This window comes from Sporichthya brevicatena (genome assembly GCF_039525035.1).
Lineage (GTDB): Bacteria > Actinomycetota > Actinomycetes > Sporichthyales > Sporichthyaceae > Sporichthya > Sporichthya brevicatena.
This window is the reverse complement of the sequence record NZ_BAAAHE010000001.1, coordinates 9,255-66,925: the sequence shown is the minus strand read 5'-3', so window position 1 is coordinate 66,925 and position 57,671 is coordinate 9,255. Positions and strand designations below refer to the sequence as shown.

The window sequence follows — 57,671 nt, the reverse complement described above, 5'->3', positions numbered from 1 at the left end:
ATCCTGCTGATCCGGCGCGCGTCCGACATGCGCAACCACGCGGGGCAACCGGCCTTCCCGGGCGGGACGGTCGACCCCACCGACGACGGCCCGGTCGAAGCCGCGCTCCGGGAGGCCGTGGAGGAGACCGGCCTGGATCCGAGCGGTGTCGAGGTGCTCGCGACCCTGCCGGAGCTCTCGCTGGCGGTCAGCGGCTTCGCGGTGACGCCGGTGCTGGCCTGGTGGCGCGAGCCGAGCCCCGTGCGCCCGGTGGACCGCGCCGAGGTGGCCTCGGTCCACCTGGTCCGCGTCGCCGACCTCGTCGACCCCGCGAACCGCCTCACCGTGCGTCACGTCTCGGGCCGGATGTCGCCGGCGTTCGACGTCGACGGCCTGCGGGTCTGGGGCTTCACCGCCTACGTCCTCGACCGGATCCTGCACCTGGCCGGCTGGGAGCGGCCGTGGGATCGGGACCGGGCCGAGGAGATGTCGTGAGCGTGATCGACGTCGTCCTGCTGGTCGCCTGTGTCTCGTTCGCGGCGGCGGGGTATCGGCAGGGGTTCATCATCGGCCTGACGGCGTTCGTCGGGTTCCTGGCCGGCGGCATCCTGGGCGTCTTCCTGGCGCCCGAGATCGTGCAGGTGATCGACGACGAGCTCGGGCAGGCGATCTTCGCCGTCGGCATCGTGCTGACGATGGCGACGGTGGGTCAGTTGATCGGCGCCGCCGCGGGAGCGTATCTGCGCGGCCTGGTGACCTGGCATCCCGCGCATGCGATCGACGCCGGTGCCGGCGCAGTGCTCGGTGTCGTCTCGCTGCTCGTCGTCTCGTGGTTCGTCGGGTCCGCGCTCGCGAGCGCGCCGGTCTCGGACCTGTCGCAGAAGGTGCGTGAGTCCGAGGTCCTCCGGTTCGTCGACAGCTACATGCCCGACAGCGCCGACCGGCTCTACGCCTCACTGGCGCGGGTGCTCGACAAGAACGGCATCACGCAGGTCTTCGGTCCGTTCGACAACGAGAAGATCATCCCGGTCGAGGAGCCGGACTCCGGCCCGCTCGCCGCCCCCGCGATCCGCGCCGTCAAGCGCAGCATCGTCAAGGTCGAGGGCGCTGCGCAGTCCTGCCGCAAGGCACTGGAGGGCACCGGCTTCGTCTACGCGCGCGAGCGCGTCATGACCAACGCCCACGTGGTGGCCGGCGTCGACGCCCCGACCGTCTCCGTCGGTGGCACCGAGACGCGTCTGCAGGGCCGGGTCGTCCTCTTCGACGAGGACCGCGACGTCGCGATCATCTACGTCCCCGGCCTCAACGCCCCGGCGCTGACCTTCGACACCACCGGCAAGCGCCGCGACTCGGCGGTCGTGGCCGGCTTCCCGCTCAACGGCCCGTACCACCTGGAGAAGGCCCGCATCCGCGAGGAGATCAACGCCCGCGGGCCCGACATCTACAACACCGGCGTCGTCGAGCGGAACGTGTTCTCGATCTTCGCCCGCATCGAGCCCGGCAACTCCGGCGGCCCCCTGCTCTCCCCGGACGGCAAGGTCTACGGGCTGATCTTCGCCAAGAGCGTCCAGGACTCGCAGACCGGCTACGCCCTCACCGCGGCCGAGGTCGCGGAGGACGCCCGCAAGGGCGCGGCGACGACCACGAAGGTCTCGACCCGGGACTGCGTCTAGGTCTCCTGCATCCACCGCAGGAGGAGCCGGGTGACCGCCTCCGGGGCCTCCTCGTGGGGGAAGTGCCCGACCTCGGGGACGACCGACCACGAGTACGGCCCGGCGACGTAGCGGCCGGAGCCGGCGGCGGTGCCGGGCCGGACCACCGGGTCCCGGGCCCCGTGCAGGTGCAGCACCGGGCAGGGGATCGGGGTGCGCATCCGCCGGGCGTAGCGGAGCCCGTCGGGGCGGGCGAGGGAGCGGAACGCCCACCGGTGGTACTCCAAGGCGCAGTGCGCGACCGGCTGCACCTGGATCGCCCGCCGGTAGATCCGCTCGGTCTCGGCGTCCGGCCACGCCGGAGCGGCGCCCCAGGCGTGCAGCAGCTCCCCGACCGCGGCGCCGTCGTCGGCGACGAGCTTCCGCTCCGGGATCCAGGGCCGCTGGTAGCCGAGCAGGTAGGACGACGCCGCCACCTGCCGCCGGTCGAGGGCAGCCGCGCGCATGCGGCGGGGGTGCGGGGCCGAGACGGCTGCGAGGCGCCTGACGACCTTGGGCTCGAACACCGCGCTCGTCCAGGCGAGCAACCCGCCCCAGCCGTGACCCACGATCGTCGCCTCGGCCTCCCCGAGGGACTGCACGACACCGGCGACGTCCCCGGTCAGCGTCATGGGGTCGTACCCGCGCGGAGTCTTGTCGCTGCCGCCGTAGCCGCGCAGATCCATCGCGACGGCGCGGTACCCGGCATCGGCGAGCGCGACGAGCTGGTGCCGCCAGGTCCACCAGAACGTGGGGAACCCGTGGAGCAGGAGGACCAGCGGCCCCTCGCCCACCTCAGCGACGTGGAACCGAGCGCCGTTCGCAGCAATCTGACGGTGCGTCCACGGGCCCTCCAGGGCCCAGGCGACGTCGGCCGGACTGCTGCCGTCGCTGCGCACTCACGCGTCCGCGGGCTGTTTCTTGCCCCGGCTCTTCAGCGTCGCGACGGTGTCCTTGATCGTCCGCTGCGTCCGCTCGGGCGGGCCCATCTTCTTCAGCGACTTCAGACCGATCCCGGCCAGAATCCCCGCGAGGAGCAGGTACGCGCCGGCGACGATCAGGTAACAGGCCCACAGGGGGAGCGAGGTCTGGTCCAGGCCGTAGACGGCGCCGAACGAGAGGAAGATGAACCCGAAGAACCCGAACAGGCCGGCCCCGCCGAACATGCCGCCGCCGAGGGCGGCCTTCTTCGCCTCGGCCGCGAGCTCGGCCTTGGCCAGCTCGATCTCACTGCGGACCAGGATCGACGCGTTCTGGCTCGCCGCCGCGACGAGCTCGCCGAGCGACGGCTCCCGCAGCGACCCGTCGCCGGTGGTCGCCGCGGCGGAGCCGTTCCGGATCTCGGCCATGGGGTCCTCCCGAATGCTGGTTCGCCCTACGAGGCGCCACGGTCGCGCTACCGGGCAGCGCGGTGGTCACACAGTCTGCCCGGTTTGTCCGTCGGCACGCTCCCCGCCCCGCCGCCGGACGTGCCGCTCCCGGAACCGCAGCTGCACGACCGCGATCGCGGCGGCCACCAGGGAGGCGGCCAGCACCGCAACCTTGACCGCGGCCGACCGGGTCGGGTCGTCCCCGTAGGCCAGGTCCCCGATCAGCAGGGAGACCGTGAACCCGATGCCCGCCAGCGTCGCCACGGCCGCCACGTCGCTCCAGGCCAGGTCGGGGCTGAGCTGGGCCCGCGTCCAGCGCGCCGCCGCCCACGTCCCGCCCAGGACGCCGAGAAACTTGCCGACGACCAGCCCGACGGCCACGCCGGCCGCCACCGGGTCCTCGGCCGCCGCCCGCAGGTCCCCGCCCGAGACGGCGACCCCCGCCGCGGCGAAGGCGAAGACCGGCAGCACCAGGCCGGCCGAGATCGGCCCCAGCCGGTGCTCCAGCCGCTCCGCGGGCGAGGAGGCCTCGCCCTCGTCCGGCCGGACCCGCGTGAGCAGCCCGAGGGCCACGCCGGCCACCGTCGCGTGCACGCCGCTGTCGTGGACCAGCCACCACACGCCCAGTGCCAGCGGGACGTAGACCCACCAGGCCCGGACCCGACGGCGCTGCAGGACGGCGTAGGCCGCCAGGGCCGCGATCGCGCCGGCGAGGGATCCGAGCTCGATCTGCTCGGTGTAGAAGATCGCGATGATCGTGATCGCCCCGAGGTCGTCGACGACCGCGAGCGTCAGCAAGAACGCCCGCAGGGCGGTCGGGAGCGACGACCCGGCCACCGCGAGCACCGTCAGCGCGAACGCGATGTCCGTCGCGGTCGGGATCGCCCAGCCCTCGCCCGCCCCGGGCTCCCCGAGGCTGACCACCACGTACAGCAGCGCGGGTACGGCCATCCCGCACCCGGCGGCGACCACCGGCAGCAGGGCCGTCGCCGGCGTCCGCAGCTCGCCGACCACGAGTTCGCGCTTGAGCTCCAGGCCGGCCACGAAGAAGAACAGCGCGAGCAGGCCGTCCGACGCCCAGTGGGCCACGGTCAGGTCCAGCCCGATCGAGCTGGGCCCGACGTGGCTGTGGAGCAGCTCGGCGTAGGCGTCGGACCAGGGCGAATTCGCCCAGACCAGGGCGACCACGGCCCCGGCCAGGAGCAGGAACCCACCCACGGTCTCGTCGCGCAGGACGTGCGCCAGGTAGCGGGCCTCGCGGGTCGGCAGGCGGCCGAACAGGACGCGGGACGCAGCGGGGCGGGGCGCGGGCGGCGGCCCGGGCGGGGTGAGAGACAAGGAGACTCCGGGGTCGGGAACACGATCGCCGACCAGACTTCCCGGCACTCCTGATCGATCAGTCTAGGCGTGGCCTCACAATCGTGCTCGACGACCCGATCGGTACGGCCGAGTACCGCCCCGCGTCACCCACCCCACCAGCGCACCGGTTCTTCGTCCACCGGTCCGGAACAAGGAGCACCACCATGGCCCGACCCCGCCGCCGCACGGCCGCCTTCCGGGCGGTCGTGGCCGCGTCGTGCGCGGTCCTCGTCCTGAGCGCCTGCGCGAACGACGACGACGACAACGAGGCGGTCAGCACGCCCGCCGCGACCGCCTCCGCGAGCGCCACTCCCGAGCCCACGCCGTCGGCGTCGGAGGCCGACGTCGAGGCGCTGACCACCCTGACCGTCGAGATCCTCACCACCGACGACCTGAAGCGGAAGTGCGAGGAGCTCGCCACCTCCGGGTTCGTGCTCGCCGTCTTCGGCGGCCAGGAGAGCTGTCAGGAGGAGGACGACGACTCCGACGACGACAACGACCCGACCGGCGCCGAGCTGAGCGACGTCGTCGTCACCGGCGACTCCGCCTCCGCCGTCGTGGCGATCAAGGGCGGCAGCACCGACGGCGCCGAGGGCGCGTGGCGGTTCACCAAGGACGCGACCGGCTGGCGTCTGTCCGAGTGGAGCATCGACTACCTGCGTTCGGTCCTCGCCACCGGGTTCGGGACGAACTACCAGGAGGGCGAGGGCGGCCCGATCGACGACCCCGACGTCCGCAGCTGCTTCGTCGCCAAGCTCCAGTCCCTCGACGACCAGAACTTCCGCACGACGATGTACACCCTCATCGCCGGCCGCGACGACGCCGACCAGTACATCGGCGAGACGCTGATCGCCTGCGGTTACGAGGAGGACGGCGGTTCGTCGGGCAGCGGCAGCGAGACCGCCAGCCCCTCTGGGACCTGACGGGCCGTTAACGGTCACGGCCCCCCGCCCGGCTGAGCCGGACGGGGGGCCGCGCGTGCACCCCCGAGTGGTGCGCGACTAGCTCGTTACATCTTGCTCGCGGCGTACTTCACAGCCTCGCGGATGCGGGGGTAGGTGCCGCAGCGGCAGACGTTGCGCAGCGTGTCGAGGTCGGCCTCGGAGATCTTGCGGCCGGACTTCTTCACACGGTTGATCAGCGCAGTCGCGGCCATGATCTGGCCGGGCTGGCAGTAACCGCACTGGGCGACGTCGTACTTGATCCAGGCTTCCTGGACCGGGTGCAGGCTGCCCTTGGCCGTCTTGGCGAGGCCCTCAATCGTGGTGATCCGGTCGGAGGACTTGATGTCCGAGACCGGAACGGAGCACGGGTTGAAGTGCTTGCCGTTCAGGTGGGAGGTGCAGGCCTGGCACACACGGATACCACAGCCGTACTTCGGGCCGGTCACACCAAGGACGTCACGCAAAACCCACAGCATGCGGACGTTGTTCTCGATGTCAACGCTGACCTTCTTACCGTTCAGGACGAACGAGTGCTTAGGCACGGATCTCTCCTTTCTTCGTAGTCAGGTCAGCGCGCGAACCGACGGCCATTGACGGGCGACTGCGGGATCGGCGGAACCTTGGGCTTGACCACGAACCCGAGGGGGTCGTTGAAGTTGACCGGGTTGATGGTCGGGAGCGTGCCCTTGGCGCGGCCCCACGCGATGGAGGCAGCCGCCTGGCCGGCGGCCACACCGGTCTCGCCGGCGCCACCACCGATCTCACGGTTGTCCGGCATCAGGTGGCACTCGAAGACGTAGGGAACGTTCCACTGCCGGGTGTACCGGTAGTTGTCCCACGACGCCTCGAGCGGCAGGCCGTCCTCGATGTGGCAGCTGGCGGTCAGCGCCTGCGCGATGCCGTCCATGCAGCCACCCATCATGTTGGCCTGGAAGTTGCGCGGGTTGATCACGCGGCCCGCGTCAACGGCCATGATCGCCTTGGTGATACGCGGACCGGTGTAGGCCTCCCGGATCTTCCGGTTGACCATGGCCGGCCGAGCGTCGATCTCCATGAAGCAGGCGACCTTGCACTGGTACTCACTGTGCAGCGCGATGGCCTGGGCAGTGCCCTCCGGCATCGTGCGGCCCCAGTTACCGGCCTCGGCGGCCTTGTCGAGCACCGCACGCCAGCCGTCGTCCTTGGCGAACGCACGACGGAACTCGTAGTCGTCCATGCCAAAGGCGTCAGCCACCTTCGAGACGTGGATCTCGCGGGCGCAGCCGGTGTCCGGCGAGTACACGTTGCGGACCGCGGAGGTCGGCAGCGTGTCGTACGCGAAGATCTCGTTCAGGTAGACGGCCGTGCTGCCGAAGTTGTACGGCACGCTCGTCACGAGCTGGTAGAAGGCCACGGCTATCGAGAGGTTGCCGATCTCCTTGTTGCCGGAGAAGCCAAGACGCGGGTCCTGGGCGGTCGCCGAACCGGAGATGATCTCGCCGAGACCGTGGGTCCAGTCGCAGGCGCTGGAAGCGCTGCTCATGGTGAAGCTGGTGATGCTGTTGCCGTTCTTGGTCATGCGAACCCGGTTGACCATCATCGGGTGCATGCGGCCGTGGCGAGCGTCGTCCGAGCGGTGGTACATGAGCCGGACCGGCTTGCCGAACAGCTTGCTGGCCTCGACGGCCTCGTAGGAGGCGTCCGAGAACAGGTGCCGACCGAAGGAGCCACCCGCGGTGGTGCAGTGCACGACCACGTTGTCCTCGGGGATGTTCAGCATCAGCGCGATGCGCTGGAGGGTGACGATCGGCATGTTGTGAGCGGCCCACACCTCAGCGGTGTCGCCACGCACGTCGGCCACGGCGCAGTTCGTCTCCAGGGGAGAACCGCTGCGGTAGTGGTAGACGTAGTCCTCTTCGATGACCTCGTCCGAGGGGAGGGCCGGGGCGATCGGAAGGAGGACCGAGGCCACCTTGGCGGTGAGCGACTCGTTGTTCTCGTTGTCGATGGTGCCGGCGCCCCACGTGACCTTCAGGGCGCGGATGGCGTCGATGCACTGACCGAACGTGCGCGCACGGACGGCCACACCGCGGGAGATCGCGCCGACGTCGGTGACACCCGGCATCGCCTTGACCTGCTCGAGGTTCTCGATCGACTGCACGGTGCCGTTCAGTGTCGGCGGACGGCAGACCATCGTCGGCATCGCGTTCGGGACCTTGAGGTCCATCGCGAACTGCTTCTTGCCCTGCACGATGTCGAGAGCGTCGACGCGGCCGATGCTCTGACCCATGTACTTGCCGGGCTTGCTCTTGAGCTTGACGTCGAGCGGCTTGGTGACGCGCGACGCGGCGAGCTCGGAGAGGGAGCCGTAGGTGGCCATCTGACCGTCGGGGCCGAACACGGCGCCGTCACGGGTCTTGACCGAGGACACCGGAACGCCCCACTTCTCGGCCGCGGCGGTGGCGAGAGCGGTACGGGCGGTGGCGGCCATGGTCTTCATGGGCATCCACAGCGAGAAGTGCGACGTCGAACCACCGGTCAGCATGTTGAAGACCAGCTCGGGACGGGCGTCCTCGAGGGTGCACACGACGTTCTCGATCGGCATGTCCATCTCGTCGGCAATGACCTGCGCGAACGAGGTGGTGATGCCCTGGCCGGCTTCCTGGCGCGGAATCGCGAAGTGCGCCTTGCCGTCAGGCGTGACGTCGATCTTCAGGTGGTGGTTCGTCGGAAGGCACGAATCCCGGTACGCGTCCAGGAAGTCGTAGTTGTCCGAGAGGGTCGGGTTGCTCGGAATGGGCGATGCACCGGCTGCGTGGGCGGTGCTGGGGGCGGCGGTCTCCCAGGCGACATCAGCGGTGACGGCCAGCGTGGTGCCGGCCAGGACGTATCCGACGAACTGACGACGGGTGGTACCCCTCGGCGTCTCGACGGGTGACTCAGCGATGGCCGCGGAGTCGGGGCTGGGTGTTGGTGACATGAACCGTTCCCTTCACGCCGGCTCGGGGGAGACCGGCATCAGGCTCGTCGCGGTGTACGGGGAGGTTCGCTCCGCCGGGCGACGAGGTGGATAGGAGCGTGCAGCCCTCCGGGCGAAGGGCTTGGTGACGTATCGCTCCGGATGTGTCCGATGTAACAGGGGCTGAACACGGACATGGAACTTCCGGGGCGGGACGCCTCCAACCAGGACGGTTTCTCAGGAAAGTCCGGACGGCAATGTCGGACATTCCTGGCATCGACGAGCGGTAGCTTTTTGCGCCGAACGGGGGGTGTGGCGTTCGTCATTTGTCCGGACGAACAAGTATTGACGATCTTCCCCCCAAAACGTTGGTATCCGAGGGCGATTTCCTCGCATTTGCCAACACGGTGGCCTGGATCACGAGGAGTTGCGGGCGTGACCCAGGTCTCAACCTCGCGACTGCGGCCCGTTGGGCGGTATCTCGACATCGAGAGATATTCCGATCCTTCCTGAGAAAGATCGTCCGCTGGGCGCAAGGAACGTGACCATTCGTCGTAACAGACGGCTCGCCCAACGGGTCCGGAGCGCCGTCTGGCGCACGTATGGGGCGCGCGAACGTTTGGCCGTTGCGACAACGGTCACAGCGTGATGCAGCGCACCTAAGGTGTCGCGCGACCCCGCACGAGTGCGAACAACCGCGACAAAGGGAGTACCCCGTGGCCCAAGTCGATGAGCCGGGCCGGTCGCCGACCGGCATGGACGCCGAACACGAAGCGATCTACAACGATCCCGAGTTCGCCGAACTGAGGCGCAGGTTCAAGCGCCTGGTCTTCCCCCTCGTCCTGGGCTTCATGGCCTGGTACTTCCTCTACGTCATCTGCGCGACCTACGCGCACGGCTTCATGCGGGAAGAGGTGCTCGGCCACATCAACGTCGGGCTGCTCTTCGGCCTGCTGCAGTTCGCGTCGACGTTCGGCATCGCGTATTACTACGCGAAGCGTGCGGAGGTCGAGCTGGACAGCCGCTCGCGCGGTCTGCTGGCCCGCCACACCGGGGGAGGCGCCAAGTGACCGGCACCGAGACGCTGACCGTCAGCCTGTTCGGCGCGGTCGTCGCCCTGACGCTGTACATCACGATGATCGCCTCGCGGCAGAACACCGCGGCCGGCGACTTCTACCACGGTGGCCGCGGGTTCAGCGGCTTCCAGAACGGCCTTGCGATCTCCGGCGACTACATGTCGGCCGCGAGCTTCCTCGGCATCTCCGGCGCCATCGCCCTCAACGGGTACGACGGCTTCCTCTACTCCATCGGCTTCCTCGTCGCGTGGCTGGTCGCCCTGCTGCTCGTCGCCGAGCTGCTGCGGAACACCGGCCGCTACACGATGGCCGACGTCCTCTCCTACCGGATGCGGCAGAAGCCGGTCCGGACGGCGGCGGCCACCTCGACGGTCGTCGTGTCGATCTTCTACCTGCTCGCGCAGATGGCCGGCGCGGGCAAGCTCGTCGCCCTGCTGATCGGCGCCGATTCGGACGCGGCGAAGAACCTGACGATCGTCGCGGTCGGCGCGCTGATGATCGTCTACGTCACCGTTGGCGGCATGCGCGGCACGACGTACGTGCAGATCGTCAAGGCCTGCCTGCTCATGACCGGCACGGTCATCGTCGTCTTCCTGACGCTGCTGAAGTTCGACTTCAACATCTCGCGCATGCTGGCCGAGGCCTCGGAGCGGGACGCGCAGGAGAAGCTGGGTGACGGCTTCAACGCGGCAGCCGCCGAGGTGCGCGAGTTCCTCTACCTCGGTGGTGGTGCGCAGTACGGCCTGACCGGCACGACGAAGATCGACTTCATCTCCCTCGCGCTGGCCCTGGTGCTCGGCACCGCCGGCCTGCCGCACATCCTGATCCGCTTCTACACGGTGCCGACCGCCAAGGACGCGCGTACCTCGGTCCTGTGGGCGATCGGGATCATCGGCTCGTTCTACCTGATGACCCTGGTCCTCGGGTTCGGTGCCGCGGCGCTGCTCGGCCGCAACGCGATCATCGCGGAGGACGCCTCCGGCAACCTGGCCTCGCCACTGCTCGCCGAAGAAGTCGGTGGCGGTGAAGGCAGTGCCGGTGGCGCGATCCTGCTGGCGCTGATCTCCGCGGTCGCCTTCGCGACGATCCTCGCGGTCGTGGCCGGTCTGACCCTGGCGTCGTCGTCGTCGTTCTCGCACGACCTGTACGCCAACGTCATCAAGAGTGGCAACTGCTCCGAGCAGGAGGAGGTCAAGGTCGCCCGGATCTCGGCCTTCGTCATCGGTGGCGTGGCGATCGTGCTCAGTCTGTTCGCGCAAGACCTGAACATCGCGTTCCTCGTCGCCCTGGCCTTCGCGGTCGCGGCGTCGGCGAACCTGCCGTCGATCCTGCTGAACCTGTTCTGGCCCCGCTTCAACACCCGAGGCGCGACCTGGGCGATCTACGGCGGTCTCATCGTGTGCGTCGGCCTGATCATCTTCTCGCCGAACGTCTCCGGTGGCCCGACGGCGCTGTTCAAGGAGCACGACTGGTCGTACTTCCCGCTGAAGAACCCGGGCATCATCTCGATCCCCGCCGGCTTCCTCTTCGGCATTCTCGGCACCCTCACCTCGAAGGAGCCGGAGTCCATCGCGAAGTACCGCAACTTCGAGGTCCGCGCCCTCACCGGCGCCGGTGCCGAGAAGGCGGCTCAGCACTAGGCCTGCCCCGGCGGCCCTCGTGCTTCATCCATCGCGGCTCTCCCGGTGCCCCAACGGCGGGGCACCGGGAGGTCGCGGTCGCCGGCAGCGCCCCGCTGCCGGACCCACAGTTGTGCCCCAAGTACGACCCGGAGGACCCCGACGTGAGCTCAGACGCCCTGTCCAACCTGATGTCCGAGAACCGGCGCTTCGAGCCGCCGGCCGAGTTCGCGGCGGCGGCGAACGCCCAGGCCGACCTGTACGACCACGCGGCCAAGGACCGGCTCGCGTTCTGGGCCGAACAGGCCGACGCCCTGTCCTGGGAGCAGAAGTGGGACACGGTCCTCGACTGGTCCGGCGCCCCGGTCGCGAAGTGGTTCGTCGGGGGCAAGCTCAACGTCGCCTACAACTGCGTGGACCGGCACGTCGAGGCCGGCCACGGCTCGCAGGTCGCCTTCCACTGGGAGGGCGAGCCCGGCGACACCCGCACCATCACCTACTCCGACCTCCAACGTGAGGTCAGCAAGGCTGCGAACGCGCTGATCGCGCTGGGTGTGAAGACCGGCGACCGCGTCTGCATCTACATGCCGATGATCCCGGAGACGGTCGTCGCGATGCTCGCCTGCGCGCGCATCGGCGCCCCGCACTCGGTGGTCTTCGGCGGCTTCTCCGCGGACGCCCTCGCGTCCCGCGTCCAGGACGCCGACGCGCGGGTGATCATCACCGCGGACGGTGGCTACCGGCGCGGGGCCCCGGCCGTGCTGAAGCCGGCCGTGGACGAGGCGGTCGCGAAGTGCCCCGACGTCCGCAACGTCCTCGTGGTCCGGCGGACCGGCCAGGACGTCGCCTGGACCGAGGGTCGCGACGTGTGGTGGCACGACGTCGTCGACAGCGCGTCGGACCAGCACACGCCGGAGGCGTTCGACTCCGAGCACCCGCTGTACCTGCTCTACACGTCCGGCACGACGGGGAAGCCGAAGGGCATCCTCCACACGACGGGCGGCTATCTGACGCAGTGTGCGTACACGCACAAGTACGTCTTCGACATCAAGCCGGAGAGCGACGTCTACTGGTGCACCGCCGACGTCGGCTGGGTGACCGGACACTCCTACATCGTCTACGGGCCGCTCGCGAACCGGGCGACCTCGGTGATGTACGAGGGCACCCCGGACACCCCGCACCAGGGCCGGTGGTGGGAGGTCGCCGAGAAGTACGGGGTCACGATCCTCTACACCGCGCCCACCGCGATCCGGACGTTCATGAAGTGGGGCGACGACATCCCCGCGAAGTTCGACCTGTCGAAGATCCGCCTGCTCGGCTCGGTCGGCGAGAACATCAACCCCGAGGCCTGGATCTGGTACCGCCGCGTCATCGGTGGCGACAAGGCCCCGATCGTCGACACGTGGTGGCAGACCGAGACCGGGGCGATCATGATCAGCCCGCTCCCGGGCGTCACCGCGACGAAGCCGGGTTCGGCCATGCGGCCGCTGCCGGGCATCGGCGCCGACGTCGTCGACGACAACGCCAAGCCGGTCCCCAACGGGCACGGCGGCTACATGGTTCTCACCGAGCCGTGGCCGTCGATGCTGCGCGGCATCTGGGGTGACCCGGAGCGCTTCAAGGAGACGTACTGGTCGCGCTTCGAGGGCCTGTACTTCGCCGGTGACGGCGCGAAGAAGGACGACGACGGTGACGTCTGGCTCCTCGGCCGCGTCGACGACGTCATGAACGTCTCCGGCCACCGCATCTCGACCACCGAGGTCGAGTCGGCCCTGGTCTCCCACGAGAAGGTCGCGGAGGCCGCCGTCGTCGGTGCCACCGACGCCACCACCGGTCAGGGCATCGTCGCCTTCGTCATCCTGCGCAGCAGCGCCGGTGACGGCGGCGCGGACGTGGTCGCCGAGCTCCGGGCCCACGTGGCCAAGGAGATCGGGCCGATCGCGAAGCCGCGGCAGATCATGGTCGTTCCCGAGCTGCCGAAGACGCGGTCCGGAAAGATCATGCGCCGCCTGCTGCGCGACGTGGCCGAGAACCGGGACATCGGCGACGTGACGACCCTCGCCGACTCGTCCGTCATGAATCTGATCTCCGAGAAGCTGCCCAGCGCGGCGAGTGAGGACTGAGCCGACCATGGAAGACACCGTGCGGGGGCGTGAGGAGACGCCCCCGCACGCCTCGGCCCGTACCGGCACCTCCGACGCCGGCCACCCGATCCTCGGACTGATCCGATCGATCGCGGCCGAACGTCCGGAGCTGCTGGGTGGCCCGGTCGCCACACTGCGTCGGATGGACTCGGCAGGGCGGTCGGACTACATCCGCTCCCTGCGTGCGTTCTTCGACCACGCCGGTGACGTGCCCAAGGCCGCCGAGGCGTTGCTGCTGCATCCGAACACCCTCCGCTACCGGCTGCGGAGGATGCAGGAACTGACCGGTCTGGACCTCAAGGACCCGACCGACCGGCTCGTCGCCGAGCTGCAGCTCCACATCCTCGAGCACGCCGACCAACCCCCCGTGTCGCCACCGCCCCCGGCCCCACCCGGACCTGCCGACCGCGGATAGTTTGGCGGGCATGTCACCACGCTCTCCGCTGCTCGCTCCCGAGGTCTTCGACTACGTCGCCGCGCACGCCCCGGCACCGGACGACGTCCTGCGCGACCTCGCGGCCGAGACCGCGGCGATGGGTGGAATCTCGAGCATGCAGATCTCGCCCGACCAGGGTGCGTTCCTCGGCCTGCTCGCGCGGCTCGTCGGCGTCCGGTTCGCGGTCGAGGTCGGCACGTTCACCGGTTACTCGTCGATCTGTCTCGCCCGCGCCCTCGAACCGGGCGGTCGCCTGCTGTGCTGCGACGTCAGCGAGGAGTACACCGCGACGGCGCGGAGGTACTGGGACCGCGCGGGCGTCACGGAGCGGATCGACCTGCGCATCGCGCCGGCCATCGAGACGCTGCGCGCGCTGCCGGCCGAGGCGTCGATCGACCTCGCCTTCATCGACGCCGACAAGCAGGGCTACGCGGGCTACTGGGGCGAGATCGTGCCGCGGTTGCGGCCCGGCGGCCTCGTCCTCGTCGACAACACGTTGTGGTCGGGCAAGGTCGTCGACCCGGCGGTCACCGACGGCGACACCGAGGCGCTGCGCGCGTTCAACGACGCGGTCCTCGCCGACGAGCGGGTCGAGGCCGTGCTGCTCCCGGTGGCCGACGGCCTCACGGTGGCTCGCAAGCTCTGACGGTTCGTCAACCGCCGGGTCGTCACGGGCGGGATCAGCGGCGGAAGTCGCTGCGCTCCTGGCCCAGGCCCTCCGGCACGTGCAGGCGGACCATGATGCGGTGCACGTTCGACGGGACATGACTCGGGGTCAGGAGCGAGACCACGATCATCACGACGAACGCGATCGGGACCGTGAGCGCGGCCGGCTGAGCGAGCAGGGCGCCGGTCCAGCCGTCGTACGGGCCGCCGATGACGGTCGCGAGCACCGCGACGCCGGCGAGGGCGCCGCCGACGATCATCCCGGCGGCCGCGCCGACGGTGGACAGCCGGCGCCACCACACCCCGAGGACGAGCAGCGGGCAGAACGTCGAGGCGGCGACGGCGAACGCCAGGCCGACCGCGTCGCCGACCGGGATGCCGCCGGCGAGCAGGGCGAAGCCCAGCGGCACCAGGGTGGCGGGGAGTGCGGAGAGCTGGAAGGTGCGCACGGAACCGCTGCGGAACACGTCCTGGGACAGCACGGCGGCCGCGGACAGGGTCAGGCCGGCGGCGGTGGACAGGAACGCGGCGAACGCGCCCGCGGTGACGAGCGCGAACAACAGGTCGCCCGCGACCCCGCCGATCATGCGTGAGGGCAGCTCGAGGACGACGGAGTCCACCCGTCCGGTCAGCAGCAGGTCGGGAGCGTAGATCCGGCCGAGCGCCCCGAACAGCGTCGGGCCCAGGTAGAACAGCCCGAGCAGCGCCAGGACCGCGAGCGTCGTGCGTCGCGCGGCGCCGCCGTCGGGGTTCGTGTAGAAGCGCACGAGGATGTGCGGCAACCCCATCGTGCCGAGCATCGTGGCGATGATCAGGGAGTAGGTCGCGTAGAGCGAGTGCTCCCGCCCCTCGGTCAGCGGTTCGGACCAGCGCTTGTCGGTGGCGGTGGGCAGGTCCTCCTGCACCGGCACCGGGGCGTCGGCCGCGAAGTCCAGCCGCGTGCCCTTCGTGACGGTGTGCGTGCCCGGGGCGAGGACGGCGACGCCGCCGATGTAGCGCTGACCGTCGACGACCCCGGTCACCCGCGGGACGACCGGCTGGGTGACGACGATGCGCAGGTCCTCCGCCACGGTGACCGTGGTGGCCTCGGCGAAGCGCGGCTGCGAGTCGCGGGTCAGCGGCGGGGAGCCGTCGGAGTGCCAGGACAGGAACAGGAAGGCGGCGGGCAGCAGGATCGCCGTCACCTTCAGCCAGTACTGGAACGCCTGGACGAAGGTGATCGAGCGCATGCCGCCGGCGGCGACCGCGGTGACGACGACGACCGCGACGATGACCTCGCCGACCCAACGCGGTGCGCCGGTGACCGTCCGCAGGGTCAGGCCCGCGCCCTGGAACTGCGGCATCAGGTAGAGCCAGCAGATGCCGACGACGAGCACGCTGGCGATCATCCGCAGGCGGGTCGAGCTCAGCCGCAGCTCCGCGAAGTCGGGGAGCGTGTACGCCCCGGAGCGGCGCAGCGGTGCCGCGACGAGCACCAGCATCATCAGGTACCCGCCGGTGAACCCGACCGGCAACCAGAGCAGGTCGGCCCCGTAGGCGAGGATCAACCCGGCGACGCCGAGGAACGACGCCGCGGACAGGTACTCACCGCCGATCGCGGAGGCGTTCCACAGCGGGGAGACCGTGCGGGACGCGACGTAGAAGTCCGACGTGGTGCGGGAGATCCGGAGCCCGAACGCACCGATGACGACGGTGAGCGCGGCGACGAGCGAGATCGCTGCGATGCCGTACGTCTCGTTCACGGACGCCGAGCCTTCAACGGCGCTCGACCAGGTCGGCGAACTGACGCTCGTTGCGTTCGGCCGCGCGCACGTACGCCCAGCCGCCGAGGATCAGGGCCGGGTAGGCGAGGAAGCCGAGAGCCAACCAGGGCACGCCGAGTCCGAACACCCGCGCGCTACGGGTGGCCGGCCAGAGCTCGAACAGCAGCGGGAGTCCGGCGACGACGACCAGCACACCGAGACACACCGTCAGGGCGAGACCGAGCTGCGTGCGCATCAACGACCGGAGGTACACCTCACCGACGGTCGTCTGCTCGTCGAGGTCGAGGGCGCGCTGGACCGGGCCGGTGACGCGGGCACGCGGGCTGGTGACGACGACGCGCCCGGACTTGTCGACCTCGTTCACTCGCGCGCCTCAGGACGTTCGGCGGGGGTGTTGTTGGACGAGGACGTCGGACGGGACCGACGGACGAGAACCTCTCGCAGGTCGCGGGTGTGACGCCGACTCACCGTCAGCTCCTCGTTGCCGAGGACGACGCTGGAGCGGCCCGTCGCGAGGCGGACCTCGGTGACGTGCGCGAGGGAGACCAGGTAGCTGCGGTGGATGCGGATGAAGCCCGCGTCGCGCCAGCGCTCCTCGAGCGTCGCCATCGGGACGCGGACCAGGTGGGTCGCGTCGGAGGTGTGCAGGCGCGCGTAGTCGCCGTGCGACTCCACGTAACGGACGTCGCTGCGCGAGATGAACCGCGTGACGCCGCCGAGCTCGACCGGGATCGTCTCGTCGTCGGGCGTGGCGGGGGTCGCGGCCGGTGCCGGGGCGGCCGGGGCGTTCGCGGAGTCGACCCGAGCGACGAGCCGTCGCACGGCCTCGGCGAGCCGCTCGGGGCGCGCCGGCTTGAGGACGTAGTCGACGGCCTTGAGCTCGAACGCGTCGACCGCGTGCGAGTCGAACGCGGTCACGAACACGATCGGCGGCGGGTTGCGGAACTGGGCGAGCACGGTGGCCAGCTCGACACCGGACAGCCCGGGCATCCGGATGTCCATGAAGATGCCGTCGATCGTGTGCAGGCCGAGCTGCCGCAGCGCTTCCGCCCCGCTGTCGGCCGAGAGCACCGTGCCGATGTGCGGGTCCTGCCGCAACAGATACACGAGCTCGGACAAGGCGGGTGCCTCGTCGTCGACGGCGAGCACGGTCAGCTTGCGGTCGCCACTGGCGTCGGTGGTCACGCATGCACTCCCGGCTGGAACTTGGGCACCCGAAGACTGACCTTGGTTCCCGCGCCGGGCGCAGTCGCCACCGTCAGGCCGTAGGCGTCGCCGAAGATGGTACGCAGTCGTTCGTCGACGTTGCCGAGACCGACGTGGTCGGACCCCGGTTCGCCGGACAGAGCCTCACGAACACGCTCGGGTGCCATGCCCACCCCGTCGTCCTCGACGCTGATCAAACAGTGGGCGCCCGCGTCCTCGGCGAGGATCGTCACCGTTCCCTGTCCGTTCTTCGTCTCCAGCCCGTGGCGGACGGCGTTCTCCACCAGCGGCTGCAGGCACAGGAACGGGATGGAGACCGGGAGGACCTCGGGCGCGACCCGCAGGGTGACGTTGAGCCGCTCGCCGAATCGTGCCCGCTCCAGCAGCAGGTAACCGTTGATCGCGCGCAGTTCGTCGGCGAGCGTCGTGAAGTCGCCCGCCCGGCGGAACGTGTAGCGGGTGAAGTCGGCGAACTCCAGGAGCAGTTCGCGGGCCCGGTCCGGGTCGGTCCGCACGAACGAGGCGATCGCGTTCAGCGAGTTGTAGATGAAGTGCGGCGAGATCTGCGCGCGCAGCGCCCGGACCTCTGCCTCGGCGACGCGGGTGCGGGTCGCGTCGAGCTCGGAGAGCTCGAGCTGCCCGGACACCCAGCTGCCGACCTCGTCGACGGCGCGGATCAGGTTGGCCGAGCTGGAGTCGACGTAGGCCGCGAGGGTGCCGATGACGGTGGTGCCCGAGACCAGGGGCGTGACGACGACCTCACGGATCGGCTCGCTGTTCGGGCACGACGCCATCAGCACCTGGCTGCGGCCGGTGTCCATGACCGCCTGGGCGTGCTCGACGGCGAAGCTGCCGAGGGAGTCCTGGGCGGCGCCGTCCCAGGCGAGCAGTCGCTGCCCGTCGGTGATCGCGACCGCCCGCGAGCCGAGCAGGGCCCGCAGGTGCTTGATCGCTCGGGTGGTGCCGGCCTGCGTGAGACCGCCGCGCAGCGCAGGGGCGGCGAGCGACGCGAGGTGCAGGGTCTCGTAGGACGCGCGGTCGGCCGTCGTGCCGAGGTCGGGCCGCCACCAGTTGAAGCGGCGCAGGCCGAGCACCGCCACCGCGACCGCCGCTGCGGCGATGGCGAGCGTCAGAGCACCCGTCAGGTCGCCCACGGAGCTGAATCTAATTTGGCCGACACTCCCGCGTCAGCTTGCGCCGCGCGGGCTCCCATCGAAGGTGGGCACGTCAGGCGTGCTCGCACGCCCGCTAGCGTGACCGCTCGTGTCCACGCCCGACCCGTTCGCAGCAGTCGCAGCCCTCCCCGGCCTCGCCGAGCCCGGCCTCCGTGCCCGGGCCGCGGTGGACCGCCTCGCCGGCCTGCCCGCCCTCAAACTGCGCGGCCCCGAGGTCGTGGCCGTGACCGCGCTGCGCGGAGCGCGGGCCTCGGCCGCGCTCGCCGGCGTCGACGTGAGCGAGGACGACCTCCGCTCCGGCTCGGCGTTGAGCGATCCGGTGGCCGGCTCGGTCGCGCGTGGCGCCGTCCGGCTGTCGACCGAGATCGGTCTCGTCGCGCCGGTGTGGGAGAAGGCGCCGTTGCAGGCCCTCGCCCGGCTGCACGCGGTCGCCGCGGCGGACGTCGACGTCCCGCCCGAGTCGCTCGGCCGACCGGCCACCGCGGAGGCCGCGGCGCGGCTGGACGTCCTCGCCGACGCGCTGACCTCACCCACCCGTGCGCCGGCGATCGTGGTCGCCGCGATCGTCCACGCCGAGGTGCTCACGACCGAGGCCTTCGGCCCGTGGTCGGGTCTCGTCGCGCGGGCCGCGGCCCGCTGTCTGCTCATCCAGCGCGGCCTCGACGCAGGCGGTGTCGTGGCGCCCGAGGTCGGTCACGTCGAGCTTGGTCTGACGGAGTATCAGATCGCGGCGGCGGGGTACTCGTCCGGCACGGCCGAGGGTGTGGCGAGCTGGGTCGTGCACTGCGCCCGTGCGCTCGAGATCGGTGCCGGAGACGCTCTCCAGGTGTGTCTCGCGCACGGCTGAGAGCTTTTCAGTGGACCGGCCGTAACTTACTGATGGTTCGTCAGGTGGTAGACGTGGCAACGAACATGCGAACGGCGCCCCTGTCTCCAGAGGCGCCGTCGCGAAGGGTGCGTCGAAACGGGCTACCAAGCGTGCAGTTCCGAAATCGCCGGACCAGGACCAGCCTGTCTCGGCGGCCCGTACATGGGCAGGTCGCCGCGTGGGTACCCGAGTGGCGCTCGATGAAATCGGGTCGGACCCGTCGCGCGACCGGTGCCCGGTCCAACTCCATCGAGTTCAGGTCTACCCCTATCTGCGCCCGGACGGAAGGGTGAACTTTCCTTCTTTGCAAAGGATCCCGGCGTGGCGCGGGTGAAGTTGCCGCGGTGTCCGATTTGTCGTGGCGGTCGCGAACATCGTTCGCGGAATCGCTGGGTCCGGCTCAGGCGCGACGGCTGACCCAGAGCACGGCGGCCGCGGCCGCCGCACCCGCGGCGACGGCGGTGGCGGCGACGACCGACCGCGACGGACGGGGGATCGAGGGCATCCGGCTGCGCATCGACACCGGCTTGCTGAACACCAGGACGGGCCAGCCGCGGGCGGCGGCCTCCTTGCGGAGCGCGCGGTCCGCGTTGACGGCGTGCGGGTGCCCGACCGCCTCGAGCATCGGGACGTCGGTGCCGGAGTCGGAGTACGCGTAGGAACGGTCGAGGTCGATGTTGTGGCGCTGCGCGAACTCGCGCATCGCCGTCGCCTTGTGCTCGCCGTAGGCGTAGAACTCGATCTCGCCCGTGTACCGACCGTCGTCGCCGACGGCCATTCGGGTGGCGATCACATGGTCGGCCCCGAGCAGCTCCCCGATCGGCTCCACGACCTCCGAGCCGGACGTGCTCACCAGGACGACGTCCCGGCCGGCGAGCCGGTGCTGCTCGAGGAGATCGGCCGCCTCGTCGTAGATCAGTGGGTCGATGAGGTCGTGCAAGGTCTCGCCGATGATCTCCCGCACCTGCGCGACGTCCCACCCGACGCAGAGCGAGGAGAGGTACTTGCGCATCCGCTCCATCTGGTCGGCGTCCGCGCCGCCGGCGAGGTACACGAACTGCGCGTAGGCGCTGCGTAGCACCGCGCGACGGTTGATCAGACCCCCTCGGTAGAAGGGCCGCGAGAACGCCAGCGCACTCGACTTCGCGATGACGGTCTTGTCCAGATCGAAGAAGGCCGCGGCGCGGGGCACCGGATGGGACGAGACATCGGACAGGGGCTCGGACACGGCGTCGAGGATAGGTCGACGGGTGAAGTTTTTACGCAGTCACGTCCGGCCACTGTTTACGAGACATACCCCGGGGGTACACCATGTGAGGTGCCGGTCGATATGACCGTGCCTATCCCGGTTCGGCTCCTCCCCCCCGAGTCGGACTGTGGTGACGGCCCCCGCTCTCCCCCCCGGCGGGGGCCGTCCTTTTTAACCCGGTCTCTCCGGCCGCGGGGGTGGCCCTTGTCCACAGGCCGGCACACCCCCGAAGTTCTCCACAGGTCGCCCCGGTGAGGTCCGTCCCGGGGTCCAGGGTGTGGTGCCACGCACCGACCTGGGGAGGCCCGCATGTCGCTCGACCCGTCCGTCCCACCGCCGCCGGGGACAGCCCCGCGGCCGCTGATCGTCACCGGGGACCCGCTGCTCCTCGAGGACCTGCTGCGCCTCGCCGCCGCGGCGGGCAGTGAGCCCGAGGTCGCCGTCGACGTCGGTGCGGCCGTCGCGTCGTGGCGCTCCGCCCCGCTCGTCCTCGTCGGTGCCGACCGGGTGGCGGAGGCGGCGCGCCGGGAGCTGCCCCGGCGGCCGGGCGTGGTCGTCGCCGGCTTCGACCCGGTCGATCCCGGGGTGTGGCGGCCCGCGCTCGCGCTCCGGGCCGAGCAGGTCGCGCTCCTGCCCGACGGGGAGAGTTGGCTGACCGATCGGTTGGCGGACGCGATCGACGGACCGCAGGCGGCGGGCCGGGTGGTCTGCGTCCTCGGCGGCCGTGGCGGTGCGGGCGCGAGCACCCTCGCCGCCGCGCTCGCCGTCACCGCTGCGAGCCGGCACGTCCGGACCGCGCTCGTCGACGGCGACCCGCTCGGCGGAGGCTTGGACCTCCTGCTCGGGGAGGAGCAGGCCGAGGGGCTGCGCTGGCCCGACCTCGCGGCCACCCGCTGCCGCGTCACCGCCACCGCGCTGTCCCGGGCGGTGCCGCGGTTCGGGCCGCTGAGCCTGATCTCGTGGGACCGCGGGCGCGTTCTGCACGTGCCGCCGGAGGTCCTGTCCGCGACCCTTACCGGGGCCCGGCGCGGCCATGACCTGGTCGTCGTCGACCTGCCCCGGCGTCATCCCGATCCCACCGTCGAGGCGGCGCTCGCGGCCGGCGGTCCGGTGCTGGTCGTGGTGCCGGCCGACGTGCGCTCGGTGGCCGCGGCGGGCCGCGTGGTCGCGACGCTCGCCGACCAGCCCAACGACCGCTGGCTCGTCGTCCGCGGCCCGTCGCCCTCGGACCTCGCGCCGGAGGTCATCGCGAACACGCTCGGGATCCCGCTGCTCGGCGCCGTCCGGCCGGAGCCGCGGCGCGCGGCGCGGCAGGACTGGGGCGAACCGCCGGGGATCGGACGCCGCAGCCCCCTCGCCGGGCTCTGCGGCCGGTTCCTCGACTCGCTCGCGCTCGGGGTGGCCGCGTGAGCGCGCCGGCCGGGGCGCTGGAGCCGTTGCTCGCCGAGCCCGGCGTCACCGACGTCCTCGTCAACGGACCGCAGGAGGTCTGGGTCGACCGCGGTGCCGGGCTGGTGCGCGTCGCCGTCGATCTCGGGGACGAGGCGGCGCTGCGTCGCCTCGCCCAGCGCCTCGTGGCGGCGGCCGGGCGCCGGCTCGACGACAGCTGCCCGTTCGCGGACGCCGTCCTGCCCGACGGGACGCGGCTGCACGCGGTGCTCGCGCCGGTCGCGGTGCGGGGCACCGCGCTGTCGCTGCGGGTGCCTCGGCGCAGCCGGTTCACGCCGGCGGACCTGGTGGCCGCGGGGACGATCCCGGCCGACGGGATGCCCTGGCTCCGGGCGCTGGTCGGGGCCCGGCTCGCGATCCTGGTCTCGGGCGGCGCCGGGACCGGGAAGACCACGCTGCTCGCGACGTTGCTCGGGCTCGTCGCGCCGGAGGAGCGCATCGTCCTGGTCGAGGACACCCGGGAACTCGACCCCGACCACGCCCACGTCGTGCGGCTGGAGGCGCGCCCGCCGAACGTCGAGGGCGCGGGGGCGATCGGCCTGCGTGAGCTCGTCCGGCAGGCGCTGCGGATGCGGCCGGACCGGTTGGTCGTCGGGGAGGTGCGCGGTGGGGAGGTCATCGACCTGCTGGCCGCGCTGAACACGGGCCACCGCGGCGGTGGGGGCACCGTGCACGCGAACGAGGCCGCCGCCGTGCCGGCCCGGCTCGAGGCGCTCGCCGCCGCGGCCGGGATGGGCCGGGACGCCCTGCACGCCCAACTGGCCGCGGGCATCGACGCGGTCGTGCACCTCGAACGGGAGGACGCCGGCCGCCGGGTCACCGGCATCGCCGTCCCGCGGCGGGCGCCGGACGGGCTCGTCCGCCTGGTCCCGGCGGTCGGGTTCCGGCGCGGGCGGCGTGGGGGCGAGGTCGTCGTCGGCCCGGCTTATCCCCAGCTCGGCGCGCTGCTGGAGGCCCGCTCGATCGCGGTACCGGAACCCCGGTGACGGTCCTGGCCGCCCTCGCCGCGGCGTGCGCCGTCGGCCTGGCCTGGCCCGGCGGGCCGGGGCTGCGCCGCCTCGGGCGCGTCGGGAGTTCGGCCGGGGGGACGAACCGCGGGTCCACGGCGCGTCGGGCCTCGAGGTCGGCCGGGCGGGGGTGGTTCGCCCGTCCGAGTGATCTTGTGCCGCGGCGTGTTCTCGCGCTCCGCCGGACCGCGGTGGTCGAGTTCGCCGGGGCCCTCGGGTCCGAGATCCGCGCCGGCCGGCCCCCGCGGGCGGCGGTGGTGGCCGCGCTGGCCGAGCTGCCGCCCGGCGAGGCGGACGGCGGGACGGGGACCTGGGCGGCCGAGGTGCGGGCCGCCGCCGGCGGCGACGGCGACGTCGGAGCCGCCCTGATCCGCGCGGCCGAGCAGCCCGGCGCCGACAGCCTCCGGGACGTCGCGGCGTGCTGGGAGGTGGCCGAGCGGACCGGTGCCGGTCTCGGTGGCGCGCTGGATCAGGTCGCGGCAACCGCCGGGGAACGGGTCGTCCACCAGGCGCGGGTCCGGGCGCAGCTCGCCGGCGTCCGCACGACGGGCTGGCTGCTCGCGGCGTTGCCGCTGGTGGGGATGGCGCTGGCCGCCCTCGCCGGAGCGCACCCGTGGCGGGTTCTGCTGGCTACGCCGTCCGGGGTCGCGCTGCTCACGCTCGGTGTCGGTCTCGACGCCGCTGGAGTGGTGTGGCTGTACCGGCTCGCCCGCCGGGTCGAGGAGACGCTGTGACACGGGGCGGGAGCCGTGGCGCGCGGGACCTCGCCGAGGCGGCGGCGCTGGCCGACCTGCTCGCCGCGTGCCTGGCGGCCGGGTGTTCACCGGATGCGGCCGCCCGGGCGGCGGCCCGGGCCCGGCCGGGGCCGGTCGCGGCCGCGCTGGGGGAGGCCGCCGACCAGATCGAGGCGGGCGCCGACCCGGCGCGGGCCTGGCGCGGGCTCGGGGTTCGCCCCGAGCTGGCGGGGCTGGGGCGGGCCCTGGCCCGGACGGCGGAGTCCGGCACCGCGGCCGCCGCGGCGGTGAGCGCGGAGGCCGCGCGGCACCGGGTCGCGCGGCGGCTCGCCGCGGAGGCGGCCCTCGCACGGGTGGGCGTGCTCGCCGCCCTGCCGCTCGGCCTGTGCTTCCTGCCCGCCTTCCTGTGCCTCGGGGTCGTCCCGGTGGTGCTCGACCTCGGCGGCGGGCTGCTCTCGAACTGATGAATCGTCAGAGAACCGATCCAGGGGAAGGGGTTTCCATGAAGCTGCGCAGGCCGCGATGGGTGCCGGAGGACGACGCCGGCATGAGCACGGTGGAGTACGCGATCGGGACGTTGGCCGCGGCCGCGTTCGCGATGGTGCTGATGAAGGTCCTGACGTCCGACGCCGTCGCGTCGCGGATGAGTGAGCTCGTGACGCAGGCGCTGTCCGGGTCGTTCTGAGATGGCCCGGCGGTCGGGGGTCGATCGGAGCGGCGACCGCGGCGCAGTGACCGCCGAGGTCGCACTCGCGGTGCCCGCGCTGACGGCCGTGCTCGGGCTCGCGCTGTGGGCCGTCGGTGCGGCCGGGCTCGCGATGGACTGCACCGACGCGGCCCGGGCGGGGGCGCGGGCCGCCGCCCGCGGCGACAGCGAGGCGGCGGTCCGCGCTCTGATCGCGCGGACCGGACCGGACGGCGCCGCGGTGAGCCTCGAACGGGCGGGGGACCTGGTCACGGTCACGGTGCGGGCTCGCGCCGCCGGGCCCGGGCCGGTCCCGCTCCCGGCCCTGACCGTGCGGGGGTCCGCGGTGGCGCAGGTCGAGCGATGAGGTCCGACCGCGGTGCGGGCTCGCTGCTCGTCCTCGCGGCGGTCGCCGTGGTGGCGTTCGCCGGATTGGCCGGGGTCACCGTGACCCGAGCTCTGACGGTCCGTCACGAAGTCGCCGCCGCTGCGGATCTGGCCGCGCTGGCGGCCGTCACCGACGGGTGCCCGGCCGCCGCCCGGGTCGCGGCGGCGAACGGGGCGGATCTGCGGGCGTGCGTCCCCGCGGGCGGCGAGGTCCGGGTCGAGGTGGTGCGCCGGGTCGTGGCCTGGGGGCGGGCGACCGTCGTGCGCGCCGCCGCCCGGGCGGGCCCGTCAGCCCGCGGCGGCGAACTCGACGGACTCGGCGGTGTCGGTGCCGGCGGTCTCGATGTCGTCGGTCTCGATGTCGTCGGCCTCGGCGAGGACCCGGTCGAGGAGCCGGACCGCACCTGCCTTGTCCAGGGGGTTGTTGCCGTTGCCGCACTTGGGCGACTGCACGCACGACGGGCAGCCCGTGGCGCACTCGCAGGAGGCGATGGCGTCGCGGGTCGCGCGCAGCCACTGCTCCGCGGCGGCGAAGCCCCGCTCCGCGAAGCCGGCGCCGCCCGGGTGGCCGTCGTAGACGAAGACCGTCGGCAGCATCGTGTCCGGGTGCAGCGCGGTGGAGACGCCGCCGATGTCCCAGCGGTCGCAGGTGGCGAACAGCGGCATCAGGCCGATCGAGGCGTGCTCGGCGGCGTGGGCGGCGCCGGGCAGGTCGGCGATCTCGACCTCGGCCTCGGCGACGGCGTCCGGGGTCACGGTCCACCAGACCGCGCGGGTCCGCAGGTGCCGTGGCGGCAGGTCGAGCGGGGTCTCGTCGAGCACCTCGCCGGTGACCAGGCGTTTGCGCAGGTACGAGACCACCTGGTTGGTCACCTCGACCGTGCCGAAACAGACCTCGACCTGCTCGCCCCACGGGCGGCGGTGGACGGTGTCGACGATCGCGATGTCGGTGACCTCGCGCGCGGAGGTCGAGTAGTCGGGCTCGGCCGGCTCGACGAGCGCGACGCACTCGGCCAGGTCCAGGGAGCGCACCAGGTACTGCCGGCCCTGGTGCAGGTACACCGCGCCGGTGTGCGCCTGGGTGTGGGACGCGGCGCCGTCGACGGTGCCGAGCAGGCGGCCGGTGTCGACCTCGCACACCCGGATCTGCGCGCCACCGGTGCCGCGGATGTCGGCGAGCGCGGACGCCGGGTCGCGCCGGGTCCAGAACCAGCCGGTCGGGCGCCGCCGCAGCAGGCCGCGCTGCTCGAGCGTCGGCAGCAGGAGCTCGGCGGTGGGGCCGAACAGGTCGAGGTCGCGCTCGGTCAACGGCGACTCCGAGGCGGCGGCGCACAGGTGCGGCGCGAGCACGTAAGGGTTGTCCGGGTCGAGCACGGTCGCCTCGACCGGACGGCCGAAGAGCGCGTCCGGGTGGTGGACGAGGTAGGTGTCCAGCGGGTCGTCGCGGGCGACGAGCACGGCGAGGGCGCCCTGCCCGGCCCGGCCGGCGCGCCCGGCCTGCTGCCACATCGAGGCCCGGGTGCCGGGATAGCCCGCGAGCACGACCGCGTCCAGACCGGCGACGTCGATGCCGAGCTCGAGCGCGTTGGTCGCGGCGAGGCCGCGCAGGAGCCCGGCCCGCAGCCGGTGCTCCAGGGCCCGCCGTTCCTCCGGCAGGTAGCCGCCGCGGTAGGAGGCGACCTGCCCGGCCAGGGCCGGGTCGACCTCGGCCAGGGCGTCGCGGGTGAGGAGTGCGACCACCTCGGCGCCGCGCCGGGACCGCACGAACGCCACCGTCTGGGCGTCGTTCAGCACGAGGTCGGTGAGCAGGTCGGCGGTCTCGGCGATCGCGGTCCGCCGCACCGGCGCGCTGCCTTCGCCCTGGTGGTCGGTCAGCGGGGGCTCCCACAGCACGAAGGCCGCCTCGCCGCGCGGGGAGGCGTCGTCGGTGACCTCGACGACGGGCAGCCCGGTCAGCCGCTCGGCCGACACCGCCGGGTCCGACACCGTCGCCGACGTCAGGACGAACACCGGTGAGGAGCCGTAACGGGCGCAGACCCGGCGCAGTCGGCGCAGGACCTGGGCGACGTGGGAGCCGAACACCCCGCGGTAGGTGTGGCACTCGTCGACGACCACGACCGACAGGTTCTTGAGGAACCGCGCCCAGCGGGCGTGCCCGGGCAGCAGGGTCCGGTGGAGCATGTCGGGGTTCGTCAGCAGGTAGTTCGCGTGGCTGCGGATCCAGTCGCGCTCCGCGTACGGGGTGTCACCGTCGAAGCAGGCCGGACGCAGTTCCGGGCCGAGCTGCAGCCGGGTCAGGCCCGCCAGCTGGTCGGCGGCGAGCGCCTTGGTCGGCGAGAGGTAGAGGACGCCGGGGCAGGCGGTGGCCGGCCCGTCGGCGGCGTCGAGCACCGCGGTCAGCGCCGGGAGGAGATAGGCCAGCGACTTCCCGGAGGCCGTCCCGGTGGCCAGGACCACCGACCGCCCGGCGTGGGCGTGCTCGGCCGCCGCCACCTGGTGGGCCCAGGGCCGGTCGATGCCGCAGGCGCCCCACCGCTCGACGAGGACCGGTGGCGTCCAGGCGGGCCAGTCCGCGGGCCGGGCCGTCCGGGCCGGGGCGCGGTGGACGTGCGTGATCCGCTCCCGCCGCCCCGGGGCGAGGAGCAGCCCGGCGAGGAGTTGGTCCGCCCGGCCGGCGGAGTCCGTCACGTCGAGGGCCACGGGGGCAGTGTCGCAAACGGATCCGACGGGTAGGGGATGGCCGCAATGGTTGAATGACCGGGTCGCCCCCGGCAGCTGCAGGAGGACTCGTGGACCTGTCCCTCACCACCCGCGACGAGGGTGACCGCACTGTCGTCGCCGTCGGCGGCGAGATCGACGTGTACACCGCCCCGAAGCTGCGGGAGCAGCTCGTCGACCTGGTCAACGCCGGTCGCTACCACCTGATCGTCGACATGGAGGGCGTCGAGTTCCTCGACTCCACCGGGCTCGGCGTCCTGGTCGGCGGTCTGAAGCGGGTGCGGGCCCACGACGGCTCGCTGCGCCTGGTCTGCACCCAGGAGCGGATCCTCAAGATCTTCCGGATCACCGGACTGACTAAGGTCTTCCCCATCCACGACACGGTGTCCGAGGCACTCACCGCCACCGGGTGACCGGGCCGGGGATCCCACCACTTCCGACGTCCGAGACCGGGGGCAACGCCGTGCCCACCGTGCATCTGCGGTTCAGTGCGCTGCCGGCGCACGTGCGTACCGCGCGCCTGGTCGCCGCGACCGTGGCGCGCCGCTCCGGGGTCGACGACGACCTGCTCGACGAGGTCCGCCTCGCCGTGGGCGAGGCGTGCTCCCGTGCCGTCGGCCAGCACGCCCGCTCCGGGCTGCACGAGCCGGTGTCGATGACGCTGCACACCGAGGACGGGCGCTTCTGCGTCGAGGTCGCGGACGTCGTGCCGATCGGGCTTCCCCTGGCGGAGATGCTCCCGGAGATCACCTCCCCGGCGGACCTCCTCGACGCCGACCCGGCCGACATGGACACCTCGCTCGGTCTGGCGCTGATCGCCGGGCTCGTCGACGACGTCGCCGTGGTCCCCGGCTCGGACGGCACCGTCGTCCGGATGACCTGGCCCGCGACCTCGCTCTGAGTCGCCCGCCCTTTTCCGCGCCGGGGCGTTTTCGCTTTTGCACAAACCCCGGCCACGACGGTGGGCCGCGTCACTTTTCGCAGATCCGCTTGCGTAGACTCCGCAGCGCTCCATAGCCGCGGGCGCGCTCGCCCCGTTTAGTAGAGCGTCCCGACGGCCTCCCCTCGTGTGTGTCGGCCTGGTCCGGCGCCGTCCCGGGGCAGCAACGTTGCTGCTCCACATCTAGGAGGACTTGATGTCAGGGATCAACCTCGCCGCCGAGAGCGGCGAGACGGTCTCCCTGTCGGGCGGGAACCTGACCATCGTCGTTGTGGTCGCGCTCGTCGCCGTGCTCGCTCTGGGTGTCGCGGGCTTCCTGGTCAAGGAAGTTCTGCGCGCCGATCAGGGCACGGAGAGAATGCAGGAGATCGCGGGTGCCGTGCAGGAAGGCGCCGCCGCTTATCTGACCCGTCAGTTCCGGACGTTGGGCGTCTTTGCCGTCCTGGCGTTCTTCGTGCTGTTCGCTCTGCCGGCGAACAGTACGAACGAACGCATCGGGCGTTCCATCTTCTTCGTGGTCGGCGCGGTGTTCTCCGCGATCACCGGCTACGTGGGCATGTGGCTCGCAGTCCGTGCGAATGTCCGTGTGGCCGCGGCCGCCCGGGTCGGCAAGTCCGGTGAGCTCCCCGCGACCCGGATCGCGTTCCGTACCGGTGGCGTCGCCGGCATGTTCACCGTCGGCCTCGGTCTGCTGGGTGCCGCGACGGTCGTGCTGATCTACGAGGACGAGGCCCCCAAGGTCCTCGAGGGCTTCGGCTTCGGCGCGGCGCTGCTCGCGATGTTCATGCGTGTCGGTGGCGGCATCTTCACCAAGGCTGCCGACGTCGGCGCCGACCTCGTCGGCAAGGTCGAGCAGGGCATCCCCGAGGACGACCCGCGCAACGCCGCCACCATCGCCGACAACGTCGGTGACAACGTCGGTGACTGCGCCGGTATGGCGGCGGACCTCTTCGAGTCCTACGCGGTCACGCTCGTCGCGGCGCTGATCCTCGGTGTCGCCGCCTTCGGTGACGACGGTCTGGTCTTCCCGCTGATCGTCCCGATGATCGGTGTGCTCACCGCGATCATCGGCATCTTCGCGGTGTCCCCGCGTCCGAACGACCGCAACGGCATGGCCGCCATCAACCGCGGCTTCTTCATCTCGGCCGTCGCCTCGGCGATCCTGTGCGCGATCGCCGCGTTCGTCTTCCTGCCCGACGAGTACGAGGGCCTGTCCGCGTCGAGCCAGCTGCTCGACGACACCGGTGCGGCGATCGTCGACGGCGACCCGCGGATGTTCGCGGTCGTCGCGGTCCTCATCGGCATCGTGCTCGCGGCGGCGATCCAGCAGCTCACGGGCTACTTCACCGAGACCAACCGCCGTCCGGTCATGGACATCGGCAAGACCTCGCTGACCGGTCCGGCGACCGTCATCCTCGCCGGCATCTCGGTCGGTCTGGAGTCCGCGGTGTACTCCGCGGCCCTGATCGGTCTCGCCGTCTACGCGGCCTACATGCTCGGCTCGGGTGTCCTGATCCTGGCCCTGTTCGCGGTGGCGCTGGCCGGTACCGGTCTGCTCACCACCGTCGGCGTCATCGTCGCCATGGACACCTTCGGTCCGGTCTCGGACAACGCCCAGGGCGTCGCCGAGATGTCGGGCGACGTCCACGGCGAGGGCGCTCAGGTCCTCACCAGCCTGGACGCGGTCGGCAACACGACCAAGGCCATCACCAAGGGCATCGCGATCGCGACCGCCGTCCTCGCCGCGACCGCGTTGTTCGGGTCGTACTACAACGAGGTCGTCAAGGCGGTCGACGAGACCGGGGTCGACCCGTCCGAGGTGGGCCTGCGCACGCAGCAGGCGCTGGCCACGTTCGACATCATCAACCCGAACATCCTGGTCGGCCTGATCCTCGGCGCCTCGGCGGTGTTCCTCTTCTCCGGTCTGGCGATCAACGCGGTCGCCCGTGCGGCCGGCGCCATCGTGTTCGAGGTCCGGCGCCAGTTCCGCGAGATCCCCGGGATCATGGAGGGCACCGGCAAGCCGGAGTACGGCAAGGTCGTCGACATCTGCACGCGGGACTCGCTGCGGGAGCTGGCCACGCCGGGCATCCTCGCGGTCATGGCGCCGATCGCCGTCGGCTTCGGCCTCGGCACGGCTCCGCTGGCCGGCTTCCTCGCCGGTGCCATCGGCGCCGGTGTCCTCATGGCGGTCTTCCTGGCCAACTCCGGTGGTGCCTGGGACAACGCCAAGAAGCTGGTCGAGGACGGCCACCACGGCGGCAAGGGTTCGGAGGCCCACTCGGCCACCGTCATCGGTGACACCGTCGGTGACCCGTTCAAGGACACCGCCGGCCCGGCCATCAACCCGCTGATCAAGGTCATGAACCTGGTCGCGCTGCTGATCGCCCCCGCCGTGGTCAAGCTGACCGTCGGCGAGGACGAGAACGACATGCTCCGCGGCACGATCGCGGGTCTGGCCACGCTGATCATCATCGGCGCGGTCGTGAACTCGAAGCGGAAGAGCATCGCCGTCAGCGACGAGAGCACCTCCGGCAAGTCCACCGCCGGGGTTGCTGGCTGACCTGCGTAAACGCAGAACGCGGACCCGCCGTCCCGATTCGGGGCGGCGGGTCCGTCGCATCCGCCGGACCGGGCGCTGGGGCGTTCTCCGGCTGATCGAGAGCTATGGTGTCGCTGCGTCGCCTCGGAGCCGGGGTGGGACGATCCGAGGACGAAGAACCGGGGAGTGCGGAAGTGGCCGCTGAGCAGAAGGCTCGCTCTGGAGCCGGATCCGGTCGTGCCCTGGTCATCGTCGAGTCGCCCACCAAGGCGAAGAAGATCGCCGGGTACCTGGGCAGCTCCTACGTCGTCGAGTCCTCCTACGGGCACATTCGCGACCTGCCGAACGGCGCCGCGGAGGTCCCGGCCAAGTACAAGGGCGAGGCGTGGGCCCGGCTCGGCGTCAACGTCGACAACGGCTTCGAGCCGCTCTACGTCGTCGCGGCGGAGAAGAAGGCGCAGGTCAAGAAGCTGAAGGACGCCATGGACGGCGTCGACCGGCTCTACCTCGCCACGGATGAGGACCGCGAGGGCGAGGCCATCGCCTGGCACCTCCACGAACTGCTGCAGCCCAAGGTCCCGGTGCACCGGATGGTGTTCCACGAGATCACCGAGCGGGCGATCCGCGAGGCCGTGGAGAACCCCCGCACCCTGGACCAGGGTCTGGTCGACGCGCAGGAGACCCGCCGCATCCTCGACCGGCTCTACGGCTACGAGGTCTCGCCGGTTCTGTGGAAGAAGATCATGCCGCGGCTCTCGGCCGGCCGCGTGCAGTCCGTCGCGACCCGCCTGGTGGTCGAGCGCGAGCGCGAGCGCATGGCGTTCCGCGCCGCCGCCTACTGGGACCTCGACGCCGAGTTCGACACGGGCCGCGCCCGCAACGCCGACGAGCCGACCACCGTGACCGCCCGGCTGGTGCAGGTCGACGGCAAGCGCGTCGCCACCGGCCGTGACTTCTCCTCCCTCGGTGAGCTGAAGAGTGCCGACGTCCTGCACCTCGACGAGGCCGCGGCCGGCGCGCTCGCCGGGCGCCTGTCGTCCTCGGCGTTCACCGTGCGCAAGGTCGAGCGCAAGCCCTACACCCGCAAGCCGTACGCCCCGTTCCGGACGACGACGCTGCAGCAGGAGGCCTCGCGCAAGCTCGGCTTCGGCGCGAAGCGCACGATGCAGGTCGCCCAGCGCCTGTACGAGAACGGCTACATCACCTACATGCGTACGGACTCCACGACGCTGTCGGAGACGGCGGTGGCGGCGGCCCGGTCGCAGGCGACGGCCCTGTACGGGCGCGAGTACATCCCCGACACCCCGCGGCGCTACGAGTCCAAGTCGAAGACCGCGCAGGAGGCCCACGAGGCCATCCGGCCCGCGGGCGACGAGTTCCAGACCCCCGCGCAGACCGGCCTCTCGGGCGACGAGTTCCGCCTCTACGAGCTGATCTGGATGCGCACGGTCGCGTCGCAGATGAAGGACGCGACGGGGCAGTCGGTGTCGGTGCGCATCGGCGGTCGGTCCTCCTCCGGTGAGGACGCCGAGTTCGCCGCCTCCGGCAAGACGATCACCTTCCCGGGCTTCCTCAAGGCCTACGTCGAGGGCGCGGACGACCCCGACGCCGAGCTCGACGACCGCGAGAAGCGGCTGCCTGTGCTCACCGAGGACGATGCTCTGACGGTCCTTCAGATGGACGTGGAGGGCCACGAGACCCGCCCGCCGGCGCGGTACACCGAGGCCTCGCTGGTCGCGGAGCTCGAGCAGCGGGACATCGGCCGCCCGTCGACCTACGCGTCGATCATCGGCACGATCCTCGACCGCGGGTACGTGTTCAAGAAGGGCACCGCGCTGGTGCCGGCGTGGCTGGCGTTCTCGGTCGTCGGGCTGCTGGAGAAGCACTTCCCGCACCTCGTCGACTACGACTTCACCGCCCGGATGGAGGACGTCCTCGACGACATCGCCAACGGCGAGGCGGAGATGGTCGACTGGCTGTCCCGCTTCTACTTCGGCCCGCCCGGGGACGGTGCGGCGAGCGCCAACGGTGACGGTTCGTCAGGTCCGTCCGGCTCCGACGCGATCGTCGGTCTGAAGCAGCTGGTCTCCGAGCACGTCGGTGACATCGACGCCCGCGAGGTCAACTCGATCCCGATCGGCAACGGCATCTTCGTCCGCGTCGGCCGGTACGGGCCCTACGTCGAGCGTGAGCGCGACGGCGAGCTGCAGCGCGGCAACGTCCCCGACGAGATGCCGCCGGACGAGCTGACGGTGGAGAAGGCCGAGGAGCTGTTCTCGGCGCCGTCGGACGACCGCGTCCTCGGCGTCCACCCGGAGACGGGGCTCGAGGTCGTCGCGAAGAACGGCCGCTTCGGCCCGTACGTCACCGAGGTCCTGCCGGAGGGCTCGAAGGACAAGCCGCGCACCGCGTCGCTGTTCAAGTCGATGGCGCTCGACGAGGTGACCCTCGAGCAGGCACTCGACCTGCTGAGCCTGCCCCGCACGCTCGGCGAGGTCGAGGGCGAACCGGTCGTCGCGTCCAACGGCCGGTACGGCCCGTACGTGAAGAAGGGCAGCGAGACCCGCTCGCTCGGTGCGGAGGAGCAGCTGCTCACCGTCACCCTCGACGAGGCGCTCGCCCTGCTCGCCCAGCCCAAGCAGCGTGGCCGGCAGGCCTCGGCCGCCGCCCCGCTCAAGGAGCTCGGCAACGACCCGGTCTCCGGGAAGCCGATGGTGGTCAAGGACGGTCGGTTCGGTCCGTACGTCACCGACGGTGAGACCAACGCCTCGCTCCGCAAGGGCGACGACGTCGAGACCCTGACCGACGAGCGCGCCGCCGAGCTCCTCGCCGACCGCCGCGCCCGCGGCCTGGCGAAGAAGGCCGCCCGCAAGGCCCCGGCGAAGAAGGCGGCCGCCAAGAAGACCGCGGCGAAGAAGACGGCGGCCTCGACCACGGCCGCCAAGAAGACGGCCGCGAAGAAGACCGCGGCGAAGAAGACTGCCGCGAAGAAGACCGCCGCGAAGTCGTAGCCGCGTACTCCCGAAAGCGCAGTACGGCACGCGGATTTTGCTTTCGCAGGTGCCGTAGTGCGCTTTCGGGGGGAGTCGGAGGCGCTCACTAGGGTGGGGAACGTGCCGGACCAGCCGCTGGACCACGACGTACGGGGGGTCCTGCAGATCGCCCCGTTCCGGCGGCTGTGGATCTCGCTGTCGTTCTCGAGCCTCGGGGACTGGCTGGGCCTGCTCGCGATCACCGCGATGGCGGCCGAGCTCACCACCGACAGCTCGGCGGACCAGAACTACGCCGTCGCCGGTGTCTTCATCCTCCGGCTGATCCCGGCGCTGCTGTTCGCCCCGATCGCCGGCGTGGTCGCCGACCGGCTCGACCGGCGGATGACGATGGTCGTCACCGACGTCCTGCGCGCGGGCCTGTTCGTCTCGATCCCGATCGTCGGGTCGCTGTGGTGGCTCCTGGTCGCCACCTTCCTGATCGAGGCGTTGAGCCTGTTCTGGATCCCGGCCAAGGAGGCCACGGTCCCGAACCTCGTCCCGCGCGAGCGGCTCGAGGCGGCGAACCAGATCAGCCTGGTCACCGCGTACGGGTCCGCGCCGGTCGCAGCGGGCATCTTCACCGTCCTGTCGCTGATCACCGCGGCGCTCGGTGCACGGTTCGAGTTCTTCGTGACGCACCCCGCCTCGCTCGCGCTCTGGCTCAACGCCGCGACGTTCCTGTTCGCGGCGGCGACGATCGCGACGCTGGAGATCCCGCGGGACAACGTCGAGCGGGCGAAGGCCGAGAATCCGTGGCGGAACCTCGTCGAGGGCTGGAAGTTCGTCGCGCAGACCCCGGTGGTGCGCGGCCTGCTGATCGGCATGCTCGGCGCGTTCGCCGCCGGCGGCACGGTGGTCGGCCTGGCCCCGACGTTCGTGCGGGGCCTCGGCGCCGGCAACCCGGGCTACGGCCTGCTGTTCGGCGCGGTCTTCGTCGGGCTCGCGCTCGGGATGCTGCTCGGGCCGCGCCTGCTCGCCGGCCTCTCCCGCCGCCGGCTGTTCGCGATGTCGATCGTCGCGGCCGGCCTGCTGCTCATGGTGATCGCGGTGATCCCGGAGTTGCCGGTGGTCGTGCTCTTCACCGTCGCGCTCGGGCTCGCGTCCGGGGTCGCCTGGGTCACCGGGTACACGCTGATCGGCCTCGAGGTCGCGGACGAGCTGCGTGGTCGGACGTTCGCGTTCGTGCAGTCGATGGTCCGCCTGACGCTCGTCGCGGTGCTCGCGGCCTCGCCGGCGCTGGCCGGCGCCGTCGGCCGCGTCGACTTCCACCCGACCGACGACGTCACGGTGGCCTACAGCGGGGCCGCCGTCGTGTTCCTCGGTGCGGGCGCGGTCGCGGCCGCCGTCGGGTTCTTCTCCTACCGGCACATGGACGACCGCAAGGGCATCTCCCTGGTGCGGGACGTGACCTCCGCGCTGCGGCGCGAGACCCCGCTCGCGGACCCGATCACCTCCGGCTTTTTCCTCGCCTTCGAGGGTGGCGACGGCGCCGGCAAGTCGACGCAGGTGGCCCGGCTCGCGGAGTGGTTGACCGCGCGGGGGCACGAGGTCGTCGTGACCCGCGAACCCGGTGCGACCGCGATCGGCCGGCGGCTGCGCCAGATGCTGCTCGACACCCAGGACCTCGGGCTCTCCCCGCGCAGCGAGGCGTTGCTCTATGCCGCGGACCGCGCCCAGCACGTCGAGGAGGTGATCCGCCCGGCGCTCGAACGGGGCGCGGTGGTGATCACCGACCGGTACGTCGACTCCTCGATCGCCTACCAGGCCGCGGGTCGGGCGCTGTCGGCGTCGGACATCGAGCGGCTCTCCCGCTTCGCGACGCGCGGCCTGATGCCGACGCTGACGATCGTGCTCGACGTCCCGCCGGAGGTCGCGGCCGAACGTCGCCTGCTCCCGCCGGACCGGATCGAGTCCGAGTCGATGGAGTTCCATCACCGCGTCCGTCAGGGCTTCCTCGACCGGGCCGCGCGGCGGCCGCGGGCCTACTTCGTCGTCGACGCCACGAAGACGCCGACGGAGATCACCGCGGCCGTCCTGCAGCGGGTGGCGCAGCTGATGGACGAGTCGGCGGGTGCGCAGCGGCCGGGGTCGCAGCAGCCGGAAGGGAGCACGCCGTGACGTTGGGCGGGGTCTGGGCGGACGTCGTCGGGCAGGAGTCCGCGGTGGCGGCGCTCGCGGCCGCGGTCGCCGGGGAACCGGGCGCGATGACCCACGCGTGGCTGGTGACCGGCCCGCCGGGGTCAGGCCGCTCGGTCGCGGCGCGCGCGTTCGCCGCGGCGTTGCAGTGCCCGCAGGGCGGGTGCGGCGAGTGCTCCGAGTGCCACACGGTGCTGACCGGCACGCACGCCGACGTCGAGGTGCTGACCACCGAGCTGCTCAGCATCGGCGTCAAGGAGACCCGGGAGCTGGTGCGCCGGGCCGCGCTGTCGCCGTCGAACGGGCGGTGGCAGGTGATCATCGCCGAGGACTCCGACCGCCTCACCGACCAGGCCGCCAACGCGCTGCTGAAGGCGATCGAGGAGCCTCCGCCGCGGACGGTGTGGATCCTGTGCGCCCCGTCGGCGGACGACGTGCTGCCGACTATCCGCTCCCGCTGCCGCTCGGTGCACCTCGTCACGCCCAGCACGACGGCGGTGGCGGAGGTGCTCGCCCGGCGGGACGGGATCGACCCGGAGACCGCGCGCGTCGCCGCGCTCGCCTCGCAGGGCCACATCGGCCGGGCGCGGCGCCTCGCGACCGACCCCGACGCGCGCTCGCGGCGGGCGGACGTGCTGGCGCTGCCGCGCGGCATCACCGACGTCGGGTCGTGCCTGCGGGCCGCCGAGCGGCTGATCGAGGCGGTGAAGGCGGACGTCGCCGCGGCGTCCGAGATCTCCGACGCCGCCGAGCGGGAGGCGCTGAAGTCCGCGCTCGGCATCGGGACCGGGGCCAAGCAGCCCCCGGGCGCCGCGACCGCGCTCAAGGAGCTGGAGAAGCGGCAGAAGGCCCGCGCCACCCGCGCCCAGCGGGACGGGCTGGACCGGGCGCTGGTCGATCTGGTCGCGTTCTACCGAGATGTCCTCGCGGTGCAGCTCGGCGCCGACGTGGAGCCGGTCAACGCCGCCGAGGCCGCGGCCGTGCGTGAGATCGCGGCGGACAGCACCCCGGAGACCACCCTGCGGCGGATCGAGGCCGTTCTGGCCTGCCGGACCGCCCTGGAGACCAACGCCGCGCCGCTGCTCGCGGTCGAGGCGATGACGCTCGCGCTGCGCTGACGGGGACCTCCGCCGGCCGAGGAGTCGGCTCGCATAAGGTCGCGCCATGACGAACCGGCGGGGGATCCGCGTCCGCGCGGCAGCAGGAATCGCGGTCCTGAGCCTGGTCGCTGCCGGCTGCAGCGGCGGCGGGGACCGACTGCCCTCGGCGAGCCCCGCCCCGGCGCCGACCGCGGCGGCGGACGGCACCCCCGTCCCCACACCGGCCCCGGCGGCGCTCGCGAAGTTCTACGACCAGAAGCTGAGCTGGAGCGCCTGCGGCGGCGGTTTCCAGTGCACCAAGGTGAAGGTCCCGATCGACTACGAGAAGCCGGCCGGTGCGACGCTGAACCTCTCCGTCACCCGGCTGCGGACCAACGGCAAGCGCCTCGGCTCGCTGCTGCTGAACCCGGGCGGCCCCGGCGCCTCCGGAGTGGGCTACCTGCAGGCGGCGTACCGGGGCATCACCGAGCCGGTGCGGGCGAACTACGACCTCGTCAGCTTCGACCCGCGCGGCGTCGGCAAGAGCAAGCCGATCGACTGCGTGACGGACAGTCAGCTCGACGAGTTCCTCTCCGCCGACGTCACGATGGACAACGCGAACGACGTCGCGGCATGGGACCGGATCGCGAAGCGCTTCGCGGCCGGCTGCAAGCAGCGGACCGGCCCGCTCCTCGGCAAGGTCGACACCGACAACGTCGCGCGCGACCTCGACGTCCTGCGCGGGGTGCTCGGCGACGAGAAGCTGCACTACCTCGGCTACTCCTACGGCACCTACATCGGTGCCCGCTACGCCGAGCTGTTCCCGGCCAACGTCGGGCGGATGGTGCTCGACGGTGCGATCGACCCGGCGCTCTCCGCGGTGGACCTCTCCCTGGCGCAAGCCAAGGGGTTCCAGATCGCGTGGGAGGCGTTCGTCGCCGACTGCCTGAAGGACAAGAAGGACTGCCAGATCGGCAGCAAGCGTGGGGAGATCGAGACCCGTCTGCGCGGCATGCTCGCGGCGGCCGACTCCAAGCCGCTGCGGTCGCGGTCCGGCCGGCCGGTGCCGGAGGCGATGGCGACGCTCGGCGTCGTCTCCGCGCTCTACAGCACGCAGCGGTGGGAGTTCCTGCGGGCGGCGCTGCTCGCGGCCTACAACGGCGACGGCACCGGGCTGCTCTACCTGGCCGACGCCTACCTGCAGCGCAACGACCGGGGCGGGTTCCCGGACAACTCCAACGAGGCGATCTACGCGGTCAACTGCCTCGACCGCCCGTTCACCGGCACCCCGGAACAGATCCAGGCCGAGGTGCCGCGGTTCCGGGAGGCGTCGCCGCTGTTCGGGGAGTTCATCGCCTGGAGCCTGCTGCCCTGCACCTATTGGCCGGTCCAGCCGGCGCAGGAGCCGGGACCGGTGACCGGGGCGGGGGCGGCGCCGATCGTGGTCATCGGGACCACCCGCGACCCCGCGACGCCGTACGAGTGGGCGAAGGTGCTCGCGGAGCAGCTGGAGAGCGGCATCTTCGTCTCGCACGACGGCGACGGGCACACGGTCTACGGCGACGACAACCGGTGCATCAACCGGCTGGTCGAGGACTACCTCGTGAACGGCGAGGCGCCGCGCGACGGCGTGGAGTGCGACTGACCTGCAGCTTCTGACGCTGCGTAGCGGCCGTTCGACCAGGTCGTGGCCAGGACCCATCCGAAACATTGCAAGTGATTCACCTTTTACCGTCTGGTGCCTTTCGTCACCGTCTGCATAGGTTTGCCCCGATTGGACGCCGTTTGCCTGCGGTCGTCCGCGCAGCGGCACGGTCTGGAGGACCCATGAGCACACTGACTCGAATCGGCGCCCTCGGCGGCGCGTCCGCCCTGGTGGCCACCGGCCTCGTCGTCCTCGCCTCCCCGGCGGAGGCGAACCACGTGTTCGTCATCCGCGTCGACGAGCGCCAGACCGCCTACGACGACGACTTCTCCGGGATGCCGGAGCGCGGCGACCGCTTCGCCTGGAAGGCGAACCTGCGGCAGAACGGCAAGCGCGTCGGCACCGACCGCGGCGAGTGCGAGTTCGTCCGGTTCCTCGGCAACCGCCGCGACCCGCGCGCCGCGGTTCTCGAGTGCAAGGTGAAGTACCGCTTCTTCGACACCGGTTCGGTGACGGCCCGCGGCAAGATCCGCGTCGACTGGGACGACCTGGTCGACTCGGACTTCACGGCCCGGCTCCCCGTCCGGAGCGGCACCGGAAAGTTCGAGGACGCCGGCGGCTACGTCCGCAACACGCAGGTCGACGACGAGAACGCGAAGCTGTACTTCCGCCTCACGCGCGTCAAGCACTGACGATCGCTCGCTGCCGAACACGAAGCGGCGGCCGCCCCCGCCGGGGCGCCGCCGCTTCTGTGTGACCTGATTGCCTGTCAGGCGGGGACGGCCTCCCGCTCGCGCTGCTCGACCGGTGCCGTGTTGGTGGCCGCGCTCAGCGGGCCGAACAGGTAACGGCCCATCAGGTAGGCCGACGCGCCGGCGATGCACACACCGGACAGGGCGGCGAGGCTGCGCCACGCGCCGTGGATGTCCATGTTGATCGTGGCGTAGGTCGGCCAGCCGGCCCACAGCTGCCAGGCGGAGAAGCAGCAGGGCACGAGCGCGATCGACGTCAGGCCGCCCTTGACCAGACCCCAGTGGCCGATCGCGATGCAGAGCAGGAAGCCGGCCAGCATCTCGCCGTAGTTCACCGGCACCCACCACAGCGGGAAGTCGGTGCCGATCCGCCACGGCTGCTCGCCGTAGTAGTCGTAGGCGCTGGTGATGATGAAGCCCTCGAGCACGATGTTCATGACGGCCTGGCCGAGGACGGCGTAGCCGAAGATCTTCCAGCTGCGCGAGGCGAAGGCCTTGTAGAACACGAAGCAGGCGACGCCGCCGAAGCCCGTGTAGACGAACATCGCCCAGTACGGGTAGTGGACCGGCTGCGCGAAGTCGGGGAACTGCGTCCAGGCGATGTGGTTGCCCTCGTGGAAGCGGAGCTTGCCGAGCGCGTCCCAGATCGGCTCGTTCAGGTTGCAGAGCACGCTGCCGAGCAGGCAGAACGCCAGGATCGGCGAGCGGCGGAACACCATCTCGAACAGCGCCCAGATCACGAACGCTCCGGCCATGATCGCCGAGAGCGTGAAGAACGCGTCGGCGCGTTCGGAGGAGATCGTCGGGATCTGGGTGATGTCCCGCTCAGTTGTCAATGCCGCCATGATCATGGCCAGATTCCTTTGAAGTAGGGACCGGGGACCCCGGCCTCGGCGTAGTCACCCTTGGGGTCGTAGACCTTCGTGTTCTCGTAGATCCAGGGTGCGAGCGTGTCGCCGCTGTCGGTCAGGCGGAACGACGCCCACACGGCGTTGTAGGGGAGATAAGCGATCGCCGTGACGAGCACGGTGACGCCGAACTGCTTCAGGGCGCGGGTGTCGCGGGAGTAGCTGATCCAGAGCAGGACGCCGGCGGCCGCGGTGATGAACGACAGCGACAGCGGGTCGTGCCACGAGTACTGCCAGGGCGTTCCGCCGCGGACCGCGGCCCAGTCGGGGATCTGGGTGTAGGTCCAGTACTCGATGCGGCACATGAAGAGGTTGACCAGCACCCAGTTGATCAGGACCGCGATGACGAACGTGATGCCGAAGACCGTCCACAGCGGGCGCCGCGGCGAGCGTCCGGTCCTGCGGGCGCGCCGGCGCAGCAGCGTCACGACCGCGAGCGCCGGGAAGAGAAACAGGTAGGGGTAGGCGACCTTGTTGATGATCGGTTCGGTCGTCGGGGAGACGTCGAGGATCGGCCAGTCCGTCGGGTAGTGCAGCAGCTCGGGGTTCATCGCCGCGGACGAGGTCCAGTTCGCGAACGTGTCGGCGAACGCGCCCATGACGAACAGGCCGGCGAGCACCGGGAACGCGGGGTGCAGGCGGGCGTTCCGGCGCGACCAGACGGTGAAGTACGCGAGGAACGACGTGGTGGCGATCAGCGTCGCGATCTGGACAGTGGAGATCCAGTGGTCGTAGCCCCACAGCTGCGGCCACGTCTCCGCCGGCCGGTCGGCGAGGATCCGGCCCTCGGGGCCCTTCTTCGCCGTCATCAGGATCGTGAGGACGAGCGCTCCGGCCGCGGCGGCCCCGAGAATCAGGCGCGGTTTGGGGACCGGGCGCCGGGTGACGTCCGGGCGTACCTCTTCGGCGAGGACGGCCACGGGACGAGCGTCCTCCAATTCTGACGAATCTGTCAAGATGTCAGTAATTGTGGACGGGCGGGCCGGGCGGCAGAATGGGCGCCATGAACGAGGGCTACGACCCCCAGGTCGTCATCGACAACAGCACCGGTGGCCTCTCGATGGCCGTCATCCTCGTGCTCATGGCGGTCGCCGGCATCGGCGGCTACATGCAGTACGTGGGCGCGATCCGGCGTGGGGCGCGGGACCGGCAGTACTGCATTCCGCTGGTGACGAACCTCTGGAACTTCGCGCACGACGTGACGTTCGTGCTCAGTTTCGAGTCCTGGTACGACGACGAGAACGAGCTCTGGATCCTCAAGCTCTTCTGGGTCGGGCTGATCGTGTTCTCGCTCATGGAACTCGTCGTGATCTCGCACATCATCCGGTACGCGCGCGAGGACCTCTGGGGCGCCGGCTGCAGCGTGCCGCGGGCGATCGCGATCTACTCGGCGATGCAGGCTTGCGTGTTCGGGATCTTCTGGTGGTTCCAGGGGATCACCGACGACCCGCTGGAGTACTACGGCCTGACGACGACGGTGATCATGGCGTCGGCGTTCAACATCTCGATGATGCGGGCGCGCGGCGACCGGCGTGGGATGAGCGAGTTCATCCTGTGGGGTTATCTGACGCTCTCGTGCGGGTTCTGGCCCTGGATGATGGTCTCCGACCCGGACCACTTCACCCACCCGATCTACATCCTGATCGCGGTCGGGAACATCGCGATCGACATCGTCTCGATCGCCTACTACCGCAGCCTCCCCGAGTACGTGCCGGCGACGTCCGAGCGTCCGGCGGAGCGCGAATCGGTGCCTACGGGGTGATTCGTCCGATCTGAGCGGGCGTCAGTCAGGCGCCTCACAGGTGGTCCCGCTCAGGTCGGCCGCTCCGGTGTCCGAAGAGAGTCGCAACTGCCGATTCTCGACGACACCGGGGGATCCATGCGTGCCCGCGCGCCGCGGCTGTTGGCCGCCTTCGCTCTGACGTTCTCGCTGTTCGGGGGGACCCTCGGGGCGGCTGTGGTCACCGCCGAGCCCGCCGAGGCGCGCAGCATGAGCATCAAGGAGCAGCGGCGCGCGATCGTCAAGAAGACCAACAAGATCCGCAAGGCGCACGGGTGCCGGGCGCTCAAGGTCCGGCCGAAGCTGAACCAGGCCGCCCAGCGCCACGCCAAGGACATGTCCCGCAAGCGCTACTTCAGCCACACGTCCAAGGACGGCGCGAGCTGGGTCACCCGCATCCGCCGGACCGGCTGGCGGCAGCCCGGCGGCGAGAACATCGCCCGCGGGTACTCCAACGCGTCGTCGGTCATGTCGGCCTGGATGCACTCGCCCGGGCACCGGCGGAACATCGTCAACTGCCAGTTCCGGAACATCGGCATCGGGTACGTGAAGTCCGGCAACTACTGGGTCCAGGACTTCGGGTACTGACCCGCTCCGGCCATGCCGTAAACTCCCGGCGTCGGGGAGCTCGCTCCCCGTCCGCCGCCTTAGCTCAGTCGGCCAGAGCAGCTCACTCGTAATGAGCAGGTCGTCGGTTCGATTCCGACAGGCGGCTCCACCAGGGCTTTTACCCCTGCAGCAGCACGTCGCGGAGCCGGTCCAGCCCCTCGGGGCCGACCCCTGCGGCCGCCCAGTAGGCCTCGATCGAGCCGTGCTCGGCCAGCAGCCGGTCCAGGGCGCCGTCCAGGTACTCCGGGCGGGCCAGGAGGTACTCCACCGCCGCCTCGGCGGTGCTGGTCGACCAGCGGGACGTGGACCCCCTCCGCCCGTCCGCGGTCGCCAGACCCCCGAGGTCCCGGATGTTGCCCCGTCGCACTCCGAACTCCCTAACGTCAGTGGAATCGCGCGCAACAGCGCTCGATCCCGCTGACGTTACGGGGGCTCAGGAAGGCGGTACGGTCCAGCCGTGGCGTGGACGCGGGAGCAGATGGCCGCCCGGGCGGCGGCGGAGCTCCAGGACGGCTGGTACGTCAACCTGGGCATCGGGTTGCCGACGCTTGTGCCGAACTACGTCGCCGACGACGTCGAGCTCGTGCTGCACTCGGAGAACGGCATCCTCGGTGTCGGCCCGTACCCGCGCGAGGACCAGCTCGACCCGGACCTGATCAACGCCGGCAAGGAGACCGTGACCGTCCGGCCGGGGGCGACGTTCTTCGACTCCGCGCTGTCGTTCGGGATGATCCGCGGCGGCAAGATCGACGTCGCGATCCTCGGGGCCATGCAGGTCTCGGCCGCCGGTGACCTCGCCAACTGGATGGTCCCCGGCAAGCTCGTCAAGGGGATGGGCGGGGCGATGGACCTCGTCCACGGCGCGAAGCGCGTGATCGTCCTGATGGAGCACGTCGCGAAGGACGGCTCGTACAAGATCGTGAACGAGTGCTCGCTCCCGTACACCGGGCGCCGCGCGGTCCACCGCATCATCACCGACCTCGCGGTCCTCGACGTCACCCCGGGCGGCCTCGTCCTCCGCGAGACCGCCCCCGGCGTCAGCGTCGACGAGGTCCGGGCGAGGACCGAACCCGACGTCGCCGTCGCGCTCACCCCGTAGCGCTGTCAAGAAAGGGTGACACCCCTTACTGCGCAGTAAGGGGTGTCACCCTTTTTTCACACGGCGGCGGTGGGCGGGGCTACTCGTTCTCGACGCCGAAGTAGGACTGGTACGGGGCGAACGCGGCGCGTTCGTAGGCGATGGCCTGGTCGGAGCCGAGCTTGTAACTGTGGCGGCGGAACGGGGTGCTGGCCTGGTACTCGGCCATGGCGGCGCGTCCGGCGTCGGTGAGCTCCATGTCGAACGTGGCGTAGATCCGCTCGACGACGCCGAGCGGGTCGTCACGGAACTCCGGGAACTGAACGTTCATCAGTTGGTCCTTGGGGACCACGCCGCCGGTGATCCACTGGATCGGCATGCAGAGCATCCCGTTCACCATCTGGGCGTTGGTGTGCTGCTCGAAGGCGCCGTCCTTGAGCGGGTGGTCGCTGCGGGCCCAGTTCATCGTGCCGACGAGGTCGACGAGCGAGGCGAGCGCCTTCACCGGGTCGCGGTGCATGTAGACGAGGTTGGTGTCCGGGTAGACCTGCAGGACCGCCGGCAGTTCGAGCGTCGCGTACGGCGACTTCCACACCCAGCGCTTGCCGGGCTTGCGCCACTGCAGCAGCTGCAGCAGGCGCTTCTCCTCGCGGTAGTTGATCGTCGGGTCCTGGCCGAACATGTAGGCCATGTAGCTCGGGACCTGGCCGACCACGGCCGACAACCACGCGGGGGAGCGGAACGTGATCGAGTGCAGCAGGATGTTCTCCTGCGCCTCCCAGCTCGCGAAGACCTGCATGCCCGTGACTTCCGGGACGATGCGGTTCACCATCGTCACCATCGGATCGAGCGCGGCGATGCGCGGGTCGGTCTCGTAGGTCGCGGTCTCCGGCGGCGGGCAGGGCGCGATGCTCTCCCAGGTGCGCAGGACGCGGTTGTCGGGGTCCGCGCTCATCAGTTGGTGCAGTGCGGTCGAGCCGCACCTACCCTGGCCGATGATGAGCAGCGGCGACACGATCTCCTCGTCGTTGATCTCCGGGTGCTCCTTGAACACCTGGGCGACCTGAAGCCGGGCGCACAGCGCGTTGAGGATGTCGTTGCGGGCCATCAGTCGCCCGAGCGGGTTGAGCTCCGCCTCCTCCTCCAGCGCCTTGATCAGCACGCGGAACGGCTCACGCCAGGCGCCGTCGTTGAAGTCGTCGTCGAAGTCGTCCAGGCCGGTCCGGGCCATCGCCGAGTTCAGCAGCGACGCCTCGTCGAGCGGAACGCAGCCGGCCATGTCGAGGTGGCCGAGCTCGGTGTTCAGCGTCGTTACCCACTCGGGGCGCTCACGCGGAACCCAGCGCGAGCGGCGGTCGGCATCGGAGGAGTAGTCGGTCATGAGGGGGCTCCAGGAGTTCGGGACGACGATTCGCGACGATGAGGTGAAGGGTCGTCAGATCATTGGGCGACGAGACGGGCCGCTTCGGTGCGGCGCCGCTCGATCGCGGCCTCCCGCTGCGCGGGCGTGCAGCGCGGGCTGTCGGCGGGCAGCAGGTTCGGCAGGTCCGCGGCCTGAACGACGCGGAGGTCGGGGACCGTCGTGTCGGCCGGGGAGCGGTAGTTCCGCATCACCACGGTGCCCTCGCGGCGTCCGCAGGTGTCGAGCCAGTTCGGCACGCCGGGGTCGGTCGGGGCGACGACGATGCGGACCTTGCCGTCGGCGTCGACGTGCGCGCGGTTCATGTTCAGGTCGGTCTGGTGGTTCAGGTAGTCCAGCGGCCGCGACCAGACGTCGCCGACCTGGAAGCTCCAGTACGCCGAGGCGGGGACGTCCCACTCGATGAGCAGGGCCTCGTCGGGCTCGATGCGGAAGGCAGCGGGGACGTAGACCGTCGAGCGGCTGCCGATCAGCGAGTCCTTCACCTCGGCGCCCGGCATGGTCGCCCAGGTGTTCACACCGCCGGCGCGCGCGCTGTAGAGCGTGTGCAGCCCGATCGTGAACGCGTTGACCAGGTAGCGGACGAGGTGCGCCGCGGCGGCGATCGACTCCGCCGCCTCGGCCGTCGGGTCGGTGACCTCGGGAGCCGGCGTCGCGGAGGTGAACTCGAAGTCGCCGAGGTCGTCGGTCCAGTTGCCCAGAATGCGGCGCATCACGAGCCAGTTGAACGCCGAGTCGGAGTCGAGACGGATCCAGTTGCCCGGGTGCTCCTGCGCGCTGAAGACCAGCTCGATCGTGCCGTCCGGTGCCGCGCTGAACTCGTCGTAGTCGTAGTTGCCGATCTCCTTCGACTCCGGGTCGCCGAGGCACTTGTTGTGCACCTGCGTCAGCCAGAGCTTGCTCTCGCCGCGGCGGACGCGCGCGGTGTAGGTCCGGCGGCCGTCGAGGAACAGCCCCGTGTACTTGAAGTCCTGGATCGGCTGACCCAGCGCCAGCAGGTTGTCGTGCCAGGTCGAGTGGTTGAACACCCGCGGGTGCTCCATGTACCGCCGCGGGGCGACCGCGATGTTGTAGGCCATCGCCTGCGCTTCCAGCAGCGACTGGTACGCCGCCCCCCGCTCGGCGGGGTCGTCGCGGAAGCGGTCGGTGTTCTCGATCGCCGCCCGCACGTCCTCCGCCGTGGAGTGCCAGAGCTCCCACGCGGTCTTCAGTGCGGCATCTGACGAGAAATCAGTCACGACCAGCCCTTTCGCCGGGGGTTGTGGAGTGAGAGCCAGGTCACTACGGTACAAACCGAGCGCTCGGTCGGTAAAGACCCCAGAGGGAGTTTTCGTGACGCTGACCCACCTGCAACGCCTGGAGGCGGAGAGCATCGCGATCCTGCGGGAGGCGGTGGCGGAGTCGCAGCGGCCGGTGATGCTCTACTCGATCGGCAAGGACTCGGCGGTGATGCTGCATCTGGCGCGGAAGGCGTTCGCGCCGGGGCGGTTGCCGTTCCCGTTGCTGCACGTGGACACCACCTGGAAGTTCCGGGACATGTACGCGTTGCGGGACCGGGCGGCTGCGGCGGCGGGTGCGGAGCTGATCGTGCACGCGAACCCGGAGTGCGTGCGGTTGGGGATCAACCCCTTTGACCACGGCTCGGCGATGCACACCGACATGTGGAAGACCGAGGGTCTGAGGCAGGCGCTGGAGGCGGGCCGGTTCGACGTCGCCTTCGGCGGCGCGCGTCGGGATGAGGAGAAGTCGCGGGCCAAGGAGCGCGTGTTCAGCGTCCGGACCAAGGACCACCGCTGGGACCCCAAGCAGCAGCGTCCGGAGCTGTGGCGGTTGTACAACGCCCGCGTGCATCCGGGGGAGAGCGTGCGGGTGTTCCCGCTCTCGAACTGGACCGAGCTCGACGTCTGGCAGTACATCGGCCGGGAGAACATCGAGATCGTGCCGCTGTACTTCGCGGCCGAACGTCCGGTGGTCGAGCGGGACGGCACGCTGATCATGGTCGACGACGACCGGTTCCGGTTCCGCGCCGGCGAGAAACCGATGACGCGCAAGGTGCGCTTCCGCACCCTCGGCTGCTACCCGCTCTCCGGTGCCGTCCCCTCCGAGGCGGACAGCCTGACGGGGATCATTCAGGAGATGTTGCTGACGACCACCTCCGAGCGGCAGGGGCGGCTGATCGACCACGACTCGAAGGCGTCCATGGAGAAGAAGAAGCAGGAGGGGTACTTCTGATGGGCACTCCCCTGACGGAGCAGGCGCAGAACGCCGACCTGGACCTCGCCGCCACCGACATCGACGCCTATCTGCACCGGCACGAGCACAAGACGTTGCTGCGGTTCATCACCTGCGGGTCGGTGGACGACGGCAAGTCGACGCTGATCGGACGTCTGCTCTACGAGTCGCAGCAGATCTTCTCCGACCAGCTCGAGGCCGTCACCGCCGACAGTCGCACGATGGGCACGCAGGGCGGCGAGCTCGACCTCGCGCTGCTGGTCGACGGGCTCGCGGCCGAGCGGGAGCAGGGCATCACGATCGACGTCGCGTACCGGTTCTTCAGCACCGACAAGCGCAAGTTCATCGTCGCCGACACCCCGGGACACGAGCAGTACACCCGGAACATGGTCACCGGCGCCTCCACCGCGGACCTCGCGGTGATCCTCATCGATGCCCGCAAGGGCGTGCTGACCCAGACTCGACGGCACTCCTACCTGGTCTCCCTGCTCGGGATCCGCCAGGTCGTGCTCGCGATCAACAAGGTCGACGCCATCGGCTACGACCAGGACCGGGTGGCCGCGATCGACGCCGAGTACCGCGAGTTCGCGGCGAGCATCGGCCTGGAGGACGTGACGACGATCCCGACCTCCGCGCTGCTCGGCGACAACATCTTGACGCAGTCTCAGAACACGCCCTGGTACGACGGTCCGACCCTGCTCGGGCACCTCGAGAACGTGCCGGTCCCGGACCTCACCGCCGATGCGGCCTTCCGGATGCCGGTCCAGACCGTCATCCGCCCGGACCTGGACTTTCGCGGCTTCGCCGGCCAGCTCACCGCCGGGCGGATCCGCCCTGGGGACGAGATCCGCGTCCTCCCGGGCGGGCAGACCACCACCGTCGCCGGCATCCACACCCTCGACGGCGAGCTGCCCGCGGCCGAGGCCGGCCAGTCGGTGACTCTCACGCTGGCCGACGAGATCGACGTCAGTCGCGGTGACGTCCTCGCCGCCGCCGGGAACCCGCCCGAGGTGGCCGACCAGTTCGAGGCCGACGTGGTCTGGATGGCCGAGGAGGCACTGGTTCCGGGCCGGCACTACCTGCTCAAGATCGGCACGCGGACGGTCGGTGCCACGGTGTCGCCGCCGAAGCACCGCGTCGACGTCAACACCCTCGCCCACGTCGCGGCGAACACGTTGGAACTCAACGAGATCGGCGTCGCGACGCTGACCCTCGACCGGGCCGTGCCGTTCGAGCCGTACACGCAGGACCGCAACCTCGGTGGCGGGATCCTGATCGACCGCCTGACCAACAACACCGTCGGCGCGGTACTGCTGCACTTCGCCCTGCGGCGTTCGACGAACGTGCACTGGCAGGCAGTCGACGTCGACCGGGAGGCCCGCGCGGCGCTCGCCGGCCACCGGCCCCGGGTCGTGTGGTTCACCGGTATCTCCGGCGCCGGCAAGTCGACGCTCGCCAACCTGGTCGAGCGGCGCCTGCACGCCGAGGGTGTCCGCACCTACCTGCTCGACGGCGACAACGTCCGCCACGGTCTGAACAAGGACCTCGGCTTCACCGACGCCGACCGCATCGAGAACATCCGCCGCGTCGGCGAGGTCGCCGCGATGATGGCCGACGCCGGGATCGTCGTCCTGGTCTCGCTGATCTCCCCCTTCGCCGAGGAGCGCGATCAGGTCCGCGCAAAGGTGGCCGAGGGCGAGTTCGTCGAGGTCTATGTGGACACCCCGTTCGAGGTCGCCGCGGCCCGGGACCGCAAGGGCCTGTACCGCAAGGCGGCGCAGGGTGAGCTGCCGAACCTGACCGGGACCGGCTCGGCCTACGAACCGCCCGCGGACCCCGAGGTCCACGTCCGGACCACCGAGGTCGACGCCGAGACCGCGGCGACGCAGGTCGTCGAGTACCTGAACCGGACGGGACTCCGCGCATGAGCGAGCCCACCACGACCGAGGCGCCCGCCCCGCGCGTCAAGCGGGTCCGCGACGCCGTCGCGACGGAGAAGCGGATCCTCGACACCGCCGAGGAGATGTTTGCCCGCCGCGGCCTGGATGCCGTCACCACGAAGGAGATCGCGGCCGGTGCGGGCGTCGCCGTCGGTGCGCTGTACCACCATTTCGCGAGCAAGGACGCGATCTACGCCGCGGTCGTCGAGCGCGCGTTCGGCGGCCGTTCGGTGATCCCGCCGGAGACGCGGGACCCGGCTCGGCCGGCCCGGGAGCGGCTGGAGCTCCTGCTGACCTGGTACCTGCGGGCGCTGGTGGACAACGAGATCTTCCGTGGACTGCTGAACCGCGAGGTGCTCACGCCGCGGTCGGACATGCCCCAGTTGCTCGACCGCGGGCTGTTCGCCGAGCCCCTCGCGCTGTTCTCCGAGATCGTGGACGAGATCGACCCCGACCTGGACGCCGAGCTCGCCATGGCGTCGACGTTCGCGCTGCTCTTCGGGCTGACGAACCTGCGGTCGCTCTCGGGGTCCTACCCCGCCGTCCAGCGGCTGACCACGCCGGAACAGATTGCCGCCCACACCGTGCGACTGGTGCTCGACGGACTCACCTGACGCCCCCTCAGGCCGTCGCACCGCACCACTGCCCCAGGAGGACGCTTTCATGTTGAACCGCCGAACCCGCCGAGTGGCAGCGGCCGCGCTTCTCGGCGCTCTCGCCCTCACCGCCGGCTGCGGCAACCGCGTGCCGCACGAGCAGGTCGCGGCCGTCGGAAACGGCTACGGCCCGGTCGACGCGCAGTCCGACAACGCGGCCGGGGGTCCGGTCGCCCCCGGTGCGGTGCCGGGTGCGGACGCGCGTGCGGACCCGGGCGCCGCCGTCCCCGGGGCGCAGGCGACGTCTGCTCCGGGGACGAGCTCCGGCGCCGGCGGCGCGCCCACCCAGCCGGGTGCGACCACCGCGCCGCGGCCGGGCGGTGGGCAGAACCCGGCGCCGCCGGGCGCCGCGGCGGGCGGTGGGAGCCGGCCGTGCACCGCGCCGCTCAAGCCGATCGTCATCGGGCAGACGCTGGCGACCTCCGGTCTGGTCGGGGCCTCGATCGCCGGCCTCCGGACCGGTCTGGCGGTCTGGGCGAAGGACGTCAACGCCCGCGGTGGCGTGCAGTGCCACCCGATCCAGTTGATCCAGCTCGACGACGCCTCCGACCCCGCGCGCGTCGCCTCGAACTGGAACACGCTCGTGAAGGATCGGGGCGCGGTCGCCGTCGTCGGTGCCGGCGTCCCGATCGCGATCGCCGCCCTGCGCACCGCGGCCGAGCGCGACAAGGTGCCGGTCGTCGGCGGTGACGTCGTCGCCGGCGACTGGGTCCAGAGCCCCTACCTCTTCCCGCCCGGCGCGGCCCCCCTGACGGCGAACGACGGCGCGCTGGTTCAGGCCGCGCGCAACGCCCAGGGGGCACCCAAGACCGGGCTCTTCTACTGCGTCGAGGCCTCGATCTGCTCGGCGATCAAGAACGGCTTCCCACGCAGCACCGAACTGGCGAAGGCGGCGCTCGGCCCGATCCAGGCGGTGTCGCTGACCCAGCCGGACTTCACCTCCGAGTGCCAGACGATGAAGTCGGCCGGGGTGAACACGCTGTTCCTCGGGCTCGACGGGTCGGCGATCATCCGCGCGGTCCGCTCGTGCGCGTCGCTGAACTACTTCCCGACGATCGCCACCGGAGCCGTCGGAGTCAGCGCCGCCGTGGCGGCCGACCCCGGCGTCCAGCGCAACAGCATGTATCTCGGCAACGGTGTCGTGCCGTTCATGACCACCGACACCCCCGGCATCCGCGCGTTCCACGACGCGTTCAAGCGCTTCGCCCCCTCGACGAAGGAGGAGCAGCAGGCCCTGCTCGGCTGGACCGCCGGGAAGCTCTTCGAGGCCGCACTGTCCAAGGTCGCCGACCAGGCCCGCGCCGGTGACGTCAGCACCACCACCATCCTCGACGGACTGTGGCAGCTGAAGAACGAGAAGCTCGACGGCCTCAGCCCTGGCGCCACCTTCACCAAGGGCACCACCGCCAAGGCTCTGGAGTGCTACTACCCGATCAAGCTCGACACCAAGGGCTTCTCCGCCCCCGCCGGCTCCAAGGTGGAGTGCTTCGGCAAGGGTTGACGTCAGGCCGCGATGCCAATAAAGGGTGACACCCCTTACTGCGGAGTAAGGGGTGTCACCCTTTATTGACAGGGGTCTGAGTGCGGGTCAGGCGCGGTAGTCGAGGACGCGCCAGATGATGTCGGTCATCCCGGCGGCGACGGAGTCGGCGCGGGACGGGTCGCGCAGGAGCTGGTGGCACGATCGCTCGAACATCCAGGTGAACAGCTCGGCGATCATGTCCGGGTCGGGGGAGTCACCCGGCTGGTTCTCCCAGCGCAGGCGGAACTGCTCGGCCGCCTTCTCGGTGACCTCACCCATCGCGGTCTTCCAGATGGTCGCCATGGCGGTGTCGTACTCGGCGACCTCGATGATCGCGGCGAGGACGCCCCAGTTCTCGGCCCACTGCCCGACGATCGTCCGCATCAGCAGGTGGACGGACTCACGGGTCAGCTCCGGGTCCGCGAGCACCTCGGCGCCGATCTGGTCGCGCCAGGCGACCTGATCCTCGGCGAGCGCGGCCATCAGTTCGGACTTGTCCTTGAAGTGCAGGTAGAACGTCGCGCGGCCCATCCCGGCCTCCGCGACGATCTGGTCCACGCGCAGCGTGGCAACCGGGGCGCCGCCGGCCAGCAGGCGCTTCGTCGCCTCAAGCAGGTCGCTGCGTGTCGCCGGTCCCGTGCGACGTCGGTCGGTGCGCGCACGCGCCGGCGAGCTCATCGAACCTCCACAAATCGGGTCGAAGCCCCCAGGCTTGACCGCTCCCATTTAGATAGACATAGTGTCTGTCTATCAAGTGCCGCGGACCACGGCAAGGCGCGCGTCGACTCCCGTAACTCCTGAGGAGGCCCCTGCATGGCCACCACACATCTGCCGCCGCGCAGCTCACTGGACGCCTCGCGTCCGGTGGCGCCGGCGGCGCCGAAGCGTGTCCGCCCCATCTCTTGGTGGGCGGCGCTCGGCTTCGGCTTCCTCGCCTTCGCGGCGTACCTGATCATCGCCTGGCTGGTGGCCGGCGAACCGCACCGCGTCGGGACCGGCGAGACCCCGCTCCCGACCTGGATGAAGATCTGCCTGAGCGTGCAGCAGTACGGCCTGTTCGCGGGGATGCTCGCCCTGATCCTGTTCAAGGCGATCCTTCCCTGGCGCCGGACCGGGTCGGTCCCGCTCGACGGTCTGATCGTCATCTCGTTCTCGTTGATGTGGTGGTCCGACCCGCTCTACAACTACTTCTCGCCGGGCTTCAACTACAACACGTACTTCATCAACGCCGGCTCGTGGATCGGCCACACCCCCGGCTGGATGTCGCCCAACGCCGAGGAGATCCCGCAGCCGCTGCTCTGGCTGCCCGGTGTCTACACGTGCGCGTTCTTCCTGATGGTCCTGATCGTCACGACGATCATGCGCAAGACCCGCGAGCGCTACCCGAGCATGAGCGCCATCGGCCTCTGCGCCGTCGCGTTCATTCCGATGATGGTCGTCGGCACGATGTGGGAAGCGGCCTTCATGGTCATGGGCTCGCACGAGTACGGCGCGAGCATCAGCTGGCTGACGTTGAACCACGGCCACTACTACGGCTTCCCGGTCTACCAGGGCATCACCGCGAGCCTGCTCTACACGAGCTGGGGCGCGCTGCGCTTCTTCCGCGACGACCAGGGCCGTTCGTTCGCCGAGGCGGGCATCGACCGGCTCAGCGTCTCGAAGCGCGTCAAGGGTGCGATGCGGTTCTTCGCGGTCTCGGGTGCGGTCACCGCGATCTTCTTCGTCTTCTACCACCTGCCGAACGCGCTGATCTCGCAGCGCGGTGACGCGTGGCCGCAGGACGTGCAGGAACGGTCCTACTTCATCAACGGCTACTGCGGGGCCGGCACGGACGTCGCCTGCCCGAACCCGGACCTGCCGATCCCGCGGGGCGAGTCGTCCCTGCGTGTCGGCCCCGACGGCAAGCTCGTCGTCCCCGACGGCACGACCATCCCGGTCGCCCCGGCGGTGAAGACGCAGTGACGACCCGCAGCCACCGGCGCCGTCCGCGGCGAGTGCGGCGAGCGATGACCGGCGCGGCGGCGGTGTCCACCGCCGCGCTGGTCACTCTGCTCCCGACGAGCAGTGCGCTCGGTTCCGCGACGGCGGAGCCGAGCAGCACCACGACGCTGAGCGCGTACCAGGGCCAGGCCTCGGCCAACGCCGCCTACTTCCTGGCCGCCCTGCCGCGCTTCCTCATCATCGAGAACCTCGTGAACGGCGGCGGTCCGACGGCCCAGGCCGCGCTGAACTCGCTGGGGTCCAGCACCGGCTTCGCGTCGTTCCCGTACCCCGGTGACCTCGCCGTCGCGGCGCCCGGTCTGGCGGGCACGCTGTCGGGCAAGCCCGTCCCCACCTATCCGTTCGTCGTGACCAGCCAGTACCCGAGCGCCCAGGAAGTGAGCCTGGACCAGCCCGGGTACCACCTCGACTCGGTCGCGCACGAGCGCGAGGCGCGCTCGGTCGCGCAGGCCGGTGCGCGGCTCGCGCCGAGCACGGACGAGGGCGGTGCCTTCGCCACCGCCGAGGTCGTGCGCAGCGCGGACAACTTCGTCTCCGCGGCAGAGTCCCGGCTCGACCTGCAGATCGGCGTGGTTGCGATCCACGGCGCGGTCTCGCGCGCCGAGGTCGTCATCGACAACGCGGGCAAGGTCGTCCGCAACTCCGACTTTCAGGTCTCGAGCCTGTCCGTCAACGGCGTCGGCGTGGCCGTGACGGAGGAGGGCGTCAGCCTCGTCGGGTCGGTGCACCCGGCGCAGAAGTCGCTGACGGTCGGGAACACGACGATCCGTTACGTCGAGGCCACCAGCACCGACGACTCCGTCCTGGCGCCGGGACTGCAGATCACCACGCCCATGGACGTCCCGGCTCCGGTCGGACGCACCGTGGTCACCGACTTCGTGATCGGTCGGTCCTTCGCACAGGCGACCGGGAGCTCCGCTCCGGTCGCCGAGGGCACCGCGGGGAGCGCGGACAACGGCACCTCCGGTGTCACCGCGCCGGCGTCCCCGGTCGACGGCGTCGACACCGTCGCCGCGGCGCCGGTCATCCCGGGCGTCGGCACCGGCGTCCTGCCGACGGGGGTCGCGCCCGTCACCCCGCCGGGTACGCAGACCTTCGTCCTGGCCAACACGCAGCCGGGCGCAGTGTCGCTCCCGTCTCTGGGCGCCTACCCGTATCTCGCGGGTGGCGCCCTTCTTTTTGTCCTCGTCAGCGTCGGAACGCGTTGGGTTGTGGGAGTGAGACGCTCATGGAGCTGATCCCCTGGTTCAAGCTGCAGTGGGACCGCATCGTCGGAGCTGTCCTCGTGGTCCTCGGCGCCGTCGTCCTGGTCGCCGGATGGATCGGCGCCAGCGGCGAGGTCTACATCGCCAACCAGTTGCCGTACCTGCTCTCCGGCGGACTGGGTGGCCTCGCCCTGATCGGCGTCGGCGCCACGCTCTGGCTCTCCGCCGACCTCAGCGACGAGTGGCGGACGCTCGACCGCCTCGACTCCGCGCGCGCGACGGAGTCGGACGCGGCCTTGGCGAACCGTGTCCGTGAGCTCGAGCTCCACGTCTCCCACCTTTCCGGCCTCCTGAACGGCGCGGCCCAGCACGAGCGGGTGCGTACGTGACCTCTCGGGACGGACGGCCGCGCCCGGCGCTGTTCGCCGTGCTGATCGTTGTGGGCCTGCTGCTGATAGGTCTGTCGTGGGTCGACGCGAGCGGTGAGCTTCGGTACGAAAACCAACTGACGGCGCTGAACGTCGGCATCGTCGGTGAGATCGTGGTGCTCGCGTCCTGCGCCGTCTATCTCGTGCTCTACCGGCGCACCGTGCGGAACCGCGTCCAGCGGGTGCACGGCGCCGACGTCGAGGCGCTCGGATGAACGAGTACCTGCCGTTCATCGTCATCGGCATCGTGTCCGGGTCGGTCTACGGCCTGGCCGGTGTCGGCCTCGTCCTGACCTACCGGACGTCGGGCGTCTTCAACTTCGCCCACGGGGCGATGGCGACCGCGGGTGCGTACCTGTTCTACGAGCTGCAGGTCCGCAACGACATCCCGTGGCCGATCGCCATGGTGATCTGTGTCGTCGGACTCGGCGCCGCACTCGGTGTTCTCCTCGAGTTGCTGGCCCGCCGGCTGACGCGTGCACCCGTCGCGGTCGTGGTCGTGGCGACCATCGGTCCGCTGCTGATCATCCAGGCGATCGCCACGATTCGGTACGGCGCGGCGACGTTCACGACCGAGGACTTCCTGCCGACGAACACGTTCCACCTCGCGGTGGACATCGGTTACGACCAGCTGATCATCACCTGTGTCGGTGTGGCGGTCAGCGCCGGTCTCGCTGTCCTGCTCACGCGGACCCGCCTCGGCATCGCGATGCGCGGTGTCGTCGACGACCCCGAACTGATCGAGATGACGGGCTTCGACGCCGCCCAGGTGCGGCGCCTGGCCTGGATGATCGGCGGCGGCGTCGCGGTGCTGTCCGGCGTGCTCATCGCACCGACCTTCGGCCTCGACCCGATCCGCCTCACGGCCCTCGTCGTCCAGGCGTTCGGTGCCGCGGCGATCGGCCGGTTCCGCAATTTGCCCTGGACGTTCGCCGGCGGTCTGATCATCGGCGTCCTCGCGGCGCTCGGTCAGAAGTACGCCGCGTCGCACCCGCAGTTCCAGGGTCTCCCGTCAAGTGTCCCGTTCATCGTGCTGTTCGGTGTCCTGCTGATCGTGGGACGCCGTGGGCTGCCGACCGCTCCGCTGGTCCGTCGCCCGCAGTTGGAGCGGTTCACCGCCCCGCCGAAGGGCGTCAGCGTGACGGCGGGGGCCGCCGCCCTCGCGGTGGTGATCGTCCTGCCGGACCTGGTCGGGACGAAGCTGCCGGTCTACATCAACGCCGTCGGCTTCACGATCATGTTCCTGTCGCTCGGTCTCCTGGTGAAGGTCGCCGGCCAGGTCTCGCTGTGTCACGCCGCGTTCGTCGCGGTCGGCGCGGTCGCGTTCAGCCGCCTCAGCGTGGATGCCGGACTGCCCTGGTTTCTCGCGTTGCTCGGCGCCGGTCTGATCACGTTGCCGATCGGGGTGATCCTCGCCCTGCCGGCGATTCGCCTGTCAGGGATCTACCTCGCGCTCGCGACGTTCGGCTTCGGCGTCCTGCTGGAGAACCTCGTCTACCGGTCCTCCTGGATGTTCGGTGTCAACGCCCGGCGGGACGCGCCGCGGCCGGACCTGCCGGGCGTGGGCGTGGCCGACGACCGGCAGTACTTCTACGTCGCGGTCGGCGTGCTGCTCGCCTGCATCGCGGGCATCGTCGTCCTGCAACGGTCCCGGCTCGGCCGCCTGCTGCGCGCCCTGGCGGACTCGCCGCTGGCGCTGTCCACCTACGGCACCGGGACGACGACGACCCTCGTACTGCTGTTCGCGATCTCCGCGTTCTTCGCCGGTGTCGCCGGTGCGGTCATCGCGACCGGTGCGCAGGCGGCGGGTGCGGGTGGCCTCGGCTCTCTGCAGTCGTTGCTGTGGGTCGCAGTCCTCGCCATCACCGGCAACCAGCTGATCCGGTCCTCGGTCCTCGCGGCCGGACTGCTGACGGTGATGCCGTCCTACCTGCCCGACGACTCGGGCAACTACCAGACGGCGGCGTTCGGTGCGCTGGCCATCGTCGCCGCGTTGGTGGCGGCCAGTCAGATCGACCTCGTCGAGCGGATCAAGGCCAGCTTGACCGAGCCCGCTCGGCGCGCCGGGTCCAACCGGCGCACGGTGCGCACGCTCGACCGCAACTGGCGTTCGCCGCGGTCCGCCCGGCGTGCCGACGCCCACCGTCCTCACCCCCAGCACGACCAGAAGGAGCTCGTCGATGTCTCGCAGTAGGTCAGGTCGCGTCACGCGCAGCGCGGTGGCGTTGCTCGCTCTGGCGCTGACCGCCTCGCTCACCGGGTGCGGAAACCGCAACCCGGAGGCCGAGGTCGCCGCCGCCGCC

At 71.0% G+C, this 57,671-nt stretch carries 52 protein-coding genes, 1 tRNA gene and 1 pseudogene (1 of these 54 only partly in view); 37 read left to right on the top strand and 17 right to left on the bottom strand.

The genetic code is table 11. The features are described 5' to 3' along the window. Together ABD401_RS00310 and ABD401_RS00305 are read left to right on the top strand one after the other, a co-directional pair. A protein-coding gene (locus tag ABD401_RS00310; RefSeq protein WP_344600373.1) for an NUDIX hydrolase crosses the window boundary here: on the top strand, positions 1 to 474 show its 3' portion. 177 nt of this gene lie to the left of the window's left edge; 474 of the gene's 651 nt are visible here — the last part of the coding sequence; the start codon falls outside the window, past its left edge; the stop codon is at positions 472 to 474. Further along, the gene (locus tag ABD401_RS00305; protein WP_344600371.1) at positions 471 to 1,652 is read left to right on the top strand and encodes a MarP family serine protease; all 1,182 of its coding nucleotides are present in this window, start codon (positions 471 to 473) and stop codon (positions 1,650 to 1,652) included. The genes ABD401_RS00310 and ABD401_RS00305 overlap by 4 nt, the downstream gene beginning before the upstream one ends. Here the strand turns inward: ABD401_RS00305 and ABD401_RS00300 are convergent. The 3 genes from ABD401_RS00300 to nhaA all read right to left on the bottom strand — a co-directional run bounded on the left by ABD401_RS00300 (position 1,649) and on the right by nhaA (position 4,378). After that, positions 1,649 to 2,569, bottom strand: coding sequence for an alpha/beta fold hydrolase (locus ABD401_RS00300; RefSeq protein WP_344600369.1), 921 nt, complete (start codon positions 2,567 to 2,569; stop codon positions 1,649 to 1,651). The genes ABD401_RS00305 and ABD401_RS00300 overlap by 4 nt on opposite strands. Further along, on the bottom strand, positions 2,570 to 3,019 hold the full coding sequence (locus tag ABD401_RS00295) for a phage holin family protein (protein WP_344600367.1): 450 nt from the start codon (positions 3,017 to 3,019) through the stop codon (positions 2,570 to 2,572). 66 nt (positions 3,020 to 3,085) lie between these two features. After that, positions 3,086 to 4,378, bottom strand: coding sequence for a Na+/H+ antiporter NhaA (nhaA, locus tag ABD401_RS00290; protein WP_344600364.1), 1,293 nt, complete (start codon positions 4,376 to 4,378; stop codon positions 3,086 to 3,088). 185 nt (positions 4,379 to 4,563) lie between these two features. On the opposite strand from nhaA, the gene ABD401_RS00285 reads away from it, so the two are divergent. Next, positions 4,564 to 5,322 (top strand): hypothetical protein, encoded by a 759-nt coding sequence (locus ABD401_RS00285; protein WP_019873964.1) that lies wholly within the window; start codon positions 4,564 to 4,566, stop codon positions 5,320 to 5,322. A gap of 86 nt (positions 5,323 to 5,408) precedes the next feature. On the opposite strand, the gene ABD401_RS00280 is transcribed toward ABD401_RS00285, so the two are convergent. Next, positions 5,409 to 5,885 (bottom strand): (2Fe-2S)-binding protein, encoded by a 477-nt coding sequence (locus ABD401_RS00280; RefSeq protein WP_019873963.1) that lies wholly within the window; start codon positions 5,883 to 5,885, stop codon positions 5,409 to 5,411. A 26-nt stretch (positions 5,886 to 5,911) separates the two neighbouring features. Beyond that, entirely contained in the window at positions 5,912 to 8,302 is a 2,391-nt protein-coding gene (locus ABD401_RS00275; RefSeq protein ID WP_019873962.1) for a molybdopterin cofactor-binding domain-containing protein, read from the bottom strand. A 695-nt stretch (positions 8,303 to 8,997) separates the two neighbouring features. On the opposite strand from ABD401_RS00275, the gene ABD401_RS00270 reads away from it, so the two are divergent. From ABD401_RS00270 to ABD401_RS00250, 5 genes are all read left to right on the top strand, one after another. Then, entirely contained in the window at positions 8,998 to 9,351 is a 354-nt protein-coding gene (locus ABD401_RS00270; protein WP_344600358.1) for a DUF485 domain-containing protein, read from the top strand. Further along, complete coding sequence (locus ABD401_RS00265) at positions 9,348 to 10,997, top strand: solute symporter family protein (RefSeq protein ID WP_344600355.1); 1,650 nt, start codon at positions 9,348 to 9,350, stop codon at positions 10,995 to 10,997. The genes ABD401_RS00270 and ABD401_RS00265 overlap by 4 nt, the downstream gene beginning before the upstream one ends. 170 nt (positions 10,998 to 11,167) lie before the next feature. After that, entirely contained in the window at positions 11,168 to 13,099 is a 1,932-nt protein-coding gene (gene acs / locus ABD401_RS00260; RefSeq protein ID WP_425566026.1) for an acetate--CoA ligase, read from the top strand. Positions 13,100 to 13,106: 7 nt separating this feature from the next. Then, complete coding sequence (locus tag ABD401_RS00255) at positions 13,107 to 13,535, top strand: PucR family transcriptional regulator (RefSeq protein WP_344600351.1); 429 nt, start codon at positions 13,107 to 13,109, stop codon at positions 13,533 to 13,535. Between the two features lie 10 nt (positions 13,536 to 13,545). Next, positions 13,546 to 14,202 (top strand): O-methyltransferase, encoded by a 657-nt coding sequence (locus tag ABD401_RS00250; RefSeq protein WP_344600349.1) that lies wholly within the window; start codon positions 13,546 to 13,548, stop codon positions 14,200 to 14,202. Between the two features lie 34 nt (positions 14,203 to 14,236). Here the strand turns inward: ABD401_RS00250 and ABD401_RS00245 are convergent, their stop codons facing one another. From ABD401_RS00245 to ABD401_RS00230, 4 genes are read right to left on the bottom strand one after another with little or no spacing between them, the layout of a single operon-like run. Beyond that, positions 14,237 to 15,964 (bottom strand): sodium/solute symporter, encoded by a 1,728-nt coding sequence (locus ABD401_RS00245; protein WP_344600347.1) that lies wholly within the window; start codon positions 15,962 to 15,964, stop codon positions 14,237 to 14,239. A 13-nt stretch (positions 15,965 to 15,977) separates the two neighbouring features. Beyond that, positions 15,978 to 16,349: a DUF485 domain-containing protein gene (locus ABD401_RS00240; RefSeq protein WP_344600345.1), complete on the bottom strand. Its 372-nt coding sequence runs from the start codon at positions 16,347 to 16,349 to the stop codon at positions 15,978 to 15,980. Further along, the gene (locus tag ABD401_RS00235) at positions 16,346 to 17,170 is read right to left on the bottom strand and encodes a LytR/AlgR family response regulator transcription factor (protein WP_344600343.1); all 825 of its coding nucleotides are present in this window, start codon (positions 17,168 to 17,170) and stop codon (positions 16,346 to 16,348) included. Before ABD401_RS00235 ends, ABD401_RS00240 begins: the two co-directional genes overlap by 4 nt. Next, the gene (locus tag ABD401_RS00230; protein WP_344600341.1) at positions 17,167 to 18,345 is read right to left on the bottom strand and encodes a sensor histidine kinase; all 1,179 of its coding nucleotides are present in this window, start codon (positions 18,343 to 18,345) and stop codon (positions 17,167 to 17,169) included. Before ABD401_RS00230 ends, ABD401_RS00235 begins: the two co-directional genes overlap by 4 nt. A 109-nt stretch (positions 18,346 to 18,454) precedes the next feature. Here ABD401_RS00230 and ABD401_RS00225 point away from each other — a divergent pair, with 109 nt between their 5' ends. Continuing rightward, positions 18,455 to 19,213 carry a Fic family protein gene (locus ABD401_RS00225; RefSeq protein WP_344600339.1) on the top strand — a complete coding sequence of 253 codons (759 nt, stop codon included), beginning with the start codon at positions 18,455 to 18,457 and terminating at the stop codon, positions 19,211 to 19,213. Between the two features lie 421 nt (positions 19,214 to 19,634). Here ABD401_RS00225 and ABD401_RS00220 read toward each other — a convergent pair whose 3' ends face one another. Next, positions 19,635 to 20,462 (bottom strand): HAD family hydrolase, encoded by an 828-nt coding sequence (locus ABD401_RS00220; RefSeq protein ID WP_344600337.1) that lies wholly within the window; start codon positions 20,460 to 20,462, stop codon positions 19,635 to 19,637. Between the two features lie 330 nt (positions 20,463 to 20,792). On the opposite strand from ABD401_RS00220, the gene ssd reads away from it, so the two are divergent. From ssd to ABD401_RS25060, 7 genes and pseudogenes are all read left to right on the top strand, one after another. After that, positions 20,793 to 21,893, top strand: a complete 1,101-nt coding sequence (gene ssd / locus ABD401_RS00215; RefSeq protein WP_344600335.1) for a septum site-determining protein Ssd — start codon at positions 20,793 to 20,795, stop codon at positions 21,891 to 21,893. Further along, positions 21,890 to 22,918, top strand: coding sequence for a TadA family conjugal transfer-associated ATPase (locus tag ABD401_RS00210; protein WP_425566022.1), 1,029 nt, complete (start codon positions 21,890 to 21,892; stop codon positions 22,916 to 22,918). The genes ssd and ABD401_RS00210 overlap by 4 nt, the downstream gene beginning before the upstream one ends. Continuing rightward, on the top strand, positions 22,915 to 23,673 hold the full coding sequence (locus tag ABD401_RS00205; protein WP_344600333.1) for a type II secretion system F family protein: 759 nt from the start codon (positions 22,915 to 22,917) through the stop codon (positions 23,671 to 23,673). Before ABD401_RS00210 ends, ABD401_RS00205 begins: the two co-directional genes overlap by 4 nt. Beyond that, positions 23,670 to 24,137, top strand: a complete 468-nt coding sequence (locus ABD401_RS00200; RefSeq protein WP_344600331.1) for a type II secretion system F family protein — start codon at positions 23,670 to 23,672, stop codon at positions 24,135 to 24,137. The genes ABD401_RS00205 and ABD401_RS00200 overlap by 4 nt, the downstream gene beginning before the upstream one ends. A gap of 38 nt (positions 24,138 to 24,175) precedes the next feature. After that, positions 24,176 to 24,358 (top strand): DUF4244 domain-containing protein, encoded by a 183-nt coding sequence (locus ABD401_RS00195; RefSeq protein ID WP_344600329.1) that lies wholly within the window; start codon positions 24,176 to 24,178, stop codon positions 24,356 to 24,358. Between the two features lie 46 nt (positions 24,359 to 24,404). Then, positions 24,405 to 24,725, top strand: a complete 321-nt coding sequence (locus ABD401_RS00190) for a TadE family type IV pilus minor pilin (RefSeq protein ID WP_344600327.1) — start codon at positions 24,405 to 24,407, stop codon at positions 24,723 to 24,725. Next, a pseudogene (locus tag ABD401_RS25060) lies at positions 24,722 to 24,973 on the top strand (pilus assembly protein TadG-related protein); the annotation flags it as partial. The gene ABD401_RS00190 and the pseudogene ABD401_RS25060, both read left to right, overlap by 4 nt. 60 nt (positions 24,974 to 25,033) lie before the next feature. Here the strand turns inward: ABD401_RS25060 and ABD401_RS00185 are convergent. After that, entirely contained in the window at positions 25,034 to 27,445 is a 2,412-nt protein-coding gene (locus ABD401_RS00185) for a DEAD/DEAH box helicase (protein WP_344600325.1), read from the bottom strand. 89 nt (positions 27,446 to 27,534) lie between these two features. Here ABD401_RS00185 and ABD401_RS00180 point away from each other — a divergent pair, with 89 nt between their 5' ends. From ABD401_RS00180 to ABD401_RS00145, 8 genes are all read left to right on the top strand, one after another. Beyond that, entirely contained in the window at positions 27,535 to 27,876 is a 342-nt protein-coding gene (locus tag ABD401_RS00180; protein ID WP_019873943.1) for an STAS domain-containing protein, read from the top strand. Positions 27,877 to 27,926: 50 nt separating this feature from the next. Next, a complete protein-coding gene (locus ABD401_RS00175) occupies positions 27,927 to 28,364 on the top strand; it encodes an ATP-binding protein (RefSeq protein ID WP_344600320.1) in 438 nt (145 codons plus the stop codon). Between the two features lie 235 nt (positions 28,365 to 28,599). Then, the gene (locus ABD401_RS00170) at positions 28,600 to 30,966 is read left to right on the top strand and encodes a sodium-translocating pyrophosphatase (protein WP_344600318.1); all 2,367 of its coding nucleotides are present in this window, start codon (positions 28,600 to 28,602) and stop codon (positions 30,964 to 30,966) included. A 173-nt stretch (positions 30,967 to 31,139) separates the two neighbouring features. Further along, positions 31,140 to 33,956 (top strand): type I DNA topoisomerase, encoded by a 2,817-nt coding sequence (gene topA / locus ABD401_RS00165; protein WP_344600316.1) that lies wholly within the window; start codon positions 31,140 to 31,142, stop codon positions 33,954 to 33,956. 102 nt (positions 33,957 to 34,058) lie between these two features. Continuing rightward, positions 34,059 to 36,095 carry a dTMP kinase gene (tmk, locus tag ABD401_RS00160; protein ID WP_344600314.1) on the top strand — a complete coding sequence of 679 codons (2,037 nt, stop codon included), beginning with the start codon at positions 34,059 to 34,061 and terminating at the stop codon, positions 36,093 to 36,095. After that, a complete protein-coding gene (locus ABD401_RS00155) occupies positions 36,092 to 37,231 on the top strand; it encodes a DNA polymerase III subunit delta' (RefSeq protein ID WP_344600311.1) in 1,140 nt (379 codons plus the stop codon). Before tmk ends, ABD401_RS00155 begins: the two co-directional genes overlap by 4 nt. Before the next feature lie 46 nt (positions 37,232 to 37,277). After that, complete coding sequence (locus tag ABD401_RS00150; protein ID WP_344600309.1) at positions 37,278 to 38,837, top strand: alpha/beta hydrolase; 1,560 nt, start codon at positions 37,278 to 37,280, stop codon at positions 38,835 to 38,837. Positions 38,838 to 39,019: 182 nt separating this feature from the next. Then, positions 39,020 to 39,529, top strand: coding sequence for a hypothetical protein (locus ABD401_RS00145; RefSeq protein ID WP_344600307.1), 510 nt, complete (start codon positions 39,020 to 39,022; stop codon positions 39,527 to 39,529). A gap of 77 nt (positions 39,530 to 39,606) precedes the next feature. Here the strand turns inward: ABD401_RS00145 and ABD401_RS00140 are convergent, their stop codons facing one another. After that, on the bottom strand, positions 39,607 to 40,440 hold the full coding sequence (locus ABD401_RS00140; RefSeq protein WP_344600305.1) for a hypothetical protein: 834 nt from the start codon (positions 40,438 to 40,440) through the stop codon (positions 39,607 to 39,609). Next, complete coding sequence (locus ABD401_RS00135; protein WP_344600303.1) at positions 40,437 to 41,417, bottom strand: spirocyclase AveC family protein; 981 nt, start codon at positions 41,415 to 41,417, stop codon at positions 40,437 to 40,439. The genes ABD401_RS00140 and ABD401_RS00135 overlap by 4 nt, the downstream gene beginning before the upstream one ends. An 83-nt stretch (positions 41,418 to 41,500) precedes the next feature. Between ABD401_RS00135 and ABD401_RS00130 the strand changes: the two genes are divergently transcribed. The 3 genes from ABD401_RS00130 to ABD401_RS00120 all read left to right on the top strand — a co-directional run bounded on the left by ABD401_RS00130 (position 41,501) and on the right by ABD401_RS00120 (position 42,995). Further along, positions 41,501 to 42,259, top strand: coding sequence for a transmembrane-type terpene cyclase (locus ABD401_RS00130; RefSeq protein ID WP_344600301.1), 759 nt, complete (start codon positions 41,501 to 41,503; stop codon positions 42,257 to 42,259). Positions 42,260 to 42,376: 117 nt separating this feature from the next. Continuing rightward, a complete protein-coding gene (locus ABD401_RS00125; protein ID WP_344600299.1) occupies positions 42,377 to 42,865 on the top strand; it encodes a CAP domain-containing protein in 489 nt (162 codons plus the stop codon). A gap of 53 nt (positions 42,866 to 42,918) precedes the next feature. Beyond that, positions 42,919 to 42,995: transfer RNA gene (locus ABD401_RS00120), tRNA-Thr, on the top strand. A 9-nt stretch (positions 42,996 to 43,004) separates the two neighbouring features. Here ABD401_RS00120 and ABD401_RS00115 read toward each other — a convergent pair. Then, positions 43,005 to 43,253 (bottom strand): tyrosine-protein phosphatase, encoded by a 249-nt coding sequence (locus ABD401_RS00115; RefSeq protein WP_344600297.1) that lies wholly within the window; start codon positions 43,251 to 43,253, stop codon positions 43,005 to 43,007. Between the two features lie 90 nt (positions 43,254 to 43,343). Between ABD401_RS00115 and ABD401_RS00110 the strand changes: the two genes are divergently transcribed. Beyond that, entirely contained in the window at positions 43,344 to 43,985 is a 642-nt protein-coding gene (locus ABD401_RS00110) for a CoA transferase subunit B (protein WP_344600295.1), read from the top strand. A gap of 79 nt (positions 43,986 to 44,064) precedes the next feature. Here ABD401_RS00110 and ABD401_RS00105 read toward each other — a convergent pair whose 3' ends face one another. Continuing rightward, positions 44,065 to 45,345, bottom strand: coding sequence for a sulfotransferase family protein (locus tag ABD401_RS00105; protein WP_344600293.1), 1,281 nt, complete (start codon positions 45,343 to 45,345; stop codon positions 44,065 to 44,067). Positions 45,346 to 45,404: 59 nt separating this feature from the next. Then, positions 45,405 to 46,622, bottom strand: coding sequence for a DUF1214 domain-containing protein (locus tag ABD401_RS00100; protein WP_344600291.1), 1,218 nt, complete (start codon positions 46,620 to 46,622; stop codon positions 45,405 to 45,407). A gap of 94 nt (positions 46,623 to 46,716) precedes the next feature. Here ABD401_RS00100 and cysD point away from each other — a divergent pair, with 94 nt between their 5' ends. Genes cysD through ABD401_RS00080 form a run of 4 tightly spaced genes read left to right on the top strand, consistent with a single transcriptional unit; the run spans position 46,717 to position 51,713 of the window. After that, positions 46,717 to 47,616, top strand: coding sequence for a sulfate adenylyltransferase subunit CysD (gene cysD / locus ABD401_RS00095; RefSeq protein ID WP_344600289.1), 900 nt, complete (start codon positions 46,717 to 46,719; stop codon positions 47,614 to 47,616). Next, positions 47,616 to 49,544 (top strand): sulfate adenylyltransferase subunit CysN, encoded by a 1,929-nt coding sequence (gene cysN / locus ABD401_RS00090; protein WP_344600287.1) that lies wholly within the window; start codon positions 47,616 to 47,618, stop codon positions 49,542 to 49,544. Before cysD ends, cysN begins: the two co-directional genes overlap by 1 nt. After that, positions 49,541 to 50,170, top strand: a complete 630-nt coding sequence (locus ABD401_RS00085) for a TetR/AcrR family transcriptional regulator (protein WP_344600285.1) — start codon at positions 49,541 to 49,543, stop codon at positions 50,168 to 50,170. The genes cysN and ABD401_RS00085 overlap by 4 nt, the downstream gene beginning before the upstream one ends. A 49-nt stretch (positions 50,171 to 50,219) precedes the next feature. Then, positions 50,220 to 51,713: an ABC transporter substrate-binding protein gene (locus ABD401_RS00080; RefSeq protein WP_344600283.1), complete on the top strand. Its 1,494-nt coding sequence runs from the start codon at positions 50,220 to 50,222 to the stop codon at positions 51,711 to 51,713. Between the two features lie 87 nt (positions 51,714 to 51,800). Here the strand turns inward: ABD401_RS00080 and ABD401_RS00075 are convergent, their stop codons facing one another. After that, on the bottom strand, positions 51,801 to 52,412 hold the full coding sequence (locus tag ABD401_RS00075; RefSeq protein WP_344600281.1) for a TetR/AcrR family transcriptional regulator: 612 nt from the start codon (positions 52,410 to 52,412) through the stop codon (positions 51,801 to 51,803). Positions 52,413 to 52,547: 135 nt separating this feature from the next. On the opposite strand from ABD401_RS00075, the gene ABD401_RS00070 reads away from it, so the two are divergent. The 5 genes from ABD401_RS00070 to ABD401_RS00050 are packed head-to-tail and all read left to right on the top strand — an operon-like array spanning position 52,548 to position 57,562. After that, positions 52,548 to 53,696 (top strand): spirocyclase AveC family protein, encoded by a 1,149-nt coding sequence (locus ABD401_RS00070; RefSeq protein ID WP_344600279.1) that lies wholly within the window; start codon positions 52,548 to 52,550, stop codon positions 53,694 to 53,696. 44 nt (positions 53,697 to 53,740) lie between these two features. Then, positions 53,741 to 54,973, top strand: a complete 1,233-nt coding sequence (locus ABD401_RS00065; RefSeq protein WP_344600277.1) for a hypothetical protein — start codon at positions 53,741 to 53,743, stop codon at positions 54,971 to 54,973. After that, positions 54,964 to 55,329 carry a hypothetical protein gene (locus ABD401_RS00060; RefSeq protein ID WP_344600275.1) on the top strand — a complete coding sequence of 122 codons (366 nt, stop codon included), beginning with the start codon at positions 54,964 to 54,966 and terminating at the stop codon, positions 55,327 to 55,329. The genes ABD401_RS00065 and ABD401_RS00060 overlap by 10 nt, the downstream gene beginning before the upstream one ends. After that, a complete protein-coding gene (locus tag ABD401_RS00055; RefSeq protein ID WP_344600272.1) occupies positions 55,326 to 55,583 on the top strand; it encodes a hypothetical protein in 258 nt (85 codons plus the stop codon). Before ABD401_RS00060 ends, ABD401_RS00055 begins: the two co-directional genes overlap by 4 nt. Then, a complete protein-coding gene (locus ABD401_RS00050) occupies positions 55,580 to 57,562 on the top strand; it encodes a branched-chain amino acid ABC transporter permease (protein WP_344600270.1) in 1,983 nt (660 codons plus the stop codon). The genes ABD401_RS00055 and ABD401_RS00050 overlap by 4 nt, the downstream gene beginning before the upstream one ends. Positions 57,563 to 57,671: the final 109 nt, after the last annotated feature.

Excerpts from the sequence above, each read along its gene's own strand:
- ABD401_RS00075 (WP_344600281.1), bottom strand. The coding sequence starts at position 52,412 with ATGAGCTCGCCGGCGCGTGCGCGCACCGACCGACGTCGCACGGGACCG.
- ABD401_RS00170 (WP_344600318.1), top strand. The coding sequence starts at position 28,600 with ATGTCAGGGATCAACCTCGCCGCCGAGAGCGGCGAGACGGTCTCCCTG.
- ABD401_RS00070 (WP_344600279.1), top strand. The coding sequence starts at position 52,548 with ATGGCCACCACACATCTGCCGCCGCGCAGCTCACTGGACGCCTCGCGT.
- acs (WP_425566026.1), top strand. The coding sequence starts at position 11,168 with ATGTCCGAGAACCGGCGCTTCGAGCCGCCGGCCGAGTTCGCGGCGGCG.
- ABD401_RS00285 (WP_019873964.1), top strand. The coding sequence starts at position 4,564 with ATGGCCCGACCCCGCCGCCGCACGGCCGCCTTCCGGGCGGTCGTGGCC.
- ABD401_RS00130 (WP_344600301.1), top strand. The coding sequence starts at position 41,501 with ATGAACGAGGGCTACGACCCCCAGGTCGTCATCGACAACAGCACCGGT.
- ABD401_RS00065 (WP_344600277.1), top strand. The coding sequence starts at position 53,741 with ATGACCGGCGCGGCGGCGGTGTCCACCGCCGCGCTGGTCACTCTGCTC.
- ABD401_RS00150 (WP_344600309.1), top strand. The coding sequence starts at position 37,278 with ATGACGAACCGGCGGGGGATCCGCGTCCGCGCGGCAGCAGGAATCGCG.
- ABD401_RS00275 (WP_019873962.1), bottom strand. The coding sequence starts at position 8,302 with ATGTCACCAACACCCAGCCCCGACTCCGCGGCCATCGCTGAGTCACCC.
- ssd (WP_344600335.1), top strand. The coding sequence starts at position 20,793 with ATGTCGCTCGACCCGTCCGTCCCACCGCCGCCGGGGACAGCCCCGCGG.
- ABD401_RS00085 (WP_344600285.1), top strand. The coding sequence starts at position 49,541 with ATGAGCGAGCCCACCACGACCGAGGCGCCCGCCCCGCGCGTCAAGCGG.
- ABD401_RS00250 (WP_344600349.1), top strand. The coding sequence starts at position 13,546 with ATGTCACCACGCTCTCCGCTGCTCGCTCCCGAGGTCTTCGACTACGTC.
- cysN (WP_344600287.1), top strand. The coding sequence starts at position 47,616 with ATGGGCACTCCCCTGACGGAGCAGGCGCAGAACGCCGACCTGGACCTC.
- ABD401_RS00125 (WP_344600299.1), top strand. The coding sequence starts at position 42,377 with ATGCGTGCCCGCGCGCCGCGGCTGTTGGCCGCCTTCGCTCTGACGTTC.
- ABD401_RS00060 (WP_344600275.1), top strand. The coding sequence starts at position 54,964 with ATGGAGCTGATCCCCTGGTTCAAGCTGCAGTGGGACCGCATCGTCGGA.
- ABD401_RS00105 (WP_344600293.1), bottom strand. The coding sequence starts at position 45,345 with ATGACCGACTACTCCTCCGATGCCGACCGCCGCTCGCGCTGGGTTCCG.
- ABD401_RS00140 (WP_344600305.1), bottom strand. The coding sequence starts at position 40,440 with ATGATCATGGCGGCATTGACAACTGAGCGGGACATCACCCAGATCCCG.
- ABD401_RS00050 (WP_344600270.1), top strand. The coding sequence starts at position 55,580 with ATGAACGAGTACCTGCCGTTCATCGTCATCGGCATCGTGTCCGGGTCG.
- ABD401_RS00145 (WP_344600307.1), top strand. The coding sequence starts at position 39,020 with ATGAGCACACTGACTCGAATCGGCGCCCTCGGCGGCGCGTCCGCCCTG.
- ABD401_RS00295 (WP_344600367.1), bottom strand. The coding sequence starts at position 3,019 with ATGGCCGAGATCCGGAACGGCTCCGCCGCGGCGACCACCGGCGACGGG.
- ABD401_RS00255 (WP_344600351.1), top strand. The coding sequence starts at position 13,107 with ATGGAAGACACCGTGCGGGGGCGTGAGGAGACGCCCCCGCACGCCTCG.
- ABD401_RS00195 (WP_344600329.1), top strand. The coding sequence starts at position 24,176 with ATGAAGCTGCGCAGGCCGCGATGGGTGCCGGAGGACGACGCCGGCATG.
- ABD401_RS00080 (WP_344600283.1), top strand. The coding sequence starts at position 50,220 with ATGTTGAACCGCCGAACCCGCCGAGTGGCAGCGGCCGCGCTTCTCGGC.